The 55888-nt window shown below is 62.7% G+C and carries 57 protein-coding genes, 2 tRNA genes and 1 other RNA gene (1 of these 60 only partly in view); 30 read left to right on the forward strand and 30 right to left on the reverse strand.

Annotated features, from left to right (window positions below):
• Positions 1–157 precede the first annotated feature (157 nt).
• From YH63_RS17045 to YH63_RS17075, 7 genes are all read left to right on the forward strand, one after another.
• Positions 158–913 carry an ABC transporter ATP-binding protein gene (locus tag YH63_RS17045; RefSeq protein ID WP_046826574.1) on the forward strand — a complete coding sequence of 252 codons (756 nt, stop codon included), beginning with the start codon at positions 158–160 and terminating at the stop codon, positions 911–913.
• Complete coding sequence (locus YH63_RS17050; RefSeq protein ID WP_046826573.1) at positions 906–1622, forward strand: ABC transporter ATP-binding protein; 717 nt, start codon at positions 906–908, stop codon at positions 1620–1622. The genes YH63_RS17045 and YH63_RS17050 overlap by 8 nt, the downstream gene beginning before the upstream one ends.
• Positions 1623–1688: 66 nt before the next feature.
• The gene (locus YH63_RS17055; protein ID WP_046826572.1) at positions 1689–2909 is read left to right on the forward strand and encodes an ABC transporter substrate-binding protein; all 1221 of its coding nucleotides are present in this window, start codon (positions 1689–1691) and stop codon (positions 2907–2909) included.
• A gap of 79 nt (positions 2910–2988) precedes the next feature.
• On the forward strand, positions 2989–3852 hold the full coding sequence (locus YH63_RS17060; protein WP_046829442.1) for a branched-chain amino acid ABC transporter permease: 864 nt from the start codon (positions 2989–2991) through the stop codon (positions 3850–3852).
• 1 nt (position 3853) lies between these two features.
• Positions 3854–4819, forward strand: coding sequence for a branched-chain amino acid ABC transporter permease (locus YH63_RS17065; RefSeq protein ID WP_046826571.1), 966 nt, complete (start codon positions 3854–3856; stop codon positions 4817–4819).
• A gap of 135 nt (positions 4820–4954) precedes the next feature.
• Entirely contained in the window at positions 4955–5599 is a 645-nt protein-coding gene (locus YH63_RS17070; protein WP_046826570.1) for a DUF47 domain-containing protein, read from the forward strand.
• A gap of 15 nt (positions 5600–5614) precedes the next feature.
• Entirely contained in the window at positions 5615–6625 is a 1011-nt protein-coding gene (locus YH63_RS17075; protein ID WP_046826569.1) for an inorganic phosphate transporter, read from the forward strand.
• Positions 6626–6632: 7 nt separating this feature from the next.
• On the opposite strand, the gene sugE is transcribed toward YH63_RS17075, so the two are convergent.
• A complete protein-coding gene (gene sugE / locus YH63_RS17080) occupies positions 6633–6947 on the reverse strand; it encodes a quaternary ammonium compound efflux SMR transporter SugE (RefSeq protein WP_046826568.1) in 315 nt (104 codons plus the stop codon).
• A 157-nt stretch (positions 6948–7104) separates the two neighbouring features.
• On the opposite strand from sugE, the gene YH63_RS17085 reads away from it, so the two are divergent.
• Positions 7105–8724: a peptide chain release factor 3 gene (locus YH63_RS17085; RefSeq protein WP_046826567.1), complete on the forward strand. Its 1620-nt coding sequence runs from the start codon at positions 7105–7107 to the stop codon at positions 8722–8724.
• A 229-nt stretch (positions 8725–8953) separates the two neighbouring features.
• Here YH63_RS17085 and YH63_RS17090 read toward each other — a convergent pair whose 3' ends face one another.
• The gene (locus YH63_RS17090) at positions 8954–9418 is read right to left on the reverse strand and encodes an SRPBCC family protein (protein ID WP_046826566.1); all 465 of its coding nucleotides are present in this window, start codon (positions 9416–9418) and stop codon (positions 8954–8956) included.
• Between the two features lie 200 nt (positions 9419–9618).
• Entirely contained in the window at positions 9619–10593 is a 975-nt protein-coding gene (locus tag YH63_RS17095) for a Bug family tripartite tricarboxylate transporter substrate binding protein (RefSeq protein ID WP_046826565.1), read from the reverse strand.
• A 176-nt stretch (positions 10594–10769) separates the two neighbouring features.
• Between YH63_RS17095 and YH63_RS17100 the strand changes: the two genes are divergently transcribed.
• Positions 10770–11354, forward strand: coding sequence for an NnrU family protein (locus YH63_RS17100; protein ID WP_046826564.1), 585 nt, complete (start codon positions 10770–10772; stop codon positions 11352–11354).
• A 3-nt stretch (positions 11355–11357) separates the two neighbouring features.
• The gene (panB, locus tag YH63_RS17105; protein ID WP_046826563.1) at positions 11358–12206 is read left to right on the forward strand and encodes a 3-methyl-2-oxobutanoate hydroxymethyltransferase; all 849 of its coding nucleotides are present in this window, start codon (positions 11358–11360) and stop codon (positions 12204–12206) included.
• 128 nt (positions 12207–12334) lie between these two features.
• On the opposite strand, the gene YH63_RS17110 is transcribed toward panB, so the two are convergent.
• Positions 12335–13087, reverse strand: coding sequence for an outer membrane protein (locus YH63_RS17110; RefSeq protein ID WP_046826562.1), 753 nt, complete (start codon positions 13085–13087; stop codon positions 12335–12337).
• A gap of 436 nt (positions 13088–13523) precedes the next feature.
• Here YH63_RS17110 and YH63_RS17115 point away from each other — a divergent pair, with 436 nt between their 5' ends.
• Complete coding sequence (locus tag YH63_RS17115; RefSeq protein ID WP_083992691.1) at positions 13524–13871, forward strand: helix-turn-helix transcriptional regulator; 348 nt, start codon at positions 13524–13526, stop codon at positions 13869–13871.
• On the opposite strand, the gene YH63_RS17120 is transcribed toward YH63_RS17115, so the two are convergent.
• Entirely contained in the window at positions 13855–14061 is a 207-nt protein-coding gene (locus YH63_RS17120; RefSeq protein WP_046826560.1) for a hypothetical protein, read from the reverse strand. The genes YH63_RS17115 and YH63_RS17120 overlap by 17 nt on opposite strands.
• A gap of 222 nt (positions 14062–14283) precedes the next feature.
• Between YH63_RS17120 and YH63_RS17125 the strand changes: the two genes are divergently transcribed.
• The 3 genes from YH63_RS17125 to der all read left to right on the forward strand — a co-directional run bounded on the left by YH63_RS17125 (position 14284) and on the right by der (position 16953).
• A complete protein-coding gene (locus tag YH63_RS17125) occupies positions 14284–14937 on the forward strand; it encodes a tetratricopeptide repeat protein (RefSeq protein WP_046826559.1) in 654 nt (217 codons plus the stop codon).
• 12 nt (positions 14938–14949) lie between these two features.
• Positions 14950–15456, forward strand: coding sequence for a hypothetical protein (locus YH63_RS17130; protein WP_046826558.1), 507 nt, complete (start codon positions 14950–14952; stop codon positions 15454–15456).
• A 99-nt stretch (positions 15457–15555) separates the two neighbouring features.
• Complete coding sequence (der, locus tag YH63_RS17135; RefSeq protein WP_046826557.1) at positions 15556–16953, forward strand: ribosome biogenesis GTPase Der; 1398 nt, start codon at positions 15556–15558, stop codon at positions 16951–16953.
• Between the two features lie 43 nt (positions 16954–16996).
• Here the strand turns inward: der and YH63_RS17140 are convergent, their stop codons facing one another.
• Both YH63_RS17140 and YH63_RS17145 read right to left on the reverse strand, forming a co-directional pair.
• A complete protein-coding gene (locus YH63_RS17140; protein WP_046826556.1) occupies positions 16997–17374 on the reverse strand; it encodes a DUF2147 domain-containing protein in 378 nt (125 codons plus the stop codon).
• 98 nt (positions 17375–17472) lie between these two features.
• Positions 17473–18216: an SDR family NAD(P)-dependent oxidoreductase gene (locus tag YH63_RS17145; protein ID WP_046826555.1), complete on the reverse strand. Its 744-nt coding sequence runs from the start codon at positions 18214–18216 to the stop codon at positions 17473–17475.
• Between the two features lie 250 nt (positions 18217–18466).
• Here YH63_RS17145 and YH63_RS21960 point away from each other — a divergent pair, with 250 nt between their 5' ends.
• On the forward strand, positions 18467–19558 hold the full coding sequence (locus YH63_RS21960) for a GNAT family N-acetyltransferase (protein ID WP_046826554.1): 1092 nt from the start codon (positions 18467–18469) through the stop codon (positions 19556–19558).
• A gap of 26 nt (positions 19559–19584) precedes the next feature.
• Here the strand turns inward: YH63_RS21960 and purF are convergent, their stop codons facing one another.
• The 9 genes from purF to YH63_RS21680 all read right to left on the reverse strand — a co-directional run bounded on the left by purF (position 19585) and on the right by YH63_RS21680 (position 28329).
• Positions 19585–21105, reverse strand: a complete 1521-nt coding sequence (purF, locus tag YH63_RS17155) for an amidophosphoribosyltransferase (RefSeq protein WP_083992536.1) — start codon at positions 21103–21105, stop codon at positions 19585–19587.
• Positions 21106–21148: 43 nt separating this feature from the next.
• Positions 21149–21793, reverse strand: a complete 645-nt coding sequence (locus YH63_RS17160; RefSeq protein WP_046826553.1) for a CvpA family protein — start codon at positions 21791–21793, stop codon at positions 21149–21151.
• A 244-nt stretch (positions 21794–22037) separates the two neighbouring features.
• A complete protein-coding gene (gene radA, locus YH63_RS17165) occupies positions 22038–23477 on the reverse strand; it encodes a DNA repair protein RadA (RefSeq protein WP_046826552.1) in 1440 nt (479 codons plus the stop codon).
• Between the two features lie 131 nt (positions 23478–23608).
• The gene (locus tag YH63_RS17170) at positions 23609–24103 is read right to left on the reverse strand and encodes an ester cyclase (protein WP_052753798.1); all 495 of its coding nucleotides are present in this window, start codon (positions 24101–24103) and stop codon (positions 23609–23611) included.
• Between the two features lie 105 nt (positions 24104–24208).
• Positions 24209–24964, reverse strand: a complete 756-nt coding sequence (gene cnbZ, locus YH63_RS17175; RefSeq protein ID WP_046826551.1) for a 2-amino-5-chloromuconate deaminase CnbZ — start codon at positions 24962–24964, stop codon at positions 24209–24211.
• 68 nt (positions 24965–25032) lie between these two features.
• Positions 25033–26208 (reverse strand): alanine racemase, encoded by a 1176-nt coding sequence (alr, locus tag YH63_RS17180; RefSeq protein WP_046826550.1) that lies wholly within the window; start codon positions 26206–26208, stop codon positions 25033–25035.
• A gap of 76 nt (positions 26209–26284) precedes the next feature.
• Positions 26285–27784, reverse strand: a complete 1500-nt coding sequence (locus tag YH63_RS17185; RefSeq protein WP_046826549.1) for a replicative DNA helicase — start codon at positions 27782–27784, stop codon at positions 26285–26287.
• Between the two features lie 353 nt (positions 27785–28137).
• Positions 28138–28223 (reverse strand) — tRNA-OTHER (locus YH63_RS17190).
• A gap of 30 nt (positions 28224–28253) precedes the next feature.
• Positions 28254–28329 (reverse strand) — tRNA-Cys (locus YH63_RS21680).
• Between the two features lie 195 nt (positions 28330–28524).
• Here YH63_RS21680 and YH63_RS17195 point away from each other — a divergent pair.
• Entirely contained in the window at positions 28525–28902 is a 378-nt protein-coding gene (locus YH63_RS17195; RefSeq protein WP_046826548.1) for a rhodanese-like domain-containing protein, read from the forward strand.
• A gap of 32 nt (positions 28903–28934) precedes the next feature.
• Here the strand turns inward: YH63_RS17195 and YH63_RS17200 are convergent, their stop codons facing one another.
• Positions 28935–30194, reverse strand: coding sequence for an SAM-dependent methyltransferase (locus YH63_RS17200; RefSeq protein WP_046826547.1), 1260 nt, complete (start codon positions 30192–30194; stop codon positions 28935–28937).
• Positions 30195–30476: 282 nt separating this feature from the next.
• Between YH63_RS17200 and YH63_RS17205 the strand changes: the two genes are divergently transcribed.
• The 3 genes from YH63_RS17205 (at position 30477) to YH63_RS17215 (ending at position 32487) form a co-directional block, all read left to right on the forward strand.
• Complete coding sequence (locus YH63_RS17205) at positions 30477–31343, forward strand: hypothetical protein (RefSeq protein WP_046826546.1); 867 nt, start codon at positions 30477–30479, stop codon at positions 31341–31343.
• A gap of 98 nt (positions 31344–31441) precedes the next feature.
• Positions 31442–32026: a TetR/AcrR family transcriptional regulator gene (locus tag YH63_RS17210; RefSeq protein ID WP_046826545.1), complete on the forward strand. Its 585-nt coding sequence runs from the start codon at positions 31442–31444 to the stop codon at positions 32024–32026.
• On the forward strand, positions 32026–32487 hold the full coding sequence (locus YH63_RS17215) for a PaaI family thioesterase (RefSeq protein ID WP_046826544.1): 462 nt from the start codon (positions 32026–32028) through the stop codon (positions 32485–32487). Before YH63_RS17210 ends, YH63_RS17215 begins: the two co-directional genes overlap by 1 nt.
• A gap of 220 nt (positions 32488–32707) precedes the next feature.
• On the opposite strand, the gene rplI is transcribed toward YH63_RS17215, so the two are convergent.
• The 4 genes from rplI to rpsF form a co-directional block, all read right to left on the reverse strand.
• Positions 32708–33313, reverse strand: coding sequence for a 50S ribosomal protein L9 (rplI, locus tag YH63_RS17220; protein WP_046826543.1), 606 nt, complete (start codon positions 33311–33313; stop codon positions 32708–32710).
• Between the two features lie 55 nt (positions 33314–33368).
• Positions 33369–34334, reverse strand: a complete 966-nt coding sequence (locus tag YH63_RS17225; RefSeq protein WP_046826542.1) for a DUF2232 domain-containing protein — start codon at positions 34332–34334, stop codon at positions 33369–33371.
• A gap of 135 nt (positions 34335–34469) precedes the next feature.
• Positions 34470–34709, reverse strand: a complete 240-nt coding sequence (rpsR, locus tag YH63_RS17230) for a 30S ribosomal protein S18 (RefSeq protein ID WP_002711478.1) — start codon at positions 34707–34709, stop codon at positions 34470–34472.
• Between the two features lie 5 nt (positions 34710–34714).
• Positions 34715–35191 carry a 30S ribosomal protein S6 gene (gene rpsF / locus YH63_RS17235; protein ID WP_046826541.1) on the reverse strand — a complete coding sequence of 159 codons (477 nt, stop codon included), beginning with the start codon at positions 35189–35191 and terminating at the stop codon, positions 34715–34717.
• Positions 35192–35522: 331 nt separating this feature from the next.
• Here rpsF and YH63_RS17240 point away from each other — a divergent pair, with 331 nt between their 5' ends.
• Both YH63_RS17240 and YH63_RS17245 read left to right on the forward strand, forming a co-directional pair.
• Positions 35523–36230 carry a TetR/AcrR family transcriptional regulator C-terminal domain-containing protein gene (locus YH63_RS17240; protein WP_046826540.1) on the forward strand — a complete coding sequence of 236 codons (708 nt, stop codon included), beginning with the start codon at positions 35523–35525 and terminating at the stop codon, positions 36228–36230.
• The gene (locus tag YH63_RS17245) at positions 36230–37255 is read left to right on the forward strand and encodes a fatty acid desaturase family protein (RefSeq protein WP_046826539.1); all 1026 of its coding nucleotides are present in this window, start codon (positions 36230–36232) and stop codon (positions 37253–37255) included. Before YH63_RS17240 ends, YH63_RS17245 begins: the two co-directional genes overlap by 1 nt.
• A gap of 324 nt (positions 37256–37579) precedes the next feature.
• Here YH63_RS17245 and YH63_RS17255 read toward each other — a convergent pair whose 3' ends face one another.
• Entirely contained in the window at positions 37580–39535 is a 1956-nt protein-coding gene (locus tag YH63_RS17255) for a glycosyltransferase (RefSeq protein WP_052753797.1), read from the reverse strand.
• Positions 39536–39853: 318 nt separating this feature from the next.
• Here YH63_RS17255 and fabD point away from each other — a divergent pair, with 318 nt between their 5' ends.
• On the forward strand, positions 39854–40807 hold the full coding sequence (fabD, locus tag YH63_RS17260) for an ACP S-malonyltransferase (RefSeq protein ID WP_046826537.1): 954 nt from the start codon (positions 39854–39856) through the stop codon (positions 40805–40807).
• 50 nt (positions 40808–40857) lie between these two features.
• Positions 40858–41206, forward strand: a transfer-messenger RNA (tmRNA) gene (gene ssrA / locus YH63_RS17265).
• Between the two features lie 29 nt (positions 41207–41235).
• On the opposite strand, the gene eutC is transcribed toward ssrA, so the two are convergent.
• The 3 genes from eutC to YH63_RS17280 form a co-directional block, all read right to left on the reverse strand.
• Positions 41236–42042: an ethanolamine ammonia-lyase subunit EutC gene (eutC, locus tag YH63_RS17270; RefSeq protein ID WP_046826536.1), complete on the reverse strand. Its 807-nt coding sequence runs from the start codon at positions 42040–42042 to the stop codon at positions 41236–41238.
• Positions 42039–43433, reverse strand: a complete 1395-nt coding sequence (locus YH63_RS17275; RefSeq protein ID WP_046826535.1) for an ethanolamine ammonia-lyase subunit EutB — start codon at positions 43431–43433, stop codon at positions 42039–42041. Before YH63_RS17275 ends, eutC begins: the two co-directional genes overlap by 4 nt.
• A 61-nt stretch (positions 43434–43494) precedes the next feature.
• On the reverse strand, positions 43495–44754 hold the full coding sequence (locus YH63_RS17280) for an adenylate/guanylate cyclase domain-containing protein (RefSeq protein WP_052753796.1): 1260 nt from the start codon (positions 44752–44754) through the stop codon (positions 43495–43497).
• A gap of 296 nt (positions 44755–45050) precedes the next feature.
• On the opposite strand from YH63_RS17280, the gene fabG reads away from it, so the two are divergent.
• From fabG to gmk, 6 genes are all read left to right on the forward strand, one after another.
• Positions 45051–45788, forward strand: coding sequence for a 3-oxoacyl-[acyl-carrier-protein] reductase (fabG, locus tag YH63_RS17285; RefSeq protein WP_046826534.1), 738 nt, complete (start codon positions 45051–45053; stop codon positions 45786–45788).
• A 304-nt stretch (positions 45789–46092) separates the two neighbouring features.
• On the forward strand, positions 46093–46332 hold the full coding sequence (locus YH63_RS17290; RefSeq protein WP_006020277.1) for an acyl carrier protein: 240 nt from the start codon (positions 46093–46095) through the stop codon (positions 46330–46332).
• Positions 46333–46442: 110 nt separating this feature from the next.
• Positions 46443–47708: a beta-ketoacyl-ACP synthase II gene (gene fabF, locus YH63_RS17295; protein ID WP_046826533.1), complete on the forward strand. Its 1266-nt coding sequence runs from the start codon at positions 46443–46445 to the stop codon at positions 47706–47708.
• A 155-nt stretch (positions 47709–47863) separates the two neighbouring features.
• The gene (mltG, locus tag YH63_RS17300) at positions 47864–49204 is read left to right on the forward strand and encodes an endolytic transglycosylase MltG (RefSeq protein WP_046826532.1); all 1341 of its coding nucleotides are present in this window, start codon (positions 47864–47866) and stop codon (positions 49202–49204) included.
• A gap of 118 nt (positions 49205–49322) precedes the next feature.
• Positions 49323–50210, forward strand: a complete 888-nt coding sequence (locus YH63_RS17305; protein ID WP_046826531.1) for a YicC/YloC family endoribonuclease — start codon at positions 49323–49325, stop codon at positions 50208–50210.
• A 6-nt stretch (positions 50211–50216) separates the two neighbouring features.
• The gene (gmk, locus tag YH63_RS17310; RefSeq protein WP_046826530.1) at positions 50217–50873 is read left to right on the forward strand and encodes a guanylate kinase; all 657 of its coding nucleotides are present in this window, start codon (positions 50217–50219) and stop codon (positions 50871–50873) included.
• Positions 50874–50910: 37 nt separating this feature from the next.
• On the opposite strand, the gene YH63_RS17315 is transcribed toward gmk, so the two are convergent.
• Positions 50911–51975 (reverse strand): hypothetical protein, encoded by a 1065-nt coding sequence (locus YH63_RS17315; protein ID WP_137325233.1) that lies wholly within the window; start codon positions 51973–51975, stop codon positions 50911–50913.
• 212 nt (positions 51976–52187) lie between these two features.
• Here YH63_RS17315 and YH63_RS17320 point away from each other — a divergent pair, with 212 nt between their 5' ends.
• Entirely contained in the window at positions 52188–52862 is a 675-nt protein-coding gene (locus YH63_RS17320) for a spermidine synthase (protein WP_046826528.1), read from the forward strand.
• Between the two features lie 14 nt (positions 52863–52876).
• Here YH63_RS17320 and YH63_RS17325 read toward each other — a convergent pair whose 3' ends face one another.
• The 4 genes in view from YH63_RS17325 to YH63_RS17340 are tightly spaced (at most 41 nt apart) and all read right to left on the reverse strand, a layout consistent with a single transcriptional unit that may run on beyond the window.
• Complete coding sequence (locus YH63_RS17325; RefSeq protein ID WP_046826527.1) at positions 52877–53935, reverse strand: alcohol dehydrogenase; 1059 nt, start codon at positions 53933–53935, stop codon at positions 52877–52879.
• A 13-nt stretch (positions 53936–53948) separates the two neighbouring features.
• The gene (rsmA, locus tag YH63_RS17330) at positions 53949–54815 is read right to left on the reverse strand and encodes a 16S rRNA (adenine(1518)-N(6)/adenine(1519)-N(6))-dimethyltransferase RsmA (protein ID WP_046826526.1); all 867 of its coding nucleotides are present in this window, start codon (positions 54813–54815) and stop codon (positions 53949–53951) included.
• Positions 54812–55819: a 4-hydroxythreonine-4-phosphate dehydrogenase PdxA gene (gene pdxA, locus YH63_RS17335; protein ID WP_046829437.1), complete on the reverse strand. Its 1008-nt coding sequence runs from the start codon at positions 55817–55819 to the stop codon at positions 54812–54814. The genes rsmA and pdxA overlap by 4 nt, the downstream gene beginning before the upstream one ends.
• Positions 55820–55860: 41 nt before the next feature.
• Positions 55861–55888: the 3' end of a peptidylprolyl isomerase gene (locus YH63_RS17340; RefSeq protein WP_046829436.1), read on the reverse strand. The gene runs 902 nt beyond the window's last position; 28 of the gene's 930 nt are visible here — the last part of the coding sequence; its start codon lies off the right edge, out of view; the stop codon is at positions 55861–55863.

A 55888-nucleotide genomic window follows, 5' to 3' on the forward strand; every position in this document is an offset into this window, starting at 1 on the left:
AAACGATGGGCAGCAATGCAGCTTGCGCATCACTCAAAATTCGATACATATTCCGGCCGGTCGCCGGGGTCGAAGGCTTCGGAAGGGCGCAAGGGGCGGCGCCAAATAACGGTCACACGCGAATGGCTTGCGTGAAGGCTGACAGGGGGAAATTTGCTTGTCTGATGAGTTCATTCTTGAAACCTCCGGGTTGACCAAGGAGTTCGCGGGCTTTGTGGCCGTGAGCGACGTCAATCTGAAGGTGCGCCGCGGCAGCATTCATGCGCTGATCGGCCCGAACGGGGCCGGCAAGACGACGTGTTTCAACCTGCTGACCAAATTCCTGAAGCCGACCCGCGGACAGATCCTCTACAAAGGGCAGGACATCACCGCGATGGCGCCCGCCGACGTGGCGCGGCTCGGGCTGGTGCGGTCGTTCCAGATTTCGGCAGTGTTTCCGCATCTCACGGCGCTGGAGAACGTGCGGGTGGCGCTGCAGCGCCAGCACGGCAGTTCATTCGATTTCTGGCGGTCGAAGTCGGTTCTCGATCGTTTCAACGGACGCGCGGAGGAACTGCTCGAAGACGTCGGCCTGAGCGATTTCGCCAAAACGCCTGCGGTGGAAATGCCGTACGGCCGCAAGCGCGCTCTGGAGATCGCCACCACGCTGGCGCTCGATCCGGAGATGATGCTGCTCGACGAGCCGATGGCCGGCATGGGCCACGAGGACATCGACAAGGTCGCCGCGCTGATCAAGCGCATTTCGCAGAAGTACACGATCCTGATGGTCGAGCATAATCTCAACGTCGTCGCCCACCTGTCCGACACCATTACCGTGCTCACGCGCGGCAAGGTGCTTGCGGAAGGCAACTACGCGACGCTCACGAAGGATCCGCGGGTGAAAGAAGCCTATCTGGGAGCAGGCCATGAGTAATGTTGCTGGCTCGCCGGTCCTCTCGGTCAAGAATCTCGAAGCCTGGTACGGCGAGTCTCACATCCTGCACGGGATGAACTTCGAGGTTCGTCCGGGCGAGGTGGTGACGCTGCTCGGGCGCAACGGCGCCGGCAAGACCTCGACGCTCAAATCGGTCATGGGCATCATCGGCAAGCGCACCGGGTCGGTGTCGTTCGAAGGCAAGGATCTGATCCGGCTGCCGGCCGAGAAGATCGCACGCCTCGGCGTCGCGTTCTGCCCGGAGGAGCGCGGTATTTTCGCCAGCCTCGACGTCAAGGAAAACCTGCTGCTGCCGCCGATCATCCGCAGCGGCGGCATGACGCTCGACCAGATCTTCGAGCTGTTTCCCAATCTCAAGGAGCGCCTCGGCAGCCAGGGCACCAAACTGTCCGGCGGCGAGCAGCAGATGCTGGCGATCGCCCGCATCCTGCGCACCGGCGCGCGGTTCCTGATGCTGGACGAGCCGACCGAAGGTCTGGCGCCGGTCATCATCCAGCAGATCGGCAAGATGATCGCGCGGCTGAAGGCCGAAGGCTTCACCATCCTGCTGGTCGAGCAGAACTTCCGCTTCGCCTCGACCGTCGCCGACCGCTTCTACATCGTCGAGCACGGCAAGATCATCGACACATTCGCAAACTCAGAACTCCAGGCCAACATGGAGAAACTCCACACCTATCTCGGTGTGTAAGGACGCAATCTAGTTCGAGGGTAACGGCAAACGCCGCCGATAGAGCGGCATCCAGGAGGGAAGATAATGAAGAACATGATTTCGGCACTTATGCTGAGCACCGCGCTGATGATCGGTGCGGGGACCAGCGCTTTCGCGCAGGACAAAACCATCAAGATCGGAAACCTGACCGACATGTCCGGCCTCTACGCCGACGTGGGCGGACCGGGTTCGACCCTTGCTGCGCAGATGGCCGTCGAAGATTCCGGTCTCACCAAAAAGGGCTGGAAGATCGACGTGATCGCCGCCGACCATCAGAACAAGCCTGACGTCGGCACCACGACGACCAGGCAATGGCTCGATGTCGAGAAGGTTGACGTCGTCGTCGACGTGTTGAACTCGGGCGTCGCGCTCGCGGTCAAGAACGTCGTCACCGAAAAGAACGCCATCATGATCAACTCCGGCGCGGCGTCGTCGGATCTGACCAACTCGCAGTGCTCGCCGAACGTCGTGCACTGGGTCTACGACACCTACATGCTGGCCAACAGCACCGGCACCGCGCTGGTGAAGGCGGGCGGAGATAGCTGGTTCTTCCTCACGGCGGACTATGCCTTCGGCGCAGCGCTTGAGCGCGACACCACGACGGCCGTGACAAAGGCGGGCGGCAAGATCCTCGGCAGCGTCAAGCATCCGTTGAACTCGTCGGACTTCTCGTCGTTCCTGCTGCAGGCGCAGGCCTCGAAGGCGAAGATCGTCGGCCTGGCCAACGCAGGCGGCGACACCACGAACTCGATCAAGCAGGCGGCTGAATTCGGCATCGTCAAGGGCGGCCAGCGGTTGGCCGGCCTCCTGATGTTCATCAGCGACGTCAACTCGCTCGGTCTGAACGTTGCGCAGGGTCTGAACTTCACCGAGACGTTCTACTGGGATCTGAACGACGGCACCCGTGCGTTCTCCAAGCGCTTTTCGGAGCGTTCGAAGAACAAGGCGCCGCCGACCATGGTGCAGGCGGGCGTCTATTCCGGTCTCATGCATTACTTCAAGACGCTCGAAGCCATGGGCGGCAACTCGCACGACGGCGCCAAGATCGTCGCCAAGATGAAGGAAACGCCGACGGATGATCCGCTGTTCGGCAAGGGCTCGATCCAGCCGAACGGACGCAAGATCCATCCGGCTTATCTCTTCGAAGTGAAGAAGCCGTCCGAGTCGAAGGGACCGTGGGACTACTACAAGCTGGTCGGCACCACGCCTGCCGAGCAGGCCTTCCGGCCGCTGTCGGAAAGCGTTTGCCCATTGGTGAAGAAGTAACAAGCAATCGCCCGGCGGCTTGACGCCGCCGGGCATTCTCTCAATACCGCTCTCAATCGCGCGCGAAAGAATCGATACGATGCAAGCTCTGTACGCCCAGCTTCTTGTTGGATTGATCAACGGCTCGTTTTACGCGCTGCTGAGCCTTGGGCTGGCCGTGATCTTCGGGATGCTCAACATCATCAATTTTGCGCACGGCGCGCTCTATATGATGGGTGCTTTCGTTGCCTACTTCCTGCTGAATCTCGCAGGCCTGAATTACTGGTGGGCGCTGATTCTGGCGCCGGTGATCGTCGGCGGCTTCGGCATCCTGCTCGAGCGCACGATGCTGCAGTGGCTGACCGGTCTCGACCACCTCTATGGATTGTTGCTGACGTTCGGTCTGGCGCTGATCATTCAGGGCGTGTTCCAGAACTACTTCGGCTCGTCCGGATTGCCTTATGCCATTCCTGACATTCTCAAGGGCGGCGTCGATGTCGGCTTCATGTTCCTGCCGATCTATCGCGGCTGGGTTGTCATCTTCTCGCTCGTGATCTGTATCGCCACCTGGTACCTGATCGAGCGCACGCGGCTCGGCGCCAACCTGCGCGCCGCCACCGAGAATCCGACGCTGGTGCGCGCCTTCGGCATCAACGTGCCGCGCATGATCACGCTGACCTACGGTCTCGGCGTCGGTCTCGCCGCACTGGCCGGCGTGCTCTCGGCACCGATCAATCAGGTGCGGCCGCTGATGGGCGCGGATCTCATCATCGTGGTGTTCGCGGTGGTCGTGATCGGCGGCATGGGCTCGATCATGGGCTCGATTATCACCGGCTTCGCGCTCGGCGTGATCGAGGGCCTGACCAAGTATTTTTATCCCGAGGCGTCCAACACCGTGGTCTTCGTGCTGATGGTGCTGGTGCTCCTCGTAAAGCCGACTGGACTGACGGGGCGGGCGAACTGATATGACGACAATCACTGACAACGCCGTTCCCGTTAAGGGCCGCACCGCCGACGAGATGATCGCGTTCGTGGTCATGACCGTCCTGCTGGTCATCGTACCGCTGACCGGGATCTACCCCTATTTCGTGATGCAGGCGCTGTGCTTTGCGCTGTTCGCCTGCGCGTTCAACCTGCTGATCGGCTACAGCGGCCTGTTGTCGTTCGGGCACGCGATGTTCCTCGGCACCGCGGGCTACGTCACCGCGCATGCGCTGAAGGTCTGGGGCGTCTCGCCCGAGATCGGCATCATCCTGGGCGTCGCCGCGTCTGCCGCGCTCAGCGTCATCACCGGCCTGATCGCGATCCGCCGCCAGGGCATCTACTTTGCGATGATCACGCTGGCGCTGTCGCAGCTGCTGTTCTTCATCTACCTGCAGACGCCGTTCACCCACGGCGAAGACGGCATCCAGGGCATTCCGCAGGGCATGATGTTCGGGGTGTTCGACCTGTCGAAGCCGACCACGCTGTATTACGTCGTGCTGACGATCTTCCTGCTCGGGTTCCTGCTGATCTACCGCGCGATCAATTCGCCGTTCGGCGAGGTGCTCAAGTCGATCCGCGAGAACGAGCAGCGCGCCATCTCGCTCGGCTACAAGACCGACCAGTACAAGCTGCTGGCGTACATCCTGTCCGGCACGCTGGCGGGTCTGGCCGGCGCGGTGAAGGTGTTCGTGGCGCAGAACGCCTCATTGACCGACGTGCACTGGACCATGTCCGGCGAAGTCGTGCTGATGACGCTGGTCGGCGGCCTCGGCACCGTGTTCGGCCCGGTGGTCGGCGCCTTCGTCATCATCGCCATGCAGCAGTATCTGGCCGGCTTCGGGCAGTGGGTCACGGTGATTCAGGGCGCGATCTTCGTGATCTGCGTGCTGACCTTCCGCCGCGGCATCGTCGGCGAAATCGCCCATTTCTTCAAACGTTCGCTGTAACCGGCAGATTCTACGGCCTTTCTCGCCTCGATAAAACGGTGGATGACCGGCGCTTTTGCGCCGGCAGCCGACTGTTGGTTTGTGAAACGGTTTATGACAGAGATGTGACGCGTTCTGTCATGCCGGAGAAAGATCATGCTTGGGTTGTTTCGTAAGCTGCTGCCTCGGGAGGAGCGGTTTTTCGACCTGTTCGCCCGGCATTCCCAGTCCGTGGTGCAGGGCGCCGAGGCGCTGGAGGGGATGCTGCGCGGCGGCGAGGAGACCCCGGTTTACTGCCAGCGCGTCAACCAGTTCGAAAACGACGCCGATCAGGTCACGCGGGAAGTCCTGACCGCCGTTCGCCGGACCTTCATCACGCCGTTCGATCGCGGCGATATCAAGAACCTGATCACCGCGATGGACGATGCCATCGACCAGATGCAGCAGACCGCCAAGGCGGTGATGCTGTTCGAGGTGCGGACCTTCGAGCCGCCGATGCGCGAGATCGGCTCTATCCTCGTTCAGTGCGCCAACCTCGTCGGCCGCGCGCTTCCGCTGATGCAGTCGATGGGCCCGAACGTCACGACGCTGACGGCGCTCACCGAGGAAATCACGCGGCTGGAAGGCCGCGTCGATGACCTGAACGACATCGGCCTGAAGGAACTGTTCCTCAAGCACCGCGACGGCAGCGCGATGGACTTCGTCGTCGGCGCAGAAATCTACAAGCATCTCGAGAAAGTCGCCGATCGCTTCGACGACGTCGCGAACGAGATCAACAGTATCGTGATCGAGCAAGTTTAAGGTCAGGACCACACAGTGGATGCTTCGCTCGCTTTTCCCATCCTGGTCGGACTGATCGGTGTCGCGCTGCTGTTCGATTTTCTCAACGGACTGCACGACGCCGCCAATTCTATCGCCACCATCGTTTCGACCCGCGTGCTGCGGCCGCAATATGCCGTCGCCTGGGCAGCGTTCTTCAATTTCATCGCTTTCTTGTTTTTTGGCCTGCATGTCGCGCAGACCATCGGCACCGGCATCATCCACCCCGGCGTGATTGACGCCCAGGTGATCTTCGCGGCCTTGATCGGGGCGATCGTCTGGAACCTGGTGACGTGGGCGCTCGGAATGCCGTCGAGCAGCTCACATGCGCTGATCGGCGGATTGCTCGGCGCAGGTATCGCCAAGGCCGGATTCTCCGTCATGGTCTGGAGCGGCCTGTCGAAAACACTGCTCGCGATTGTGCTCTCGCCGTTCGTCGGATTTCTGCTCGCGCTGCTTCTGACGGCGATCGTGTCATGGGCCGCGGTGCGGTCGACGCCGTTCGCGGTCGATCGTGCTTTCCGGATTCTGCAGTTTGTCTCGGCTTCGTTGTATTCGCTCGGTCACGGCGCCAACGACGCGCAGAAGACCATGGGCATCATCGCGGTGCTGCTCTACTCGCAGGGCTATCTCGGGGGAGAGTTCAGCGTTCCGTTCTGGGTGGTGATTTCTTGCCAGGCCGCGATGGCGCTGGGAACGCTGATGGGCGGCTGGCGCATCGTGCGCACCATGGGACTGCGGATCACCAAGCTCAATCCGATGCAAGGATTCTGCGCCGAGACGGGCGGGGCGGCGACGCTGTTCGCGGCGACGTTCCTCGGCATTCCGGTCTCGACGACGCATACCATCACCGGCGCGATTGTCGGTGTCGGCGCCGCACGGCGGCTATCTGCCGTGCGCTGGAACGTGGCAAGCTCCATCGTAACGGCGTGGATCTTCACGATTCCGGCGGCGGCGCTGGTTTCAGCCGCGACCTACTATGCCGTGACGCTGGCGGGCTGGCGCTGATCTTTTCTTACGCGACTATCTTCAGTCCGATGATTCCCGCGACGATCAGCCCGATGCAGACGAGCCGGACGACGGTTGCCGGGTCGCCCAGCAGCCAGATGCCGAGGATGGCGGTTCCGACCGTGCCGATACCGGTCCAGACGGCGTAGGCGGTGCCGACCGGTAACGTCTTCAGCGACAGGCCGAGCAGGAGGACGCTGGCGATCATGCTGATGATGGTCAGTACCGAGGGCATCAGCTTTGTGAATCCGTCGGTATATTTGAGCCCGATAGCCCAGCCGATTTCCAGCAAGCCCGCAACAAACAGCATTGTCCATGCCATGGCCTAGATATCTCCACAACAGGGCCGTCCCTGCGGAAATGTGAGTGAATCGAGGTCGTCCTCGCTGCTCAATATGACCCAGCGAAAAAGAAGATGCAAGTGCATGAAGTTCAAATACCCTTGATCCTGCCGCGTTTCTTTGCGACACGCTCGCATCATGTCCGACACCGCCATTGCCGCCGAGTCTGCCTCGCTGACGCCGCTTGCCGAAGAAGTGGCGCGCCGGCGCACATTCGCGATCATTTCGCATCCTGACGCCGGCAAGACCACGCTGACGGAAAAGCTGCTGCTGTTCGGCGGCGCGATCAATCTCGCGGGTCAGGTCAAGGCCAAGGGCGAGCGGCGAAACACGCGCTCCGACTGGATGAAGATCGAGCGCGAGCGCGGCATCTCCGTCGTTACCTCGGTGATGACGTTCGAATTCCAGAACCTCGTGTTCAACCTGCTCGATACGCCGGGCCACGAGGACTTCTCGGAAGACACCTATCGCACGCTGACCGCGGTCGACTCCGCGGTGATGGTGATCGACGCGGCCAAGGGCATCGAGGCGCGCACGCTGAAGCTGATCGAGGTGTGCCGTCTGCGCGACATCCCGATCGTTACCTTCGTCAACAAGATGGACCGCGAGAGCCGCGACGTGTTCGATCTGCTCGACGAGATCGAGAAGACGCTGGCGCTCGACACCACGCCGATCAACTGGCCGGTCGGCCGCGGCCGCGATTTCATGGGCACCTATGACATCGAAACCGGTGGCATCCGCCTGCTGGAGGGCGGCGGCGCCAAGACCGGCGCAGCGGAGAAAATCGAGATTTCTGATTTGGCCGGCCGCAACGCCAATCTCGATACCAGCGAGATCGCCCACGAACTCGAACTGGTGAAGGAAGCCTCGAAGCCGTTCGACCTGCAGTCGTTCCGCGAGGGCCACATGACGCCGGTCTACTTCGGCAGCGCGCTGCGCAATTTCGGCGTCGGAGATCTCCTGGAAGGTCTCGGCCGTTTCGCGCCGTCGCCGCGCGCGCAGGACGCCGACAAGCGCAAGGTCGAGGCCGACGATCCGAAGATGAGCGCGTTTGTGTTCAAGATCCAGGCGAACATGGACCCGAACCACCGCGACCGCATCGCGTTCGCGCGGCTGTGCTCGGGCAAGCTGACGCGCGGCATGAAGGCCAAGCTGGTGCGCACCGGCAAGAACATGAGCCTGTCGTCGCCGCAGTTCTTCTTCGCGCAGGACCGCGCCATTGCCGACGAAGCCTATGCGGGCGACGTGGTCGGTATTCCCAATCACGGCACGCTGCGGATCGGCGATACGCTGACCGAGGGCGAGGACATCACGTTCGTCGGCGTTCCGTCGTTTGCGCCGGAAATCCTGCGCCGGGTGCGCCTGACAGACGCGATGAAGGCCAAGAAGCTGAAGGAAGCCTTGCAGCAGATGTCGGAAGAGGGCGTCGTGCAGGTGTTCCGTCCGCGCGACGGCGCGCCTGCGCTGGTCGGCGTGGTCGGTTCGCTGCAGCTTGATGTGCTGAAGGCGCGGCTTGATGCGGAGTATTCGCTGCCGGTGGATTTCGAGATCAGCGAATTCCAGCTCGCGCGCTGGATCTCGTCCGACGACCGCAAGAAGCTCGATGCGTTCGTGTCGGCGAACAATTCCGGCGTCGCCGACGACGTCGATGGCGATCCGGTGTTCCTGGCCAAGAACGAGTTCTATCTCGGCTACACGCGCGAGCGCGCCGAGGGCATCGTGTTCTCGTCCATCAAGGATGTGAAGAAGAAGGCGTGAGCGTTTGTGCCTCCACGGAGGGAGACGTCAGGCATCGCGCGTAATCTCTCCGCGTCGTCCCCGCGAAGGCGGGGACCCATACTCCCTGAGTTCTCGATTTAGTGGTGATGCTGGAGCGATCTTCTCGCCGTCACCACGACGTTCGACGGTTATGGGTCCCCGCCTTCGCGGGGACGACGATTGAGTGTGATGCGACAGCGTGCGTCACTTCGACTTTCCGATTCAATTTTCAAACAGCCTTGCCCGCCCGCTTCTCCACATTCGTCTTGATATTCCCTAAGCCCACCGCGGCTTCCGCATCCATCGCCGCGATCTGCTCGTCGGTCGGCGGTTTCTTGCGCGCGGGATTGCGCAGGGTGCGGGTGAACTTCGTGCCGCCTTCGACATCCTCACAGGTGTACTGAACGACGATCGGCCCGATGAAATCGGTTTCGGCCTGCACGATCCACAGCTTCGGGCTGACGCAACTGCGCACGATCCAGTTCAGCGACACTTCACCCGAGCGGATGTGCCATTTCTCGTGAAACAGCTCGCCGGTGTCGAGCGGGCGGTTTTCGCTGTCGATGTGATGCGACGCCGCCAGCCACTCCGGCCACGATTGCGGGTTGGTCACGTAGTCGAACACCGCCTTCGGCGGCGCGTTGATGATGATGTCGTGGCTGCGCTCGAAGGCGACGGTGGCAGGGGCGTTCATGCGTTCCTCATTGTTTTCGTTGTCGGTAACTAACACTCGGTGTCGTCCCCGCGCAGGCGGGGACCCATACTCCCTGGATCATCGGTTCGGCAGAGATGCTGGAGCGATCTTCTTGCCATCGTCGCGTCGTTTAGTGGTTATGGGTCCCCGCCTTCGCGGGGACGACGAGTTGAGGGAAATTTGCGCGGAGCAGATAACTCCTAATTGATCCGAATATCCCCGCGCTTGATGACATCGGACCACAGCTTGATCTCGGCGTCCATCCGCGCGCGCAAAGCACCCGGCGTCGAGGGCGTCGGCTCGATCTGCTGCGTCTCGAGCCGCTCGCGCACGCTCGGCTTGGTGAGGATGTCGTTCACCTCGTCGTTGATCTGTTTGATCATCGCGGGCGGCGTGCCGGCGGGAGCAATCAGCGCGTTCCATGCGTCGGATTCGACGTCGATGCCTGACTCCTTCAGCGTCGGCACGTCGGGAAGGAAGCGCGAGCGCTGCGCGGTCGCGACCGCGAGGATCTTCACTTTCCCGCCTGCGAGCTGCGGCGTCACCGCGATGGCGGGCAGGCACGCGGCCTGCACATCGGCGCGGATCACGGCGGTGATCGCCTGCGGCGAACCGCCATAGGGGATATGCACCATCGCGGCGCCCGCGCGTTGCGCGATGGCTTCCATGGTCAGGTGCGACAGCGAGCCCGCGCCGATCGAGCCGAAGGCGAATTTTGCCGGATCGCGCTTCACGGCAGCGACGAACTCCGCGACCGAATTGAGGTTCAGGCTCGCGGGCACCACCAGCACGCTCGGTAGCGACGTGAGCATCGTGATCGGCGCGATGTCCTTCGCGGGATCGTAGGGCAGCTTGGAGAACAGCAGCGTGTTGATGGCAAGCGGCCCGCCGAGGCTGATGCCGAGCGTTGCGCCGTCGGGCGCGGCCTTGGCGACGGCGTCGGTGCCGATGTTGCCGCCGGCCCCCGGCTTGTTCTCGACGATGAAACTCGCGCCCGGATGGCGCGCCTGCAGGTCGTCGGCGACGATCCGCCCGACCAGATCCGGCGTCGACCCCGGCGCATAGGGCACGATGATTTTCACGATTTTCGGCGGCCACGCCGGCTCCGCGGCACGGGCGTTCGAGGCGGGCGCGGCGAGAGCCAGCGCGAGTGCGGCGATTGCAAGGGATTTCATAAGGCCAGGGAAGATTTGGAGCAGGGTTGCGATGCGGAAGCGGCATTGCGCGCCGCACCCTAAAAGTGATACCGGGGCACAGCGCCGCCGGACTTTAACAGGGTCCCGCGCGCAGTGGAAACTCCCGGAAGGCGGTGCCGAAAACCGCTGCGGGCAGGTCGGGACGGAGGCGGCACATGGGCTTGTTGATCCTCATCGCCGGATTGGCGCTGTTTCTCGGCGTCCATACGCTGACCACGTTGCGCGGTCCGCGCGCGGCGGCCATCGCGCGTCTCGGCGAGGGCGGTTACAAGATTCTCTATACGGTGGTGTCGTTCGCGGGCCTCGCGCTGATCGTGTGGGGCTTTAGCCGCTATCGCGCGACGGAGTGGATCAACGTCTGGTATCCGCCGGTCGCCATGCGGCACCTCGCGCTGGCGCTGATGCTGCCTGCGGTGATCCTGGTGGTGGCGTCCTATATCCGCGGCAACATCTATCTGAAACTGAAGCATCCGATGCTGGCCGGCGTGAAACTGTGGGCGGTGCTGCATCTGATGTCCAATGGCGATCTCGGATCGATCATCCTGTTCGGATCCGTGCTCGCGTGGGCCGTGTACGACCGCATTTCGCTCAAGCGCCGCGAAGATCCCGGCGCACCGCCCATTCCGGTCGGCGGTGTCGGCAACGATCTGATCGCGGTCGCGGTCGGCGTCGTGGTCTATGCCGCGCTGGCCTTCGCATTCCATCCTCTCGTGATCGGCGTCCCTGTGATTGGAGCTTAAGACATGTCCGTGCAAACAGCGGTGAAGCGCAAGACCGCGCCCGATATCCTCAAGCGCAAGGGCGGCGATCCGATCGTGATGCTGACGTCGTACCATGCGCATACCGCGGCGCTGGTCGACCGGTATTGCGACGTCATTCTGGTCGGCGACTCGCTCGGCAACGTGATGCACGGCTTCGAGACGACGGTGCCGGTCACGCTCGACATGATGATCCTGCAAGGCCGCGCGGTGATGCGCGGCTCGAAGGAAGCACTCGTCGTGGTGGATATGCCGTTCGGATCGTACGAGGCCTCGAAGGAACAGGCGTTTCATTCCGCCGTGCGCGTGCTGAAGGAAACCCATTGCGGCGCCGTGAAGATGGAAGGCGGCGTGCGCATGGCGGAGACCATCGAGTTTCTCACCACGCGGGGCATTCCGGTGATGGGGCATATCGGCCTCACGCCGCAGTCGATCAACACGCTCGGCAGCTTCAAGTCGCAGGGCAAGGACGAAGCCATCAAGATCGCGGCGGGCGAGAACGGCAGCGGTCCGTTTCAGCAGGATGCCATCGCGGTGGCGCAGGCCGGTGCCTTCTCGATGGTGGTGGAAGCCGTGGCGGAGCCGCTGGCGCGACGCATCACCGAGATCGTGCAGGTCCCGACCATCGGCATCGGCGCAAGCAATGCGTGCGACGGTCAGGTGCTGGTGCTGGAGGACATGCTCGGCCTGTCGCCTTGGGTGCCGAAGTTCGTCAAGCGCTACGGCAATCTCGGACCCGGCATCGAGGCGGCCATTCAGGACTACGCCCGCGAGGTCCGCTCGCGCGCATTCCCGGGGCCGGAGCACGTCTACGGCATCAAGCCGAAGGGTTGAGACGCATTGAACGGGTGTTTCCACAAAAAAGCCCGGCGCAGCGCGCCGGGCTTGAGTTTGTGAAACTGGAGAAACGATAGAAACGATCAAGACACACGGCGCGACCGTGAGGCCGCGCCGTTGAGGGTTTAGAACTTGTAGTTCACGCCGGCGCGAACGACGTGAAACTGGTTGTCCCAACGTGCGTTGTTCGCCCCGCCAGCGACGATCGGCGAAAGGTTGATGATCGTCTCGTCGCCGAAATCGTAATAGAGATATTCGGCGCGTACCGTCCAATTGTTCGAGACCGCGTATTCCACACCGCCGCCGGCGACCCAGCCGGATTGTGTACGGCTGACATCGAGCGGGTTGAACGCACCGCCAACGACCAAATGGTTACGATAGTTGATGTCTGCCCACGCGCCGCCGCCGGTGCCATAGATCATCCAACGATCCCAAGTGAAACCGAGCCTGCCGCGGATACTCGCCATCCAGTCTACGCTGCGGTCCTGCAAATGAAACAGACCAGGAAACGGGGCGCCGCCGACGGTGACGGCAGCACTGTTCGTCGTGCGAATTCCCGTTCCGGAGATATCGCCCTCGATGCCGAGCACCCAACTTGGTGCGAATTGCCAATTGTAACCGATCTGCCCGCCACCGACGACACCGTTGCTGTCGCTCCCCAATGTTGCCACGTCGAGGCCGGGGAAGCCTGTCTGCGTGATGACGACGGATGAGTCGCTCCAACCATAGCCGACATGGATGCCTGCGTAGAAGCCGGTCCAGGTCCAGATCGGAGCAACAACTGGTGGTGGGGCCTTGTACCGCGGAGCCATGTCCGCGGCTGATGCGCTGCTGATTGCGAAGGCCAGGAAGGCCGCTGTCGTAAGTAATTTCCGCATGATGCACTCCCCATTAAAAAAATGTCTGAGTTTGGCAGTCGAGCCGGAAATGCCCTTAAGAAAATACCATCACAAAAATCCGGCGCTGGCTGTCACCGGGAAGTCACGCTCGGATGGGTATTTAGCGGGAGGTACGTCAGTATTATTGGCCTAAAGCAGGCGAGGCAGGCCTTGATACAAGGCGGTTTTTCACTCGCTGCCGGGGACATGAGGGCATGAAAAATCGACGCTCGCGAACGCGAGTTTTTAAGCCGGAGACTTTCATCGCACGCTGCGTCTCGCGGACATTGTGTTGAACCGTGCGCAGCTCTGCCACACAACCTGCGCTGCGATTTGAACCCGTTGAAGCACTTGCGCGACCCATTGCTGGAGCGGCTTCGCTCTCAATGGGGATATTCGCATGGAAGGTTGTTTTGTCGTCACGGGCGGATCGCGCATGAGCGCGATCAAGGCGTTTATTCTGGCCGAGATCGACAATCCCGCGCTGTGTCTCGCAGACGTCGCGGTTCAGCAGGGTATTTCGTCGAGCTACGTCAGAAAACTGTTCGCTGCCGAGGGCGCGAAGTTCGCGACGTACGTTCTCGATACTCGCATCGAAAAAGTATTACAGATGCTGACCGATCCGGAGTCGCGCAGTCACTCGATCAGCGCCATCGCGCTGAAGTGCGGGTTCAACGATATCTCTTATTTCAACCGGGTCTTCCGCAAGCGCTACGGCTGCACGCCGTCCGACCTGCGCTATGGGCGGCGCGGACTCGACGTCGGGCTTACTGCGACCGGCTGAGCTGCTCTTCGGTCACGATCCGCTCGACGTTCTCGGTCTTGCTTCGGATGCGATAGCGCAGGCGTCCGTCCGCCTCGATCGGCATGCAGCCCACGACCGTGTAGACGTCCGACTGGATTTTCTCGGCGCGGCCCTGGGGACCCTGACCCTGATGATGAACGTCGTCGTTTATCGAAAAGCTGTGTGCCATGGAATCTCCTGATGCCGCGGGTTGTAGCAGCCAGCCGGGGTAAAGCAACGATGGGGACGCGCACACGTTCCAAAACAGTGTTAACGCTTTGATCCGGCTGACTTTGCCTTGTCGCCGCCATACCGGTACTGTATCCGCCACCGTCACTTAGGGGAGCCGCGCCAACCGCGCGGCAGACGACGGGTTCACACGTTTTCCAAACATACCGAGCGGGACAGTTAAGTGTCTGAAATATTTAATGAAATAGATGAAGACTTGCGCCGGGAGCAGTTCAAGAAGCTCTGGGAGCGATATTCGATCTTCATCATCGCGGCTGCGATTCTCATTGTCGCCGGCGTCGGCGGCTGGCGTGGCTACCAATACCTCGAAGCCAAGAAGGCCGCGGAGGCCGGATCGGCCTTTGAGGCTGCCATCGGGCTGTCCGAGCAGGGCAAGAAGACCGAGGCCGAGGCGGCTTTCGCGAAGATCGCCGCTGACGGTTCCAGGGGCTATCGCGGGCTGGCGCGGCTGCGCGCCGCTGCGGATGCGGCTGCTGCCGATCCGAAGGCTGCGGCCAAGCTTTACGACGGCATTGCCGCCGATCCGAGCATCGCGGTGACTGAACAGGATCTCGCGCGCATTCGCGCCGCAAGCCTGATGATGGAAGCCGAGCCCTACGCGGAGATGCGTCAGCGGCTTGAGCCGGCGAGCGGCGAGGGGCGGACCTTCCGGCATACCGCGCGCGAACTGCTCGCGTTGTCGGCGTACCGTGCGAATGACGCCACCGCCGCGCGCCAGTGGCTCGACATGATCGGCAACGATGCCCGCACACCGGCGAGCATGCGCAGCCGTGCCGAAGCATTGCAGGCCCTGCTGCCGCCCGCAGCGAAAAGCTGAAGCGAGACATCGATGCGCCGCCCGCAACGCTTGATTGCCGCCACTGTTCTTGCCGCGATGTCGGTCGCGCTTGCCGGCTGTTCCAGCGGCAGCTTCGATCCGACCGACATGATGGACTGGTTCGACACCAAGAAGAAAATTCCCGGCGAGCGCCGGCCGGTCTTCCCTGAAGGCGTCCCCGGTGTCGAGCAGGGCGTGCCGAAAGACCTGTACAAGGGCTCGCGTCAGGATCTGGCGCCGGCGGCCGAGGCTCCGCCGCCTGCGCCGGAGCCCCGAAAGCCGGCCGCACGGTCTGCGGCCCGCGAGGCCGAACCGTTCCCTCAACTGGTGGACGAGCCCAGCGCGGCCGCGCCGAAGATGAAGAAGCCCAAGCGAACCCGCATCACGGCACCGGAGCCTGACGCAGAGCCTGCACCCGCGCCGCAGCGGCAGCAGGCCGCGCCGCCGCCGCAGGCCGCACCACAACAGCAGCCATCTTCGTTCCCGGCGCCGTTGCCGAGCGGAGGCTTCGCGCGCTGACGATTTAAGCCCTCAACGCGGTCCCCGGATAATCCTAGGGACTGCGCCTTTTGATCCCCTTTATTGACATGAGGTCCGTAAAGGGCGAACGGATCACTCATGTCCTTCACCATTGCCATCATCGGCCGGCCCAATGTCGGCAAGTCGACCCTGTTCAACCGGCTGGTTGGGCAGAAGCTCGCGCTTGTCGATGACCAGCCGGGCGTGACGCGCGACCGCCGCGAGGGCGAAGGGCGTCTCGGCGATCTCGAATTCACGCTGATCGATACGGCCGGTCTCGACGAAGGCCCGAAGGGCTCGCTGACCGCACGGATGCAGGAGCAGACCGAGGCGGCCATCGCCCTGGCCGACGCGTTGATGTTCGTGATCGATGCGCGCGCAGGATTGACGCCGAACGACCGCGCCTTCGCCGATTTCGCGCGCCGCGCCAACAAGCCGGTGGTGCTCGTCGCCAACAAGAGCGAGGGCAAGGCCGGCGAGGCAGGTGCGATGGAAGCCTACGCACTTGGGCTCGGCGATCCGATTCCGATTTCCGCCGAGCACGGCGAAGGGCTGAGCGATCTCTACGACGCGCTGCGCGTGCTGATGCCGGAGCCGGTCGAAGAGGATGACGAAGAGGACGATCCGGAGTCGTTCGAGAACGTGGACGGCGAGGATGAAAGTCTTTCGACGCGCCCGATCCGTGTCGCGGTGCTTGGCCGCCCCAATGCCGGCAAGTCGACGCTGATCAATCGCCTGCTTGGCGAAGAGCGGCTGCTGACCAGTCCCGAAGCCGGAACGACGCGCGATTCCATCGCGGTCGATGTGACGTGGAAGGGCCGCGAGTTTCGCGTGTTCGACACCGCGGGTTTGCGGCGGCGCTCGCGCATTGAAGACAAGCTGGAAAAGCTGTCCGTGTCCGATGCGCTGCGCGCGGTGCGGTTCGCTGAAGTCGTCGTACTGATGATGGACTCGCAGAGCAAGTTCGAAGAACAGGATCTGCGGCTCGCCGATCTGATCGAGCGCGAGGGCCGCGCCCTCGTGATCGCGGTCAACAAGTGGGATCTGATGGACCGCGCACCGAGCCAGATCGCGAGGCTCCGCGAGGACGCTGACCATTTGCTGCCGCAGGTGAAGGGCATGCCGGTGGTCGCGGTGTCCGGCATGATGGGCGAGGGCATCGACCGGCTCATGAGCGCGATCGAGGATGCTTACAAGGTCTGGAACCGGCGCACCTCGACCGCGCAGCTCAATCGCTGGTTCGAGCAGGCGGTTCAGAACAATCCGCCGCCGGCGGTGTCAGGCCGTCGCCTCAAACTCAACTACATCACGCAGAGCAAGGCGCGTCCGCCGAGCTTTGTGGTGTTCTGCTCGCGCGCTGACGCCGTGCCGGAATCCTATCTGCGCTATCTGGTCAACAGCCTGCGCAGCACGTTCGACCTGCCCGGGACGCCGATGCGCATTACGCTGCGCGAGAAGGAAAATCCGTTCGCTCATAGAGCGAAGCGGAAGTCCTGAGCCGCCGGACCGATCGTCCGGCGCGCTCAGATTCAACGCGCGGTCAGTTCACCCGCGTCCACGTGGTGGATTTGCAGATCATGCCGCCCATGGCGCAGCCTGCGGTGGTGAGCGTGCTTCCTGACAGCGACATCTTGCCGGCATAGGTCTTGCCATCTTCGGGATTGAACGCGGAGCCCTTCCACGCATCCGTGCCGTCCGGCTTCATGTCGTAGAAAATACGCTGGCCGACCTTGGCCGGTGTTTCGATGCCCGGCTTGAGCCAGACAAGCGAACCGCAATACGCCCCGCCGCCGCATGGTCCGATTTTGACGCGGGATGCGCCGGTGTCGCGCAGCCACGTTCCGCTCGGGTCGCCCGCGAATGCAGGCGTGGCAATGAGTGCGAAAGCTGCAACTGCAGCTGCAATTCTGAATGTCATTCGGTTTCCCCTCTGATATGCGCCAGCCTCTTTGTGCCGGTTCGCGCAAATTGAACAGGGGGACCCGACGAGAGTCAATCGCGGCCGGCTGGGCGCGATCACGCCACCGGCGTGCGGAAGCTCTTAAGCGACTTGGTCGGATAGTCGAAGAACTTTCCGGTCTCGGTCCATGACGGCGCGCACATCGGCACGATGAACTCCGCCGCCTGTTCGGGCGTGTCGAGGATCATCGGGTCTTCGCCGGGCATCACGGTCGCGCGCATGCGGGTGCGGATCGGTCCGGGGCTGAACAGGTTGACGCGGATCGGCGTGGTCGCGGTTTCGTTCGCCCACACCCGCACGAGGGCATCGAGCGCCGCCTTCGATGCCGCGTAGGGGCCCATATAGGCGGTTGCCTTGCTGGCGATGCCCGACGTGATGAACACCGCGCGTCCGGCGTCGGATTTCTGCAGCAACGGCTCCATGCAGCGGATCAACTGGAAATTCGCCGTGGTGTTGACCGCGAACATGTTGTTCCAGAATTTCGGCTCGGTATGGCCGAGCGGCGACGACGTCCCCGCGACGCCGGCATTGCCGATCAGAATGTCGAGCTTGCCGTGGCGTTCGTTCAGTGCAGCGCCCAGACGCGCGATGCCGTCGAGATCGGTCATGTCCAGTGGCACCAGCGTGGCGCTGCCGCCGTCGGCGCGGATGGCGTCGTCGAGTTCCTCGAGCCCGCCCTGCGTGCGCGCAACGGCAATGACATGCGCGCCGGCGCGCGCCAGCGCACGCGCCGTGGCGTAGCCGATGCCGCGCGATGCGCCGGTGACGAGAGCGATGCGGGAGGCGAGAGGTTTGGTCATTCTTAAACTCATCCAGCGAGCGTCATGCTTGGCCTCGTGCCAGCATCCACGCCTTTGCGACAGGGTTTTATAGACGTGGATGGCCGGGCGAAAGGGCGTTCACGCCCGTCTTCGACGGGCTATGCCCGGCCATGACCGAAAGACGATTGCGCTGGTCTTGCTTGGTGTGTCTCGAAGCCGGGGCCCGATCCGTGCTACACGGCCGGGCATGACCCTGAACTCTCCACCCGCCGGACGCCCCTGGCGGGCCATGTCGGTTGCAGACCTTCCGGCCGTCAATGCGCTGGCCACCCGCATTCATCCGGACTATCCGGAGGATGCTGCGGTGTTTGCCGAGCGCCTGCGGCTGTATGCTGCGGGCTGCCGGGTGCTGGAGGACGAACAAGGCCTCGTCGCCTATGTCGTCAGCCATCCGTGGCGGCATCTGGAACCGCCGCCGCTGAACGCGTTGCTCGGCGCGCTGCCGCCGCAGCCGTCGACGTTCTACATCCACGATCTCGCGCTGGCGCCGGAGGCGCAGGGCACCGGGGCGGGAGCGGATATCGTAGCGTTGCTCGCGGATCATGCGTCCGCCAGCGGGCTTTCCAGCATGTCTCTGATCGCGGTCAACGGCTCAGCGGGATTCTGGCAACGCCAGGGGTTTGAGTCGGTGGATGACCCGCTGCTGGACGCCAAGTTGCGCAGCTATGGGGACGACGCACGTTTCATGGCGCGAACGCTTGGGGCCGCCGGATGGCATCCGTCGTCGAAAGAGATCGGCGCGCTGTACGAGCGTCACGCCACGGCGTTTGACCGGGATCGCGGCAAGCGGCTGGTCGAGCGCGCGTGGTTCGAACGGTTCAGACAGGTTATGCCGGAAGGTGCGGACGTGCTCGATCTTGGATGCGGATCGGGGGAGCCGGTCGCGCGCTACCTGATCGAGGCGGGACATCGCGTCACCGGTGTGGATTCATCGCCGACGCTGATCGGCCTCTGCCGCTCGCGCTTCCCGGACGAGACATGGATCGCGGGCGACATGCGCGACGTCTCACTGCCCCGCCACTTCGGCGGCATTGTCGCTTGGAACAGCTTCTTCCACCTGACCCCGGACGATCAGCGCCGGATGTTCAGGATCTTTCGCGATCACGCGGAGCCCGGCGCCGCGCTGATGTTCACCAGCGGGCCGGGCGCCGGTGAGGCAATCGGCGCATATCAGGGCGAGGCGCTCTATCACGCGAGCCTCGCTACGGCGGAATATGAGGTGCTTCTCGCGGCGCACGGCTTTTCAGTCGTGCAGCATGTGGTGGAGGATCCGGATTGCGGAGGCCTGACGGTGTGGCTTACGCGGATGCTACCCGGCTGACCGGCGCATCCGCGAGAACTCCGGACTTAGCTCGCTTCGGCCAGCAGCGAGAGCTGGCGCGGCTGCGGCTCGACCTGGTTCTGGTCGGTGAGATTGGTCGGATAGGCGCCGGTGAAGCAGTGATCCGAGAATTTTGGATTGGCGGGATCGCGGCCCGGCTCGCCCATGGCGCGGTACATGCCGTCCACTGACAGGAACGCCAGCGAATCCGCGCCGATGATGTCGCGCATTTCCTCGACGCTGTGGGTGGCGGCGAGCAGTCCGCCGCGGTCCGGCAGGTCGATGCCGTAATAATCGGGATGCAAGATCGGCGGCGAGGCGAGACGGAAGTGCACTTCCTTCGCGCCGGCGTCGCGCATCATGCGCACAATCTTTTTGGAGGTGGTGCCGCGCACCAGCGAGTCGTCGATCAGGATGATGCGCTTGCCTTCGATGGCGGCGCGATTCGCCGAATGCTTCATGCGCACACCGAGTTCGCGCACGCTCTGCGTCGGCTGAATGAAAGTGCGGCCGACATAATGGTTGCGGATGATGCCGAGTTCGAACGGCACGCCGGAATGCTGGCTGTAGCCGACGGCGGCGGGCACGCCGGAATCCGGCACCGGCACCACGACATCGACATCGACATGGCTTTCGCGCGCGAGCTGCGCGCCGAACGCCTTGCGGACTTCATAAACCGAGCGACCGCCGACGATGGAGTCCGGCCGCGAGAAATAAATGTATTCGAAGATGCAGGGGCGGGGCGGCTGCGGCGGGAACGGCTTGTGGCTTTCCTTGCCGTGCTCGTCGAACACGATGACTTCGCCGGGCTCGATATCGCGCAGGTAGCGCGCGCCGATGATGTCAAGCGCGCAGGTTTCCGACGCGAGAATAGGACAGCCATCGAGTTCGCCGAGCACCAGCGGGCGGATGCCGAGCGGGTCGCGCGCGCCGATCAACTTCTTGTTGGTCAGCGACACCAGCGCATAGCCGCCTTCGATGGCGCGCAACGCCTCGATGTAGCGCTCGATGAACCGGCCGCGTTTGGACTGCGCGACCAGATGCAGGATCACTTCGGTATCGGAGGTGGACTGCATGATGGCGCCGTGGCGGACCAGTTCGTGGCGCAGCGTCAGGCCGTTGGTGAGATTGCCGTTGTGGGCGACGGCGAAGCCGCCAGCATTGAGTTCGGCGAACAGCGGCTGCACGTTGCGCAGGATGGTGCCGCCGGTGGTTGAATAGCGGGTATGGCCGACGGCCATGTTGCCGGGCAGGCGCGCGATCACTTCGGCGCGGGAGAAGGTGTCGCCGACGAGGCCGAGGCGGCGTTCGGAATGAAAGCGGTCGTTGTCGTAGGTGACAATGCCGGCGGCTTCCTGGCCGCGATGCTGAAGCGCGTGAAGGCCGAGCGCTGTGATGGCGGCGGCTTCCGGGTGTCCGAAGATGCCGAACACGCCGCACTCCTCGCGAAGCGTGTCGCCGTTCAGGTCCTTGTCCAGATCATGGTCGAGATCGTAGTCGGATTTGGAGGGGGGAGTGGGAGATTGATCGCCAGAAGGGGTTTTCATATGGTTCACCGCACCCTTGTCTGAAGCAGGACTAGTACCAAGCCTAGCGTCCTGCGGCTTTGCCTTCGATCAATTGCTTCATCCCGTCACGGGATGATTTTCCGTACCCGCCGTCGTTCCCCACCGTTGCTGTTGTGCGCGGTTCGGGAGCAGCATCGGTCTGCTCCTCGTCGCCCTTTTTCTTGAACCTCTTCAAGATGGTGTTCTCGGGGTCATCCGGCAAGAGCGTCATCAGCCAATCGCCGGTTCCCTGCAACATCACCCGCGACTTGGCGCTACGGACCCAATCGGGCTGTTGTTTGTCCGGCACCAGCCAGGCGAAGAACAAAAACGCCACCACCATGATCAATAGTCCGCGAGCGAGCCCGAACAGGAAACCGAGGGTGCGGTCGAGCGCGCCGATCCGCGAATCCAGGATCATGTCCGAGATACGCACGGTGATGATCGAGACCACGATCAGCGTCAGGATGAATACGCCGGCGACAACGGCCACTGCGGCCACGGTCTCGTTGTTGAAGTAGGTTTTCGCGGTCGGCAGCAGCTTCTGGTAGGCGTAGAGCGTCGTCAGGGCGGCTGCGCCCCACGCGGCGATGGACAGAATCTCGCGCATGAAGCCGCGGATCATCGCCAGAAGGCCCGACAACAACATCACGGCAAGAACGATAATGTCGAGAAGCGTTATCGGCATCGGATGGTCAGGTCCGCTTTCAGTTTCAGAACTGCGAATCGGGTTGCTCAATCCCCGGATAGCTGACGGCCATATCGCACGTCCCGCAAGAGCCGGGAACCCGCAAAAAGCCTGACATCAACGGCAAATCTGCATCGCTGCCATGGATCGCCCGTTGCGGTTAACGGTCCGTAGCGGGCGCGGCGTGAAGCTCTTGCGACGTCGCCGGTTGTATAGCGTCCAGCCTCGCGAGCGTCACCGGAATCTAGCCGTCCTGACTGGCAAATCGCTTGTCTGCTGCAGATTTTCCCGAAGCTGTGGCTTTACGGCCCCTTGCCGCGATGTCCGCGACCAGCGAGGTGAGCGATCCCACCGTATTGAGGGTCAGTCCGGCGTCGCCCACGGCATCGCCGCGGGCTGTTTCGGGGAGAATTGCGCGGCCGAAACCGAGCTTGGCGGCTTCCTTGAGCCGCGCGGACGTTTGGGCCACCGGGCGAACCGCGCCGGACAGCGAGATTTCACCGAAATAGACCGCATCGACGGGGAGCGGCGCATTGGCGAGCGACGATACCAGCGCAGCCGCCGCCGCCATGTCGGCTGCGGGCTCGTTGATGCGCAGGCCGCCGGCGACGTTGAAATAGACGTCGTAGCCGGAGAGCTTGACGCCGCAATGGGCCTCCAGCACCGCCAGCACCATCGACAGGCGGCTGGACTCCCAGCCCACCACGGCGCGGCGCGGTGTGCCGAGCGTGGTCGGCACCACCAGCGCCTGCAATTCGACCAGCACCGGGCGCGTGCCCTCAAGGCCGGCGAACACGGCGGTGCCGGGACTGCCGAGATCGCGCTCCGAGAGAAATAGTTCGGACGGATTAGAGACTTCGCGCAGGCCGAGCCCCGTCATTTCGAACACGCCGATCTCGTCGGTGGGGCCGAAGCGGTTCTTCACCGCACGCAGGATTCTGAATTGCTGCGAGCCTTCGCCCTCGAAGCTCATCACCGCGTCGACCATGTGCTCGACCACGCGCGGGCCGGCGATCTGGCCGTCTTTCGTGACGTGACCGACGAGGATCAGGGCCGCGCCGGATTTCTTGGCAAAACGAATGAGCGCCTGCGCGGATGCGCGCACCTGCGTCACGGTGCCGGGGGCGGATTCCACCGTGTCGGTCCACATGGTCTGGATGGAATCGATCACGACCAGACGCGGTGGAGTTCCTTCCGACAGCGTGGCGATGATGTCTTCAACGGAAGTCTGCGCGGCCAGTTGCACGGCGGCGTCCGCAAGGCCGAGACGCGCGGCGCGGAGCCGGACCTGCGCGACGGCTTCTTCGCCGGAGATGTAGACCACGCGATGTCCCGCGCGGGCCATCAGGCTGGTCGCTTGCGTGAGCAGTGTCGATTTGCCGATGCCGGGATCGCCGCCGACCAGCAGCACCGAGCCGCGCACGAAGCCGCCGCCGGTGACGCGATCCAATTCTGTCATTCCCGACGACAGGCGAGGCGCCTCGGGACTCGAACCGGTGAGGCTTTCCAGCGCGAACGGCCGACCCTTGCGCTTGGGGCGCAAATTCGCGGGCATGGATGTCGCGCCGGTGGTGTCCTCTTCCGTCAGCGTGTTCCACTCGCTGCAGGACTCGCACTTGCCCTGCCACTTGTTATAGGCGGCACCGCAATTCTGGCAGACGAAGGAGAGGGCGTTTTTCGCCATGAACGGTGCAACCGGGGGCCAGAAGAGCGGGAATCGAATGTTCTTCTTTTGTTCACGAAGGGCGAACGAAAGTCAACCCCGATATGGAGAATCCCAACGCGGTGCTGAAGGAGCGGAGCGTCGATGCCTTACTAAGCGAGGCCAATCTGCTTCATGAACGAGAGGTTGTCCCAGAACAAGTATTCCTCGTCCATCACGCCATTCGTCCAGTGTCCAACGGTACACATCGCGAGCTTGAACGCCTTGCCAGTCGGGGGGACGGTTTTGCCATCCGGTGTTGGCATCGGCTTGGTGAACGTTCCTTCCATTTCGCCGATGACGCTAGTCCAGTCGCCGGCGGCGATCCTGACCGGGTGAACCTTGATGCGTGTGTCGGGTGCATAGACGAACATCGCGCTCAGTTCTTCAATGTGGGGCTTGATGCCCCGGACCTGACGTCCATCGGGCCAATGCACAAGAATATCTTCAGCATGTGTCTCGTGCAGCCGAACCCACTCTTGATTGCTAAAGACGTTGAAGTCCAGATCATCGAATTTCGCGAGGTGGACGTTGGCGAGTTGCTCGGCCTCCTCGTATTTTCGTAGCTTGGCTTCCGTGGATTGGGTGTCCGGTGCGTTATCGACCATGACTTGCCTCCTGCGTCTTTCAATCGGGGGGCGACCCCGGCAGCAGCGGCTTTCGTCGGAAACCAATTTTAGCATAAGCACGCGCATAGCGCATGTCTTTAAAGCCTAACGCGCGTCGATCACCAGTTCGGTCCGCACACACCGCACGTCGACTTCGAATTCCATGCCGATCACCGGCGGCCACGCCGGATACCAGGCGAGGCCGATCTGACTGATGTTGTCCTCGGCGAATACCGTGTCGAGCAGCGGGCGGATGTCGTGGACGGTGTAGATCTGCGCCGCGGTAACGGCGGTCCAGTCGCATCCCAGCGCCTCGACGCGGTCGCGCATCGCGTTCATGACGAAGCGTGCCTTGATCTCAAGCCCCTTCAGCGAGACGTCACGGCCGCCGACAATGCGGTCGGTGGTGACGCCGTCGCGGATTTCAGGCTTGCCCGAAATCAGGAAGTCGCCCGATGCGCCGGTTTCGGGGACCGTATAGGTGAAAGCGAAGAACATCGCCTCAGTGGGGACTTCGGTGATCGGCGCAAGGTTGCTGCGCGCCAGCGGATTGATGTCGCCGGCCTTGCATCCCCACTGATGCAGCGTCTTCAGATACTCGCCGTTGAACGCCTGAAACTGTTCGACTGTCATGGCGGCGGGCGAGCGCAGTTCGCAGGCGGCGAGCGCCGTGACCGGGCGGCCCTCGCGTTCGAGGTGCGCCTTGATGAAGGCGAATCCATCGGCCATCGGGATCGGACGCGCGAAACGCACCCGGCGCAGCGCGTAGCCGGGCATCGGGGCGACGCCGCTTGAGAACGGCCCGCCGGGCGAGACGATGAACCTGTAGTTTCCGGGTTTGAATTCCGTGACGTCGGGCATCGGTCGTCCTTCTTTTTATTTGGGCATGATCTTTCCGAAAACCGGTGCCCACTTTTCGGGATCAAGCCCTATTGGCCGCCCTTGTAGACACGAGTGTAGCGCTTGCCGAGGCTGGTCAGCACCTCGTAGCCGATGGTGTCGAAGTGATGCGCGAGTTCATCGACCGTGATCTCCTTGTTGAGCAGTGTCACCAGCGCGCCGCGGCGGGTTGCGCCGGGCGGAAGGGCCGTGATGTCGATCGCCATCAGGTCCATCGAGATGCGTCCGGCGACCGGGCAGCGTTTGCCAGCGACCATCGCTTCGGCGCTGCGCATGTTGTCGATGCTGCCCGCCGCGCGGAAATATCCGTCGGCGTAACCCGCGGTGACGATGGCCAGCTTTGTCGGCTGCCGTGCGGTCCAGGTGCCGCCGTATCCGACGTGCTCACCCTTCTCGATGTTGCGGACCTGCGCCACGCGCACCTTGAGATCGACCACCGGCAGCACCGGCGTGTCGGCTTCCGGCGTCGGGTTGACGCCGTAGAGAGCCGCACCGGGGCGCACCAGATCGAAATGGAATTGGGGCCCGAGAAAAATGCCGGAGGAATTCGCCAGCGAGGCGGGGACGCCGGAAAACAGCGATGCGATTTCGCGGAACGCCGCCACCTGCCGTCCGTTCGCCGGATCGTGCAGCATCTCGGCGCTGGTGAGATGGCTCATCACCAGCGAGATGCCGTGATTGCCGCTCTTGATCCGCGGAAGCAGCGCCTGCGCTTCCATGACGCGAAAGCCGAGGCGATTCATGCCGGTGTCGATATGGATCGCCGCTTTGCCGTCCCAGCCGCTGGTGGTGCGGAACGCGTCCCATTCGGCGAGTTCGGTGGCGTCGCCGATCACCGGACGGCAATCGATCTTCGCATACTGGTCGCCCGCGCCCGGAAAAAATCCGTCGAGCACGTAGATCGCGGAGGTCGCCGTGACCTCGCGTGCCGCGCGCGCCTCATCGAGGGTTGCGACGAAGAACGTCCGGCAACCGGCCTTCGCCAGCGCGCGGGTCACCTGCGTGATGCCGCAGCCATAGGCGTCGGCCTTCACGACAGCGGCGCAATCCGCAGGCACGGCCTGACTGCCGAGCTTGCGCCAGTTGGCGACGATGGCGTCGAGGTCGATGGTCAGGATGCCGGTCGCGCCGGCAGGCAAGGGCGCGTCTGCGGCGACGGCAGCAGTAGCGTTGTCGGGAGACTTGAGGTCGGAAGCAGGAGTCATTGGCTCAGCAAAGGGTTCGCAGCGAGTTTGATTCAGAAAACTCTAGCACACTCTTTGCGCGCGGAAGTACCGCCGATCAGCCAAATCGCTCAGGCAACTGGGCATCCGGCGCGAGATCACCGAAACGCGTGACGCTGGCATCGAACTGCAGGTTGATGGTGCCGGTGGGGCCGTGACGCTGCTTGCCGATGATGACTTCGGCCTTGCCGTGCACCAGCGACATGTCGAGTTGCCACTTTTCGTGTTCGGGGGTGCCGGGGCGCGGCTCCTTGCTCTGCAGATAGTATTCCTCGCGGTACACGAACAGCACCACGTCGGCGTCCTGTTCGATCGATCCCGATTCACGCAAGTCGGAGAGTTGCGGGCGCTTGTCGTCGCGGCTTTCGACCTGACGCGACAACTGCGACAGTGCGATGATCGGAACGCTCAGCTCCTTGGCCAGCGCCTTGAGGCCGGTGGTGATTTCGGTGATTTCCTGCACGCGGTTGTCGGAGCGGCGGCCCGATCCTGACAGAAGCTGGATGTAATCGATGATCAGAAGATCGAGACCCTTCTGCCGCTTCAGCCGCCGCGCGCGCGCGGTGAGCTGCGAGATCGACAGGCCGCCGCTGTCATCGACGTAGAACGGCAGGTTCTGCATTTCGATAGAGTGGTCGCGGATCTTGTCGAAGTCGGATTCGCTGATGCCGCCGCGGCGGATCGAGCTCGACGAGATGCCCGTGCGCTCGGCGAGAATACGTGTGGCGAGCTGCTCCGCCGACATTTCGAGCGAGAAGAAGCCGACGATGCCGCCATCGACGGACTTCATCTGGCCGTCGGCCTGTACTTCGCCGCGCCATGCTCGCGCAATATTAAAGGCGATGTTGGTTGCCAGCGCGGTCTTGCCCATCGCCGGGCGGCCGGCGAGGACGATCAGATCGGATGGCTGCAGGCCGCCCATCTTCGTGTCCATTTCGCGCAGGCCGGAGGCCAATCCCGACAGATTGCCGTCGCGGCTGTAGGCGGCCGCGGCCATGTCGACCGCAACCGTCAATGCCTGCGAGAATTTCTGGAAGCCGCCGTCGTAGCGGCCGGACTCGGCGAGATCGTAAAGCTTTTTCTCGGCGTCCTCGATCTGCGCGCGGGGCGCGAAGTCCACCGGCGCGTCGAACGCGACATTGACCATGTCTTCGCCGACGCGGATGAGATCGCGCCGGATCGAGAGATCATAGACGGTGCGCCCGTAGTCCTGCGCGTTGATGATGGTCGTTGCTTCGGCGGCGAGGCGGGCAAGGTATTGTCCGACCGTCATGCCGCCGATGTCAGTATCGGCGGGAACAAACGTCTTGAGCGTCACCGGAGTGGCGATCTTGCCGGCGCGGATCAGGCTGGCGGAGGTCTCGAAGATCAGCGAATGGATCGGCTCGAAGAAGTGCTTCGGCTCAAGGAAATCCGAGACGCGGTAGAACGCATCGTTGTTGACGAGGATGGCGCCGAGAAGTCCCTGTTCGGCCTCGATATTATGGGGCGCAACCCTGTAAGCGGGCGTGCCGGCCTCCGGCGCGAGCTTGATAATGTTCGAATCGGTAATCGCCATGAGTATTGAATGTTCTTCTAATCGGACCAAAGCAGGGCAAGGCAGGAGACTGACCCAACTCATAGGCCTGTCCGTTCGTCGCTCAAAATGATTCAAGCAAGCTATCCCCCACCAACACGCCGCAGTGGAGAAGATGGCGGAAACGCTTGATTTGCGCCGCGCGATCGTTTCGCGCACGTCATTCAGCGAAACTTCCGGGCGGCTGTTTCAGGCTTGCTTCAAACGATTGCCTGAAGCTGCTGACATACAAGACAGATGATCAGCCACATGGCTCTGATGTCAGGGAGTTCCACCGAAAGAACTTCGCAAAAAGAACGCTGCCTCCAATTGGGAAGCGGCGGTATCATAAGAAATGGAGGAAAGGGACAGGATTCGAACCTTCGACACGGTTTCCCGTGTGCCGCGTTAGCGGTGCCTTAAGCCACTCAGCCACCTTTCCAAGACTTCAAACTTCAAAGACTTCAAAACTTGGAGGCCCAGCCTGGATTTGAACCAGGATATGAAGCGTTTGCCGCGCTCCCGCGTAGACTTTCCGCCACCGGGCCATGCATCAAGCGTGCACCAACAGTTGGACCCGCGCAATTACAGATCGAGTCGTTGGTTAATGTGCGTCAGCGAAAGGGCGATATATCAGATTGAGCTGCCTGTGGATTCACCATAGGTTTCGGCGGCGCGTGGCGATCCTGACTAGCGGGCTGGGATCTAAGGAGCTTCCTTTCCCCTGAAACGAGAGGTTCAAGATGGTTACGAGCGTGAAGCAGTTGATGGCTGAAGCCAACGCAGCAGTTCCGAAGATCACTCCGGCCGAGGCGCGCGAGATGATTGCAAAAGGCAATACGCTGGTGGTCGACGTGCGCGATGCGCACGAGGTGGAGAAGAGCGGCAAGATTGCCGGGGCGGTCAATGTCTCGCGCGGCATGCTGGAATTCCGCGCCGATCCTGAATCGCCTTATCACGACAAGAATTTCGCCAAGGACAAAACTGTCATCGTTTATTGCGCGTCCGGTGGCCGATCCGCGCTGAGCGGCAAGGCGCTCAAGGATTTGGGTTACGGCGAAGTCTTCAACGCCGGCGCCTTCAAGGACTGGGCGGAAAGCGGTGGGGCGGTCGAAGCCTGATCCTGGCACTGCGTCCGGATCGCTAGATCGGCTTATTCGCCCGCGAGCCGCAGCACCGGACGCTTGGTCGCCTCGGCCTCGCGCAGCCGCTGCTCCTCGCGGGCGATGTAGTCGCGCGTGATCGGAACCACACCTTGCCGTTTGCTGAGCTGAATCTGGAACACCATCATGCTCTGCTTGCGAAACGACATCTCGGACGACGCAAGGTAGAATTCCCACATCCGCACAAAGCGTTCGTCGTACAGCTTCGCAGCTTCCTCGCGGCGGGCGAGGAAGCGCTCGCGCCACGCCTTCAACGTTTCGGCGTAGTGCAGCCGCAGGACTTCAACGTCATTGACCAGAAGTCCGGCCCGCTCGATCGCAGGCAGCACCTCGGATAATGCCGGAATATAGCCGCCGGGGAAAATGTACTTTGCGATCCACGGATTGGTGATGCCGGGGCCTTCCGAACGCCCGATCGAATGCAGCACCATCACCCCGTCGTCGGCGAGCAGTTCCGCGCAGCGCTTGAAGTAGGTGTCGTAGTAATCGACGCCCACATGTTCGAACATGCCGACGGAGACGATGCGGTCGAACGGACCGGGTGTCTCACGATAATCCTGCAGACGGAATTCGGCGCGGCCGGTCAGGTTCAATTCACCGGCGCGTGCGTTCGATACGCCGAGTTGTTCCTCGGACAGGGTGACGCCGGTCACCTTCGCGCCGGTCATTCCCGCAAGGTAAAGGCCGAGGCCGCCCCAGCCGGACCCGATGTCGAGCAGGCGGTGATCCGGCTTGACCAGCAGCTTGGCGGCGAGGTGGCGCTTCTTGGCGAGCTGCGCGTCGTCGAGCGTCGACTCCGGCGTCTCGAAGTATGCGCAACTGTATTGCATATCGGCGTCGAGGAAGAGGCGATACAGCCGCCCGTCGAGATCGTAGTGGCTGGCGACGTTGCGCTTCGAACGCTCGGGTGGATTGAACTGCTGCCAGTGCCGGATCAGGTAACGGAGCCACCACCGCACCCTCGACCAGCGCGGCACCATGTCGGGCTGGTTAAGCGCGATGGCCAGGAGGTCCGCGATCGAGCCGTTTTCGACGATAAAGTCGCCGTCCGTATAGATCTCTCCGATGGCCAGTTCCGGATCGAGCAGCAGATGCCGCTGGGCCTCCGCTGTCAGGAATCTGACCGAGACGGGCCGGCCCGTTCCGTCGCCGCAGGTAAAGGTGGCGCCGCTTGACGTCGTGAACGTCACCGAGCCCCGGCGGATGAACTGGCTCAGGAAAAACCGCAGCAGGCGATCCATCGAACGCATGTCCAACGATCCAATGTGGTCTCACATGTAGATAAATGTTGGTATTTTTTGTTCCGGTTTCAATCGTATTTTGACGTAGGCCGGGGTCGTGGAAGGCTGATCTGCATTTTTGTCTGGTGAGTCGATGGCGGCATGCCGAAAGGGCGGCTGCCAACAGGTTCACGCAGTTGCGAAATCTCGGTACTTCCATTCGCGGCATAATCCGCTAAAGGTGACCGCGAGGCTGAGGGCAGGGCTGGGGCCGCCATCTGACCTTTGCTGGCTTAGATCTGGAGACCTTGGATGTTGAGCCGAGCGCTCATTTTGGCGGCGGTGGCTTTTGTGTTGGGCTGTTTCGGGGCGACCTCGGCGGACGCGCAGAATCTTGAAGCCGGCAAGCCTCCCTCCCAGATTTTCTCCAGCACCTGCTCGCTCTGCCACAAGAGTTCGCGCGGATTGCTGAAAAGCGTCTCACCCGGATCGCTGCCGGGCTTCTTGCGCCAGCACTACACCACGAGCACCGACATGGCCGCGGCCATGAGCGCCTATGTCCTCTCCAATGGCGCCGCCAATGCAGCGCCGGGCGGGGGCAATCTGACGAGACAAGGGCAGGAGGCGAAAGGCGGCCGACCCGCGCAGGAGCCGGGTCCCGAGCAGGCAGCGAAGGGCCGCAAGCCGCCGACACAGGAAGCCGCACGACCGGACGCCGACGGATTGCAGAGCGGTGCGCCCGACCCTCAAACGATGACGGCCCGCCAGAAGGCTGCGGCCGAGCGAAGGGCGGCGAGGCAGGCCGCGCGCGAGGCTGCCAGGGCCGCGAAAGCCCCCGCGCCGCCGAAGATCGAAGACCGGCACGGAGTGCAGAAGGATGAGCCGGCCGCGGATTCAGCCAAGCAGGACGCAGGCAAGACCGAACCTGCAAAGGACTCCGACAAGAGAGAAACCGCGAAGGTCGAGGGAACGCGTCCGGACCCGGTGCCCGCTGTGACGCCTGCGCCAAAGGAAGGTGCGAAACCGGCCGAGGTAGCTGCTGCACCCCCGAAGGAAGATGTCCCGTCGGGTCCGTTGACCATCGACATCGGTCCTGCACCGCCACCGCCGGCGCCGGTGGTTCCGGTCGGACCGCCGCCGGTTCCTGCCGGTAACCCTGAACCGCCGATCTCCCGCTAAACCCATCCGGGCAGCGCATGCGGATCTGCCGCGCGATGGCTCTTGTTTCCATCAGAGCAAAACTCTAGAGTGATACTCTAGTGATCACGAGGGCCGTCATGGCGGGTGTGCGCGACGATCTGCTGACAGCGGCTTTGGCTGTATTCGATCAGGACGGTTTCGATGGCGCGACGGTCGCCGCGATCCGAGAGCGTGCCGGTGCGTCCAACGGCAGCTTCTTCCACTTCTTCGGCTCCAAGCGCGAGCTGGCCGGCACGCTGTTTCTCGAAGTGCTGCGGCGCTACCACATCGCCATGCTCGACGTGATCGATCCGCCGCCGGATGCTGCGGAGGGTATCGCCCGTTTGATCCGCACCCATCTGGCATGGGTCGTCGACAACCGCCGCGAAGCCAATTTCCTGTTCGAGATATCGCGCAGCGAGTGGGCGCAGGATGTGCGCGACGCACGCAAGGCGCGGAATGCAACAGTCGCGGAGGGTGTCGAGGCGTGGCGCGCGCCGTTGGTCGCGGGCGGTGAACTGCGGCCTATGCAGGCCTCGCTGTTCTTCAGTCAGATCATCGGTCCCGCGCAGTTCGTCTGCCGCGCATGGCTGTCGGGCCGCGATCCATCCGATCCGCGCGACCACGCCGATGGGTTGATTGCGTGCGCTGTCCGCGCATTGACGGCAGGGGGAGAGCGATAATGCTTCAGGCTGATACAGAGTTCACACCGATCGCGGCGCACATCCGCAACAACGTCATGCGTCAGGGATTCATGACTCATGTCGGCGCGGAGGTCACCGATCTCACGCGCGGCGGCTGTGTGCTGTCGGTGGATCGCCGGCCGGAACTGTTGCAGCAGAACGGCTTCTTCCACGGCGGTGTAACGGCGTTCCTGATCGACAACGCGACCACGATCGCAGCCGCGACCGTGAAGGGTCAGGCGGCGCTGACCGCAGAATACAAGTTGAACCTGCTCGCACCGGCGTCGGGCGAACGGTTGATCTGCCGCGCGCGCGTGGTGAAGCCGGGGCGGCAGGTGTCGGTCGTCGCAGCGGATGTCTTTTGCATCATCGACGGTGCGGAGAAGCACACTGCGACCGCGCTGGCATCGATTGCGATGCTCGATCAAGCCATCGTGCCGAAGGTGGTGAGCCCGGCCTGAACTACAGCTGGGAGTCTGCGATCCTGCGATGGGAGTGATCCATCTCGATCGAAGCGCACTCTCTCCGCTCATTCCCGCGAAAGCGGGAATCCAGCACTTAGAAAATCTGGGTCCCCGCTTTCGCGGGGACGACCGGGGATTTGAGGTCGGACAGAAACGAAAAGCCCGATCTCGATGAGACCGGGCTTTTGGGTTTTGTGGTTCGGCTTGCGCCGGAGTCTTACTTCTCTTCGGCAGGTGCTTCGGCCGGCTCGGCAACTTCGTCGTGCTGCGCTTCCGGATCGAAGAACTCGCCGGCGGCGGCGATGGCTTCGGCAGCCGCGTCGCGATCTTCCTGACGGCTGTTGACGTCTTCGCCGCGGTTGATGCGCTCGGCTTCGGCCTCGGAGCGAGCAACCGTCGTCGACACGTGGACTTCGACTTCAGGATGCACAGCGATGGTGATCTTGTGCTGGCCGATGGTCTTGATCGGCGCGTCGAGCAGCACCTGCTGACGGTTCAGCGAAACGCCGTCGGCTTCGAGGGCGGCCATGATGTCGCGCACCGACACCGAGCCGTAAAGCTGGCCGGTTTCCGACGCCTGACGGATGATGACGACGTTGCGGCCGTCGATCTTCTCGGCGACCTTGGTGGCTTCACCCTTGGCCTGGATGTTCTTGGCCTCGAGATCGGCCTTCATGCCGTCGTACTTCTCGCGGTTTTCCTTGGTCGCGCGCAGCGCCTTGTTGCGCTTGAGCAGGAAGTTGCGGGCGAACCCGTCCTTCACTTTGACCACATCGCCCATCTGGCCGAGCTTGGCCACGCGTTCCAGCAGAATGACTTCCATTTGAGTTCTCCGTTGAGTCTGAGTTGAGTTGAAGATGTTGCGTTCAGGTTGAAGATCAGGAACTCGGCAGGGGCGGTGGCCCGCGCCGGTTCCAGTAGGCTTGTCGAATTCCAAGAACAGCATCGGCGAGGCCGAGGCCGATCATTCCAATCAGCGGCCAGCCGATGAACAGCGTCCCGGCATAGGCGGCGCCGAGCACGAAAGCGCGGCCCGAAAATGCCTGCGTCACGGTATGCAGCACCGCAAACCCCGTGATCGCATAAGCCATCAGCAGCGCCGCGCTGACGATCTGCGCCAGCATCGCCAGCAGCCCGCCGGTAAAGCAGAGCACGACTGCGACCAGCAGCGCGCCCAGCACCATCCTCGGCAGTGTGGTGGTGCGCAGGTCGGGCCATGGCCGCATCAGGCGGCCGGATGTGGTCGTGATCTTGGCGGAGAGCCACAGATTGAGTGTCAGCGTTACCATCGCGATGATGGTCGCGGCACCTGGCGCAACCGCCACCAGTGCGTCGACCACCCGTTCGCTTTCACCCGCAGGCGTGACAGCCCCGCGCCCGATGATGCGCAGCAGTCCGCGGCGCAGCGCGCCGTTGATGCTCTCTGCGTCGCTGCCCAGTGTGAGCAGCGCGCTGATCGTGGTGAGGATGGCGAATGCTGCGATCCACATCAGGATGCGACCGGTTGGATACCAGTCGAGCGCCGGCGCGAGATTTGCCAGTTGTGGATCGTTCGAGACCGGACGCGCCAGCAGCGTCAGGTATCCAAGCCACCATGCGGGCAGGGCGATGCTGAGCGCGAACGCTGCCATATAGGGGAAACCGAAAATGCCGCCGAGGCCGAGCGCAGCGACAATCCCGCCGATCAGTGCGGTGGCCGATCCCCAGCCCAGCGCAGCGACCATCAACGGCAGCGGCGCGAGGTAAAACAGCACGATCGAGATCAGCGCGCCGGACACGATCGACGCGAACATCAATGCCGACGCCAGGCCGGCCGCGACTGCTATGAGGATGCTCGTCATCATCAGCTGTCCCGCTCCTTTCGAGCGGTTAGAGGCCCCGAAGACCCCAACCATCCACCGTGGGACGACCCCGCAGTGTTATGAGATTAAAATCAAGAGAGTCGCGAGCGCGCGGAGGCCGCGCGCTCGCTGTATCGTTTAGCGGATCACGTAAGGCAGAAGGCCGAGGAACCGCGAGCGCTTGATGGCGCGGGCGAGTTCACGCTGCTTCTTTGCCGACACGGCCGTAATGCGGCTCGGCACGATCTTGCCGCGCTCGGACACGTAACGCATCAGCAGCTTCGAATCCTTGTAGTCGATCTTCGGCGCGTTCGGGCCCGTGAACGGGCACGTTTTACGGCGGCGGAAGAACGGACGGCGTGCACCTGCTTCAGCCATGTGTCTTACTCCTCAACCGCTGCAGTTGCGTCTTCGTCGCGCGGACGGCGCGGACCACGATCACCACGGAAACCACCGCCTTCGCGGTCGCCGCCACGGAAGCCACCGCCTTCGCGGTCGCCACGGAAGCCGCCGCCACCGCGCTCGTCGCGGTCACGCTCGGCCTTGCGCATCATGGCGGAGGGGCCTTCCTCCAGCTCATCGACGCGGACGGTGATGTAACGGATGACGTCTTCGTTGATGCGTTCCTGACGCTCGATCTCGGCGACCACCGCTGCGGGGCCATCGATGTTGAGCAGCATGAAATGCGCCTTGCGGTTCTTGTGCATGCGATAGGTGAGGGAGCGCACGCCCCAGTTCTCGGTCTTGGTGACCTTGCCGCCGAGACCTTCGATCACACCGGTAATCTGCGTGGTGAATTCTTCGACCTGCTGGGCGCTCGCATCCTGACGCGCGAGAAAAACATGCTCGTAAAGAGGCATGGGAGTCCTTTCCAATGTTAGCGCGGTTCCTGGCGGCAAGCCCTTCGAGACCTTCGGAAAGGACCTCGATATTGCTCAGAAGGCGGAAGCACGGGACGACGGACCGACTGGCCCTGCCGCATCAATCAAACTGGAATGTCAGACTGGTGAGACCGTCCGTTCAGCTCCCGGCCGGGATCCACGGATGGCGCGGTTATAAGGATTCCGGGGCTGTTTGCAAGGCGCTGGATACGCTTGATGACCGCCAGATCTGCCTTGATCCATTTGTTTGTATGACATACAATTAGATGGCTGCGAATGGCCTCGGACGAGTCGGCTGCGAGAGCGCGAGATGAAAACCATATCTCCCAGAGGTGGTGGTCGCGATCCGAAACACGCATCCCGTGCGACCCGCACGGCAGGGCGGCAGATGCGGTCGCGGCTGCTCGATGCGGCCAGCGGCCTGTTCAAGGAACGCGGGGTGGCTGGCACCTCAATCGCCGAAATCGCAGCAGCGGCAGACGCTTTCCCAAGCCAAGTCACCTACTACTTCCGTACCAAGGAAGCGCTGTTCGTCGAGGCGGCCTGCCGCGACGTGCTGTATGTCGCCCGCGCCGCTGAGCAGAACGCCGGCAAACAGCTTTCACCGAATGATTACACCCGTTCGCTGGTCGAAAGCGTGATGCGGACGGATGCCGTCGGCTTCTTTGTCGAAGCGATGACGCTGACCCGCCGCCGCCAGGATCTTGCTCCGCTGGTGGAGCGCACCGTCGAGCGGCTGCACTCCGAAGGGTTGCGCGCCTATGCCGCCGAGATGATCGCGCGCGGATGGCATTCGCGCCTTGATCCGGAAACGAGCGCGCGGCGTTTCTGGGCAATTACGATCGGCGTGACCATCGAGGGACACGCGATGGGGCGATCCTCCGAGGATCTCGTCGCCGAGATGCTGCGCCTGCTTGGACCTCAGGCCGATGTCGCCGCCGATGGCGCGCGGCTCCGGCTCGTCGGCGCGGCGGATTCCCCCGATGAAACGCCACAAAACAAAAAGGAGAAGCGCTAATGAATGCTCCACGCATCCGTGCACGTGACCTCATGACCGAGCAGGAATTGATGGAGGTGCGCACGCGCTCGACGTGGAAGGGTGTCGCGCTGATCGCGCACGCCTGGGCTCTCATCCTTGGATCGATTGCGATGGTTGCAGTCTGGCCGAATCCATTCACATTTCTGTTGGCGGTCGGCATCATCGGCTCGCGTCAGCTTGGCCTTGCGATCCTGATGCACGACGGGGCCCATGGCAGTCTCGCGAACGGCGACAAACTGAACATGTTTCTCAGCCAGTGGTTTTGCGCTTATCCGGTTTTCGCGGAGACGCGGGCCTATCGCCGCTATCATCTTCAGCATCACGCCCATACGCAGCAGGACAACGACCCGGACCTGATTCTGTCTGCGCCGTTTCCGATCACGCAGCCTAGCTACCGGCGGAAATTCTGGCGCGATATTACCGGCCAGACCGGCTACCAGCAGCGCAAGGCGCAGTTTCTGAATGCGATTGGCGAGCCCGCATGGCCGTTGCGGCAGCGCGCTGCGAATTTCTGGGAGAAGCTCGGCCCGCAGATCGTGGTCAATGCGATTTTGTTCGCAGGACTGGCGGCGGCAGGCGTGTGGTGGGCTTATCCGTTGCTCTGGCTTACGCCTCTGATGACGTGGATGATGGTGATCAGCCGCGTCCGCAACATCGCGGAACACGCCGTCGTGCCGGACAGCAACGATCCGCTACGCAACACGCGCACCACGCGTGCAGGCTTCCTCGAACGGCTGTTCGTCGCGCCGTATTATGTCAACTACCATCTCGAACACCATCTGCTGTTCTACGTGCCTTGCTACAATCTGCGGCGCGTGCACGAAATCCTGACGCGCGGTCCGCATGCTGCACGGATGGAAGTGCAGCCGAGCTACGCCGCAGTACTGCGGCTCGCGACGTCGCGTCCGAAGGATCAGGATCGGCCGGGCGAGCTTGTCAGCAACGTGCGGCGCGCGCGTACCGGCGCGGTGGTTGACGGCAACCAGGCGGCGTCAGGCTTCTAGCCTCGGACAGCGGCTTAACGCTGTTCCGATGTCGAATGCGGCCTCGCCAGACCCGTTGTTCCAGGCGGTGCCTTGTCCGTAGTGGCGACGACGGTTGGGCTGATGTCGAACGCGGTCACCAGCGCTGCTCCGAATACCGCAAGGAGAACGGCCGCGAAGATCAGGACAGGTGCCAAGGCTAATGTTTGTGGCTTGCGAGGGTCTTCTTCCATGTGCGCACTCCACTGAGCGCCCCAAAGGGAAAACGCGCACGCGGGGTCAGAGTTCCATCTGATCGACAGGTCCGCGGCTGATCGGGCTTGCGCAACACAGCCGCGACGGGTGTCACACACCGAAGACACTCCGCACCCCGTTCGCCGCTCCATCCGGCAGCCTCCGGGCCAGTTGGCCAGCCATCGGAAAACGCGCGAGGATAGCCAGCATTCTGAGGGGGATTTTTTGCCGCATCGAGAGGTGGCCGCTCAACTCCCACAGATGAGAGCAGGCGATCACCACGCGCTCGTGATTATCCAGAGTAATTCCGCTGCGAAGATCTGCCAGGACGCTCCGCACGAACCGGGGGGCAAAAAACTGCCGGGCATAAAAGCGGTGTAGTTCGGGTTCGTCCGGGAACGTGGCAACGAGTTTGCTGAAATACTTCATGCGCGATTGCGCCATCAGTTTTCCATAAGACGTCGATGCGGTGTGAATGCGCCAGATCGTCAATGGCTGGTCGATATAGACGCTGCGATAGCCGCGGCAGAACATCCGCAGGAAAAGATCGTCGTCTTCATAGCCCATGAACTGTTCGTCGAAGCCTCCCACCGCGTCGAACGCGTCCCTTGATATCAGCGATGCCCCCGGCAGGATGAACATATCCTGTTGGAGGCAGCACTGCAGGGTCCGCTTGGGATGTTCGTTTTTCTGGGTGTCGAGAACCGAGTGGCACACCATCCGGCCGTTGCCGTTGATCTCATCGAGATTTGAATAGGTCCAGCCAAGCGGCAACCGCGATTTCCGCAAAAACGGTTTCTCAAGCTCTGTCAGATGATCCGCATACCAAATGTCGTCTTGGTCGAGGAAAGCGATCAGGTCCGCCGCCGAATGCCGCACGCCGAAATTCCGCGCCGATCCCTGGCCGCCGTTCTTTTTTGAGAGGAACCTTATCTTCGGATTGGCTGCGGCCATGCTTGCGACAATGGAGGGGCCGCTATCGGTCGAGCCATCGTCAACAACGATAATCTCGTCAGCCTTGCGTTCCTGCGCCAGGACGCTTTCGAGCGCGGTGCGGATATAGCTGGCGCCGTTGTAAAGCGGAATGACGGCTGCGATTTTGTATCCATCCACGGCGGCATCCATGCCGTGTCCCGTCGCGACGTCGAGGCCAAGGCCCGTATCCGCAGTCGAAACGGTTTTCCGCGAACGCTTCTCCGTGTTGTGATACGCCAGCAGAACCTGGCTATTGAGCCGCTCAAGCATCGCATCGAGATGCCGAAGCATTGCTGGATCAAGCCAGCCCCCGGCGGCCGCGCTCCGGAGCTGGTCGGTGGCGAAGGCGCGTGCCACGCGGCCGGTGAACGTTTCGAAATACGGTTCGAACGCACGTTCCAGGCGGCGCACGAGTTCTTCATTCCTGCACGAGTAGGCAATCAGCAGGCCGGGATCAAAGCCTGTGGGTGAAAGCCCATGCCATTCCCAGTCCAAAATCGACAGCCTGGGAGCGGTCAGATTGCTCCAGTTCAGATCATTGTGAGACAGCCGCCATTCGCTCTGCTGAAACTCATGCTCAATCTGATTTGTATCGGAAAGCCATTCTTGCAAAGCTTCGGGCGAAACATGAATTTGCGCCGATGTGTTGCTGGCCAAACCATCGAGCGCTTGTTTGAGGTCGCCGATCCAGTCGTCCGTAACACTGGCGGCAGATGGGCCTGCCCACGGGTTCACTTCAATAGCGGTGTCTGCAAGCGTGACAAGCCGCGCGGTCCAGTGAACGTTTCCGTTCACCCAATTGCTTTGTTCGACAAGCACAGGTTTCGGAACGCCGGTAATTGTATCAGCTGCGATGTCGGCCTTAAGCAGCCGGTTGTCGGTTGACGCGGCCCCTGCAACCCTGAGCCACAACTGGCGGCCGTCTGCCGTTTCAACACGCGCTCCGGCGGTGCGGTCGGAGTAGCCTCCATTGATGTCCGGCGTGACCGGCCGAACATTCAGGCGAGCGCATGCCTCATGGAATCTTTCGACGATCCCCGCTTTCTCAAAACCGAGTTCGTGCGGGGCAATGTTCACCGGTCGCCAGTTCATATTTATGCTTTCGGAAAAATAACTTACAAAATAAGTGCATAATATCACGGAGGTTGGCCGCTAATGCCGAGCATTGTGAGGCAAATAGAGGCACGCAATACACTCTTTCGGGTGAACCGCCGTGGTTTCTTGACGGCACAGTAAATTCGGCAATGAGCCGATCTGGGACCGGCATTCGGGTGGTTCATTGGCCGACCGGCCTATTGACCGGGCGGTTCAGGGCCCGCAACGCGCCGGCCCATATCGGCTCCGCCGCGCCGCAGCTTGACACCCGCCGCCCCGGCGGTGTCTTACGGCCTATCTTTTCAGGGGACCTCCATGACAGCAGCATTCACCTTTCCGGGACAGGGATCGCAGACGGTCGGTATGGGCAAGGCGCTCGCCGACGCATTTCCAGCGGCCAGGGCCGTGTTCGACGAGGTCGATGCGGCGCTCGGTCAAAAGCTCACCGCTATCATCTGGGACGGACCGGCGGAGACGCTGCAACTGACCGAGAACGCCCAGCCGGCGCTGATGGCGGTGTCGCTGGCGACATTGCGCGTGCTGGAAACCGAGGCCGGGATCGACATCGCGCGCGACGCGGCGTTCGTCGCCGGTCATTCGCTCGGCGAATACTCCGCGCTGGCGGCGGCGGGCAGCTTCTCGATCAGCGATACCGCGAAGCTGCTGCGCACGCGCGGTCTCGCCATGCAGAAGGCCGTGCCGGTCGGCGTCGGCGCGATGGCCGCGCTGCTGGGACTGGATTACGAGGCCGCGGTTGCGGTGGCGGAAGAAGCTGCGCAGAACGAGGTCTGTCAGGCCGCCAACGACAATGGCGGCGGGCAGGTGGTGGTCTCCGGCGACAAGGCTGCCGTCGAGCGCGCGCTTGAGATCGCCAAGACCAAGGGCGCCAAGCGCGCGATGCTTCTTCCCGTGTCGGCGCCGTTCCATTGCCGCCTGATGCAGCCCGCGGCGGACGCGATGGCGCAGGCGCTGGCCGGCGTGACCATCAACAAGCCGAAGGCGCCGCTGGTGTCCAACGTGCTGGCCTCCGCGATCACCGATCCGGACGAAATCCGCAAGCGGCTGGTCGAGCAGGTCACCGGCACCGTGCGCTGGCGCGAGAGCGTTGCGTATATGGCCAGCAACGGAGTGACGCATTTCCTCGAGATTGGTGCCGGCAAGGTGCTGTCCGGTCTGGTCAAGCGCATTGCCGACGGCGCGGTGGGCGTATCGGTCGGTGGACCGGGCGACATCGAGGCTGCGAAGGCGGCCGTCGCGGCGTCGAAATAGGTTCGGGGTACGTCCGGCCGCCTATTGTCGCACCGGAACCGTGGCGTTTTGCACGTTACAAAACCGGAAATCGTGCCTATATTGGTCTTGTCGCAAGACGATGGCGCTGAATCTCAACGCGGACAATAAGTAGACCCGGGGGGCAGTACCCCGGCGCCTCCACCAGAAGCGGTTAGAGCTTTAATTCTCATTTCGGTGAGATCGGTTTGATCGTGAACCGTTTCTGATGGGGGCGAAATAGGTTCGATGCTTGTTATGAAGCCTTGAAGTGTGCCCGGCATGATACCGCCGTTATCGGGTCAAAACCTAAATGCAAACGATAACGTTCGCATGAATGAAGTGCGCCTCGCGGCGTAACCATTCGGGGTAGGTACACCTAGCAACAGAACGGCCATGGCCGCGTCACCTTCGGGTGGCGCGGCTTTTATTTATCTCGATGGCGGCAGGCGAACCGCGTTCGCGTTTCCCGCGAGCAGGGCCAGATCGCTTTCATCCTTGAGGTCCACGCCGGTCAGCCTGCGCGTGAGCGCTTCGCGCACCAGCCACGCCAGCTTGAATGCCGCGGCGGCGTAGCTCAATCCTTCGGGCCGCACATTGGAGATGCAATTGCGTCCGGCATCGTTGCGCCCGCGGAACGGTGCGTGCGTGATGTAAATGCCAAGACTGTCCGGCGAACTCAGCCCCGGCCGTTCGCCGATCAGCATGATCGACAGCTTCGCCTGCAACAGTTCTGCGATCTCGTCGGCCAGCGCGACGCGCGCCTGCGTGGCGATGACGACCGGTGCCCGCTTCAGTTCATCCGCAAGCAGTGGCTTCAACGCGGCAAGCAGCGGCGCAGCGTGACGGTCCACCGCCAGCGACGACAGCCCATCGCCAATCACGATGCAGATGTCGCTGCGCTGGATGGGTGCTGCACGCAGCTTGGCGATCTCGTCGGGATCGATCACGCGCCCCAGATCCGGCCGCCGCAGGTAGGTGGTGCGGTCCGTCGCGCGGCTATGGACATGCGCGACGGTCCATCCCTGCGCGCGTAGCGCCGCCTCTAGCTTCGGCACATCGAGTGCTGCCTGAATCGCGTCACGCGCCATCGCATGGGCCCAGCCGAAGCGTAACACCTCGTCGGTCGGCATGCCTGCACCGGCGCGCCCAAGTGCAAGCCGCGCCGGCGTGACGCTGCGCCATTCGCTCCAGGGACTTTCCGTGACGTTGTTTTCGGTGTCTTTCTTGTCCGTCATGCGACCAGCGACTTGAGATTGCCCATGCCGCCGAGCAGCGCGTTGGGCGAGGGCGGGCGCAGCCGGCCCTCGGCGTCGGTGATCTGCATGCGTTGCAGCCACGCCTCGAACTCCGGCGCGCGTTTCAGGCCCATGGTTTCGCGCAGGAATAGCGCATCGTGAAACGACGTGCTCTGGTAGTTGAGCATGACGTCGTCCGCGCCCGGAACGCCCATGATGAAATTGATGCCGGCTGCGCCGAGCAGCACCAGCAGCGTGTCCATGTCGTCCTGATCGGCTTCGGCGTGGTTGGTGTAGCAAATATCGCAACCCAGCGGCAGGCCGAGCAGCTTGCCGCAGAAATGATCCTCCAGCCCGGCGCGGATGATCTGCTTGCCGTCGTAGAGATATTCGGGGCCGATGAAACCAACCACGGTGTTGATTAGCAGCGGCTTGTAGCGCCGCGCCAGTGCGTAGGCGCGCGCCTCGCAGGTCTGCTGATCGACCCCAAAATTCGCGTCCGCCGACAGCGCGCTGCCCTGACCGGTCTCGAAGTACATCACGTTGTCGCCGACGGTGCCGCGCTTCAGCGACAGGGCAGCGTCCCGCGCCTCGTCCAGAAGTTCTGGCGTCACGCCGAAAGAGAGGTTGGTCTTCTCGGTGCCGCCGATCGACTGGAACACGAGATCCACCGGTGCGCCGCTTTCCGCAAGCTGGATCGTGTTGGTGACATGGGTGAGTACGCAGCTCTGCGTCGGGATTTCGAAACGCTGAATCACCTCGTCCAGCATGCGCAGCAGGTTGCCAAGCACCGGCATGCTGTCGGAGACGGGGTTGATGCCGATCACCGCATCGCCCGATCCCATCAGCAAACCGTCGAGGGTGGATGCCGCGATGCCGCGCAAGTCGTCTGTGGGGTGGTTCGGCTGGAGCCGCACCGAGAGATGCCCTTCGAGTCCGATGGTGTCGCGGAAGCGGGTGATGACGCGGCGCTTGCGCGCCACCGCGATCAGATCCTGATTGCGCATGATCTTGGACACCGCCGCGACCATTTCCGGCGTGAGGCCCGGCGCAAGTGCCGCGAGTGTCTCGGTCGTCGCCTGTTCCGACAGCAGCCAGTTGCGGAAATCGCCGACGGTCATATGCGACACCGGCGCGAACGCGGTCGCGTCGTGGCTGTCGATGATCAACCGCGTGATGTTGTCGTCCTCATAGGGGATCAGGGCCTCCGTGAGGAACTGCCTGAGCGGTACGTCCGCCAGCACATGACGCGCCGCCATCCGTTCCTGCGCGGAGGCCGCGCCAATGCCGGCGAGGGTATCGCCCGAGCGCGCAGGGCTGGCATAGGCCATGACCTGCTTCAGGTCGTCGAACGCGAAGAGCTGTGACGCGATGGCGGTGCGATAGCGCATCGGTAGCTGTCCTCGTTCAATTGCGGCTAAGCCCTAACTGACAACATCTCGTGGGACGCTGCTATCCCTGTTTCCAAAATCGCTCATTGGGCGTCATCCCGTCTGAATCAGAGGAATATTCGGGTCTGATGCGATTGAGGTAATGCATGTTCACTAAACCCTTGTGCTTTACTTCGACGGCGCCGCGCGCTTCCGTCTCGAAACGCGCTTGAATGTGCGGCCATGTCGACTCGGCAATACTGATGCGGCCCGGAACGCCAGCAGCTTCGACGCGCTCGGCAATGTTCACAGTGTTCCCCCAAATGTCATAGGTGAATTTGTGCTTTCCAACGACGCCAGCGATAACCGGTCCGGTGTTAATTCCGATCCTCACCTGCCAAGCCGGCAAGTGCAGCTTCTCGCGCTGCCGATTGAGTTTGGCGGTGTGTTCGAGAATTTCCAGCGCACATAACGCGGTATCAATTGCATGGGAGCGATTGGGTTCCGGTACGCCGCCAACGGCCAGATAGGCATCTCCGATCGTCTTGAGTTTTTCCAGGCGATGTCTGGCCATGATATCGTCGAACTTTGTGAAGTGCTGGTCGAGCTGATCGATGACGCTCGCCGGCTCCATTGTTTCCACGAGGCGGGTGAAGCCGCTGAAATCGATAAAGATCACGGTCGCAGAGTCGAAGAAACGCGGCTGAACGCGCTCCGTCGCCTTAAGCTCGTCCGCGATCGATCGTGGCAGAATATTCAGGAGCAGACGATCCGACACCGCTTGCTCGGCAACTGCGCGGTCGCGCGCGAGCCCCAATTCGAGCAGCATCTCGTTGCGCTGAAGCAACTGCCGGCGCAGTTCGAGATGAACCATCGTCTGCCGCGATAGTCGCCTTAATGCCTCCCGCTGCTCAAAGGTCAGTTCACGCGGCTTGAAGTCGATGATGCACAATGTACCCAAGGCGTGACCTTCTTGGGTGATGAGTGGAACGCCGCAATAGAAGCGCAGTTGGAATTCACCGGTCACAAGCGGGTTGGCGCTGAATCTTTGATCCTTTTCCAGGTCGGGAACATAGAGGATGTCGTTGTTGCAGATCGCGGCGCTGCAAATCGAAATTTCCCGCGGACATTCGGTAAGGTCCGCAGGGAGAAGGCCATACTTTGCCTTGATCCATTGCCGCGATGCGTCCACGAAACTGACCAAGGCGGCAGGGCAGTCGCAAATCTGCCCCGCCAATTCGGCGATTTCGTCGAACCCGATTTCCGGAAGTGTGTCGAGAATTGCGTAGTTTTTTAGCGCTTCTAGGCGTCCGGGCTCGTTGGCTGGCGTCGTGAGGTTCATGAGAAACCCTTCGCGCTAACTCGGATCAAGAACAGAGATCAATTGCGATAGTAGGACTGTCTCATGCCTGACGCCACCATGCGTCGCCTGTCGCTGAAGAACTCGCGGTCGGCATTAGTCTCTGTTGCGACGCAAGAGATTAGGCAAGGAAAGTGCCACGGACCGCGGCGGCCGGGCCGGCCGGGGCGGTTTTTGTGGCAAGAGACCGGGCAGGGGTCATTGACGAACGGCGTTTTCTTGCGGCAAACGAAGCGCAATCTTTGACCCATACCCGGGACTTCTCCCAAGGGGGCAACATGTTCGATTTGACAGGCAGGACGGCGCTCGTGACCGGAGCGACGGGCGGCATCGGCGGCGCGATCGCGCGGGCGTTGCACGCACAGGGCGCCACGGTTGCGATCTCGGGCACCCGGCGCGAGGCGCTCGATACCCTCGCAGGCGAACTGAAAGAGCGCGTGTATGTGCTGCCGTGCAATCTTTCCGACATGGCCGAGGTCGAAGCACTGGTTCCTGCCGCCGAGAAGGCGATGGGTCAGCTCGATATTCTCGTGGCCAATGCGGGCATCACGCGGGACAACCTCTTTGTCCAGTTGCGCGACGAAGACTTCGACGACGTCATCCGGGTGAATCTCACCGCGACGTTCCGGCTGGCGCGCGCCGCGACCAAGCTGATGATGCGCAAGCGGTTCGGCCGAATCATCGCGATCACCTCGGTGGTCGGCGTGACCGGCAATGCCGGGCAGGGCAATTACGCGGCATCGAAGGCCGGCCTGATCGGCATGATGAAATCGGTGGGGGCGGAATATGCGCGCCGCAATGTGACAGCCAACTGCATTGCACCCGGCTTCATTGCAACGCCGATGACCGACGTTTTGAATGAAAAGCAACGCGAAGGGGTGCTGGCCAAGGTGCCTGCCGGGCGGCTCGGAACGCCGGAAGATATCGCTGCGGCGGCAGTCTATCTCGCGTCCAACGAGGCGGCCTATGTGACCGGCCAGACCATCCATGTTAACGGCGGTATGGCAATGATTTAAGGCCCGTTCCGCAGGGATTTTGTCAAGCGGGACAGGCCGGTGGACGGGGGCCGGGGCCTTGTGGTCAACTCCGGGGAAGTATGGTAACCGAACGGCACTCGGTTGGGGAAAACGCCATTGCAGGATCGCCAAACCCCGTATATTGCCGTTCCGGCGCCAGCCGCCGTTTTCGGTCACTTCGCCGCTATGGCGAAGGTACGGGGACGCGTGGTACGGACGGCACGAATTCGCATTTTTTTTCGCACCGCGAGGGGCTCGTATCGTTTTGCGGTCGAGTTTAATGGAACAAGCACGAGGTTAAACGATGAGTGAGATTGGCGAGCGAGTTAAGAAGATTGTGGTCGAGCACCTTGGTGTCGAGCCAGAGAAGGTTGTGGATGCTGCCAGCTTCATCGACGATCTCGGCGCAGACAGCCTCGACACCGTCGAACTCGTGATGGCGTTCGAAGAGGAATTCGGCTGCGAAATTCCAGACGATGCCGCGGAAACCATTCTCACCGTGGGCGACGCCACCAAGTTTCTCGAGAAAAACGCAAAGAGCTGACGCCACCGCGCAGCCATGACGACGAGCGGCGGGTTGTAATCGAACGACCCGCCGTCTTGCTGTCATAGCGGCGTTTGTTGGCGTTCGCCGATCGTACCGGAGAAGAACGTATGCGGAGGGTTGTCGTCACGGGTCTGGGCATGGTTTCGCCGCTCGCGAATGGTGTCGAGCAAACCTGGAAACGCATCCTCAATGGCGACAGTGGCGCCAGCCGTATCGAGAAATTCGAAGTTTCCGATCTGACCTGCCAGATCGCATGCATGGTTCCGCGCGGCGACGGCACCAACGGCACCTTCAATCCTGACGACTGGATGGAGCCGAAGGAGCAGCGCAAGGTCGACGATTTCATCATTTTCGCGATGGCGGCCGCGAGCCAGGCGCTCGACGACGCCAACTGGCATCCGGCCACCGAGGAAGACCGCTGTGCTACCGGCACCATGATCGGTTCCGGCATCGGCGGCATCGAGGGCATCGGCGAAGCCGCCGTGATCCTGAAGGAGCGCGGGCCGCGCAAGCTGTCGCCGTTCTTCATTCCCGGCCGTCTGATCAATCTCGCGTCGGGTTACGTTTCGATCAAGCACGGCCTCAAAGGTCCGAACCATGCGGTTGTCACCGCTTGCTCGACCGGCGCACACGCCATCGGCGACGCCAGCCGTCTGATCGCCTTCGGCGATGCCGACGTGATGGTTGCGGGCGGCGCCGAGTCCGCCGTCAACCGTCTCGCCATGGGCGGTTTCTGTGCGCTGCGCGCGATGGCCACCAAGTACAACGACAATCCGACCATCGCATCGCGGCCCTACGACAAGGATCGCGACGGCTTCGTGATGGGTGAGGGCGCAGGCGTCGTGGTGCTCGAGGAATACGAGCACGCCAAAAAGCGCGGCGCAAAGATTTACGCCGAGGTCGTGGGCTATGGCCTGTCCGGCGATGCCTATCACATTACCGCTCCGGCCGAAGACGGCGACGGCGCGTACCGCTGCATGAGCGCTGCGATGAAGCGTGCGGGCGTGACGGCCTCCGACATCGACTACATCAACGCACACGGAACCTCGACGCCGCTCGGCGACGAGATCGAGCTTGGCGCAGCGCAACGTCTGCTTGGCAATGCGGCGTCGAAGGTTTCGATGTCATCGACCAAGTCGTCCACCGGCCATCTGCTCGGTGCGGCAGGCGCCATCGAAGCGATTTTCTGCGTTCTCGCGATTCGGGATAATGTCGCGCCGCCGACGATCAATCTCGACAATCCCTCCGTCGAGACGGCGATCGATCTCGTCCCGAACAAGGCAAGGCCACGCGAGATCAACGTGGCCCTGTCGAACTCATTCGGATTCGGCGGCACCAACGCTTCGCTGGTCGTCCGGCGTCTGGCAAACTAAGCGTCTCGAGCTAAAGAGAAGACTTAAAGGCTGTAGAAATGAGGCAAAACTGTCTTCACGGTTTTGCCTCATTCGGACATAATTTCTCTCACGACTGCGCGTATAATTACTGAATCAATAATATTTAAACCGCCGGCAGAATTCAGGTTGCTTCGATGAGCCAGAGACCTCCCATTGCGCCCCGCAGTCCGCGCGCGGCGCTCGAGCCCGAACAGGTGCCGCAGCCGCCAAAGCATTCGCAGCGCGCACGAAGCACGCTCGTTGTGGTCGGGAACGCGATCTTTACGTTCCTGATTGTCGCGATGTTGCTGGCTGGCGGCGTCTTCTTCTACGGCAAGAAGACGATCGAGGCCAAAGGTCCGCTTGCCGAAGACAAGGTCGTCAACATTCCCCCGCGCGCGGGTATGACCGATATCGGCGACATCCTTCAGCGCAACGGCGTGATCACGGCTGACCGCTGGACATTCATCGGCAGCGTCCTGGCGCTCAATGCGCGGTCGGGTCTGAAGTCCGGCGAATATCTGTTCCAGAAGAACGCCAGCCTGCGCGACGTCATCGGCACCATCGTCGAAGGCAAGGTGGTGCAGCATTCCATCACCATTCCGGAAGGCCTGACGTCTGAGCAGATCGTCGCCCGGCTTCAGGAGAATGATATTTTCGCGGGCTCGCTGAAAGAGCAGCCGCGTGAAGGCACGCTGCTGCCCGACACCTACAACTTCCCGCGTGGCACGCCGCGCGATCAGGTGATCCACCGTATGCAGCAGGCGCAGAAGAAGGTGCTTGCCGAAGTCTGGGCTCGCCGCAATCCCGACATTCCTGTCCGCTCGCCCGAGCAACTCGTCACGCTGGCGTCCATCGTCGAAAAGGAAACCGGCCGGGCCGACGAGCGCAGCCGCGTCGCCGCCGTTTTCACGAATCGTTTGCGCCAGCGCATCAAGCTGCAGTCCGATCCGACCATCATTTACGGCCTGGTCGGTGGCAAGGGCACGCTCGGCCGGCCGATCAAGCGCAGCGAGATCACGCAACCGTCGCCGTACAACACCTATGTGATCGACGCACTTCCGCCGGGACCGATCGCCAATCCCGGCCGGGCCTCGCTCGAAGCCACCGCCAATCCGGCGCGGACCCGCGATCTGTTCTTCGTCGCCGACGGCACCGGCGGCCATTCGTTCACTGAAACCTACGACCAGCACCAGAAGGGCGTTGCGAAGCTGCGTGCGATGGAACGCCAGCAGCAGAACGACACCGTGGATGCCGACGATCAGCCTCCGGTCGCGGCTGTCCCAGCGCCTGCAACAGGCGCGCCTGCGGCTCCCGCCAAGCCGAGCGCGCCCCCAAAGGCCGCTCCGAAGGCCGCAGCCCCGAAGGCCTCGGCACCTGCCAGCATCATCGCCAACGAGCCGGTGGCGGACGCAGCCTCGCGCAAACGCACCGCAAAGCGCGCCCCGGCTGCGGCACCCGCCGAGCCGGAGCCCGAAGAAGAGAAGACGCAGTAACGCTGCCCTCTCTTGCGTGCCTTGCCGATTTCAGGGACAAGCTCAGTCCTGACGTGAGCCGGTTGACCGGCTCGCAATCTGCATTGTTCTGAACACCAGAGACGGAGACACTTTCGCGATGGCGCTGTCGAGCATGACCGGCTTTGCGCGAAGCCACGGCACCAGCGGACCCTATGCGTTCGAATGGGAATTGAAATCGGTCAACGCCAAGGGCTTTGATTTCCGGCTGCGGGTGCCCGCAGGGTGGGATGATGTCGAGACCGCAGCCCGCAAGCGCGCCACCGAATTGCTGTCGCGCGGCACCGTCTACGCCAACCTCACAGTGAAACGCACCGGTGCGGCTTCGGTCGTGCGCATCAACGAGGACGTTCTGTCCTCGATTCTGAAAGTCGCGGGCGAGATTTCCGCGCGCACCGATGCCGTTGCGCCGAGCGTCGACGGATTGCTCGGGATCAAGGGCGTCATCGAAGTCGTCGAGCCGGAGAGCGACGAGGCCGAAATGCAGGCCGCACGCGCCGCCGTCTCAGCGTCGTTCGAGCAGGCGCTGCAAAGCCTGATCGACATGCGCAAGCGCGAAGGCATATCCCTCGGCCAGATTCTGACCCAGCGCATGGATGAGATCGAACGTCTTGCGCAAAAGGCGGAAGCTGCCCCCGGTCGGAAGCCCGAGGCGATTCGGGCGCGGCTCGCCGAGCAAATCACGGTACTGCTGGAAACGTCGGATCGCTTCGACGCCGACCGGCTCAGCCAGGAAGCGCTGATGATCGCGGCGAAGGCCGACATCCGCGAAGAACTCGACCGCATCGCCTCGCATATCGCGCAGACCCGCGAACTGCTCGGCAAGGGCGGGGCGGTGGGGCGGCGGCTGGATTTCCTGGCGCAGGAATTCAACCGCGAGGTCAACACCACCTGCTCGAAGTCGAACGACATCGAACTGACCAACACCGGGCTTGAGATGAAGAGCGTTGTCGAGCAGTTTCGCGAGCAGGTCCAGAATCTGGAGTAAGCGGACATGGCGGCGGGGGGCACCTTGAGAGACGGTGAGCGGCGCGGGCTGATGTTCGTGCTGTCGTCGCCATCGGGCGCAGGCAAATCCACCCTGGCGCGTATGTTGATCGACAAGATCCACGATCTGCGGATGTCGGTGTCGGTGACAACGCGCGCGAAGCGTCCCGGCGAAGTTGACGGCGAGCATTATTACTTCATCGACAAGCCGAAGTTCGACGCCATGGTGAAGGGCAACGAACTGCTCGAACATGCGCCGGTGTTTGACAATTTCTACGGCACCCCGCGCAAGCCGGTGGAGGATGCGCTGACCTCAGGTCAGGATGTGCTGTTCGATATCGACTGGCAGGGCACGCAGCAATTGCGCGAGAAGGCCCGCGCCGATGTCGTCAGCGTTTTCATCCTGCCGCCGTCGGCAGCGGATCTTGAGAAGCGGCTGCATACCCGCGCGCAGGATACGGATGAAGTTATCCGCGGCCGTATGAGCCGCGCCAGCCACGAACTCAGCCACTGGGCGGAATACGACTACGTCGTCACCAACAGCGATCTCGACGAGGCGTATTCGCAGGTCGTGACCATCCTCAAGGCCGAGCGGCTCAAGCGCGAACGCCAGACCGGCCTGTCGGCCTTCGTCCGCGAATTGCAAAAGCAATTGGAGAAGTAAGCGGCGGGTTGCGCCCGCCGCTTATGAAGCAGGCAGCTTAAGCTGCCGAACGCTTCGAGGCGCGCGACAGCAATTGCTCGATCTCATCGGCAGTATCGTCCAGCATGCGCGGCTCTTCCAGCACGCGTGGCTGGGGCAGGGCGTGCGCGTGGTTGAGCGGTATCACGAGCGGTGGATTGTCCTGCAGAATTGCCTCGTTGGACACGTTCAAGTCCCAGATCGGACGGCGCTGACCGTAGGTGCGGTCGTCTTCACGCGGCTTCGGCCGGAAGTATTTGAACAGCAACGGGCCGAGGATCGCGGCGAGCGCCAGCACGCCGACGAGAATGCTCAACAGGATTCTGACAGACATGCCCTCGGTTTCCGCAGCGGCCGTGGACTGCTGTGGTTGCGGTGACGCTGCGCCTGTCGTCATCGCAGGCGCGGGCGACGGGGCCGGCGTTGCAGCGGCGGTGGCGAGACGCTCCGCCGTGAGAGCCGGAGTTGCTTGCGCAGGTTGCGGCATAGCGGCGGGCCGGTCGCTGGCAGTAGCGGCTGCGGCTGGTTCGGGCCAGCGCGTCGCGACGTTCCAGCCTTGCTTGTTTGCGCCCGGAGCAGGAGCAGGCTGCATCGCAGCCGCTTGGTTATCGTTGCGGACATCGGCGTTGGCGGAAGGGCCCGGCATCGGCGGCCAGGTTGTTTCCGCAAGCGACGGATCTTCATCCGGCGTTCCAGCGGTCAGTTCCGCCCGCGCGTTCGCGATGGATTTCTGCATGGGTTTTTTCGCGGCTTCCTGTTTCGGTGAAGGCGCGATCTTTGTCGGAGGAGGTGTATCCTGTTCGGCGGTGCCTGATGACGCCGGCGCAGTCGCCGCTGTCTTTTTTGTTTTCGCGCCTGCGTCTCCGAGATACCAGCACTTGCGCTTGGTGCCCTTCTCGACTCGGTAATACCAGTGCCCGCCGGCTGGCGTCGTGGCCTTTGGACCGGGAAGGCACTCGTCGGCGGCATTGGCGGTGCTTCCCGCTGCCGCGCTGGCGGGATTTCCCGATGCCGATGTGATGCCGAAAGTTGAAACGCAGCCGGTGATGGCGGCAAAAGCAATTGCGGCGGTGCGGTTTGACATTCTGTCCCCCTTACGCAACACGAACTCATTCTCGCGTTAGCTTCTCGGTGACAAGTTGGGTCGGAATAGGCCGCAAATCCGGACAGGCTAAGGCTTAATTCGGGCGGGCGCGCAGGCGGCCATTTGCTCAATTCTGGCTGGCATTCGGGAACCTGCATGGCGTAACGAGAGCATGCGCTGCGCGTCGCGCTGAACATTTGAGGACTCGATCGTTGATCCCCTGGACCCTGCTGGATACCGCGCAAATTCCCGGCGGCGGCGAACTTCGCCTGATGCGCCGCGGAACTGAATTCTCCATCAAGCTCGGCCAGAACGAACTGATGAACAGCCGCCTCAGCGGTTCGGAGCAGGCGCTGGCCACGCTCGCGTGCAGACGCATCCAGACACGCGAACGGCCACGCATGCTGATCGGTGGCCTCGGCATGGGATTTACGCTGCGTGCGGCGCTCGCTGTGCTCGGCCCCAAAGCCGAGATCGTTGTCGCCGAACTGGTGCCGTCCGTCGTGGCGTGGGCGCGCGGCGAGATGGCGGAGATGTTCGGCGAAAGTCTGACGGATCCGCGCGTCACGATCCGCGAAGAGGATGTCAGCCAGATCATCCGGTCTGCACGTGCGGCTTACGACACCATCCTGCTCGACGTCGATAACGGCCCCGAGGGCCTGACTCGCGAGTCCAACGATGCGCTGTATGATCTGAAAGGGCTGACTGCGGCGCGTGTGGCGCTGCGACCCGGCGGCGTTCTGGCCGTGTGGTCGTCAGGACCAGATCCGCGTTTCACCCAGCGGCTCCGCAAGGCCGGCTTCGATGTGAATGAAGTCCCGGTTCGAGCCAACGGACCACGTGGCGGCGCGCGCCACGTGATCTGGACTGCGGTTCGGCCCGATTAGTCCGATGCTGGACGTCAGTTTTTCAGCATGATGCGGCCGACGACCTTGCCGGCACGCAACTGGTCGATCCACTTCTGTGCATCGGCCATCGGCTCTTCCTGCATTGGGGTCGGCTTGAGTTTGCCAGCGCGGGCCAGCGCCATCAACTCATGACCTTCCGCGAGCGTGCCGACCATGAAACCTTCGATGGTCATGCGCTTGTAGATCCATTGCACCATCGGCACGCTGAAGTTGCCGCCCATCAGGCCCGACACGACGATCTTGCCGCCGCGCGCTAGCACCGCCATCGCGAATGCCATGGACTTCTCGTTGCCCGCGAAATCGACCACTTCGTCGAAGCCACCATCGGTTTCCTTCAGGATGCGCTTGACGATGTCGGCTTCGGACGGATCGTAGGCCACCGATGCGCCGTTCTTGAGCGCGGTCTCGCGTGCAGCGGGGCTAAGGTCGGCCACCGAGATTGGCTGCTTGAACATCGCACCGGCAAACGAAAGACCCATCATGCCGACGCCGCCGAGACCGATTAGCAGGATGTTGCGCTGGCGCGGACGATCGACAAGGCGCTTGAGCGCGCCATAGGCCGTGACGCCCGAGCACATCAGGGTCGCCGCGACGTTGACCGGCAGCGGATCGTACTCGAGCAGATATTTCGCATCCGGCACCAGAACGTGGGTGGCAAAGCCGCCGTCGATCGAGACGCCGAGGAAGCGCTGCTTGGCGCACAGGTTCTCGTCGCCGTTCTGGCAGTCGCGGCACTGGCCGCAGCCGATCCACGGGAAAACGGCGCGCTTCGCGCCGATCAGCGCCTTGTCCACGTCGGGACCGACTTCATCGACAACGCCGGCGATTTCATGCCCGAGCGTGAACGGGAGAACCATGCCGCGCGTGGTGTCGAGTTTCTTGCCGCCGCCCAGATCCGCATAGCCGTCCTGGATGTGCAGGTCCGAATGGCACAGGCCGCAGCGCTCGATGCGCACCAGAACTTCCCGGCCTTGAGGCTTCGGGCTCTCCACGATGGTTTCGCAGAGCGGAGCATCGAACTTCACGAGGGACTGGCGGCGCATCTGAGCCATTGGGCTTTCTCCGTTACGGTGTCTTTGATTTTGCGGCTGTTATATCGGTCAATTCCCGCGCCATGGCAACAAAGCCGGACACCGGAATAGTCTCGGCCCGGCGGGTCGGTTCGACGCCTGCCGCGGCGGCAAGGGCGGCCGGATCGACGCCGAGCGATTTGAGGCTCTGCCGCAGCATCTTTCTGCGCTGGCCGAATGCCGCCGCGGCGACCCGCTCCAGCGCACGCCGGTCGCAGGGCTCGGGCGCGGCGCGCGGGATCAGCCGCACCACGGACGACGTGACCTTGGGCGGCGGCACGAAGGCGCCGGGTGCGATGTCGAACAGGATCTTGGTTTCGGCGCGCCAGTTCGCCAGCACGCCGAGCCGGCCATAGGCATCGTCATTCTCGCGGGCGACGATGCGCTCGGCGACTTCGCGCTGAAACATCAGCACCATCATGTCGTACCACGGCGGCCACGGCTCGGCGCACAGCCAGTCGATCAGAAGCACGGTCGCGATATTGTAGGGTAGGTTGGCGACGATCTTGGCGCGCTCCCCGTTGAGGTGCGGTCGCGGATCGAATGTCATCGCATCGGCGTTCACGATGGTGAGGCGGCCGGGGTAGCGCTGCGCGATTTCTTCAAGGGCCGGGATCGCGCGCTCGTCGCGTTCCACAGCGATCACGCGCTTGACGCCCTGTGCCAGCAACGCGCGGGTCAGTCCTCCGGGGCCGGGGCCGATTTCGACAATGGTGGCGTCTTCCAGCGGTGCAGCTGCACGCGCGATGCGTGATGTCAGGTTGAGATCGAGCAGGAAATTCTGGCCAAGCGATTTGCGCGCGGAGAGTTCAAAGCGGCGGATCACGTCGCTGAGCGGCGGCAGGTCGTCGATGGCGGTCATGTGTTTGATGCCGCCGCCATTTGTGCGGCAAGGCGAAGCGCCGCGATCAGGCTGGATGGATTGGCGCGGCCGGTGCCTGCGATATCAAATGCGGTGCCGTGATCCGGCGAGGTGCGGATGAACGGCAAGCCCAGCGTAACGTTGACGCCATCGTCGAATGCGATGGTCTTGATCGGGATCAATGCCTGATCGTGGTACATGCAGATCGCGCAATCGTAGGTTTTTCGCGCGGCTTCGTGAAACATCGTGTCGGCGGGAAGCGGGCCGCGCACGTCGATGCCGTCCTGCTGGAGTATGGCAACGGCCGGTGCGATGATCGATTGATCCTCGGTGCCGAGGGTGCCGTCCTCGCCGGCATGCGGGTTGAGCCCGGATATCGCAAGGCGCGGGCGGGCAATGCCAAGCCGCGCTTTCAGGTCCGCCGCGACGATGCGTCCGGTCCGGGCAATCAGATCGCTGGTGAGCTGCGCGATGGCGTCGCGCAGCGGCAGATGGATCGTCACCGGAACGACGGCAAGCTCAGGCGACCACAGCATCATCACCGGATGCGGCACCGTGCCGTTCACGGCTGCGGAAAGCTGCGCGAGAAATTCGGTATGGCCCGGATGGGAAAAGCCCGCGCGATAGAGCACGCTCTTGGCGATCGGATTGGTGACCACCGCGCTGGCGCGTCCGGAAATCACATCCGCGACGGCGTGGCGGATCGATGCGATGGCCGCCGGTGCGCTGCTGTCGTCGGGATTGCCGGGTTTCGCTGTGGCCGCGATTCCTGTTTTGACGATCGGAAGCGCGTCGGCGAAGAGTTCCGCGGCATCCTCGGCGCTCGCATCGGCGAGTGCGATAGTTGCGCCCAGCACGCGGGCGCGCTCCGTGATGAACGCGCTGTCGCCAATCAGGTAGAATGCGGGAAGGTCGAGTTCGCGGCGGTTCAGCCATGCCGCGATCGCGATGTCAGGGCCAATGCCTGCGGGCTCGCCGAGCGTCAGCGCCAGCGCTTTGCTCATGGCGGCTCTGATCATGGCAGCGCTGTCGCGGTTGAGCTCATTTATTTTCGTATCTCGATCATCGCGCCC

Origin of the sequence: Afipia massiliensis (assembly GCF_001006325.2) — a bacterium.
In the GTDB taxonomy this organism is placed as follows: domain Bacteria; phylum Pseudomonadota; class Alphaproteobacteria; order Rhizobiales; family Xanthobacteraceae; genus Afipia; species Afipia massiliensis_A.

Coding starts and splice junctions, on each gene's coding strand:
- YH63_RS17210 (WP_046826545.1), top strand. CDS start 31,442: ATGGCGGGTGTGCGCGACGATCTGCTGACAGCGGCTTTGGCTGTATTC.
- YH63_RS17290 (WP_006020277.1), top strand. CDS start 46,093: ATGAGTGAGATTGGCGAGCGAGTTAAGAAGATTGTGGTCGAGCACCTT.
- YH63_RS17215 (WP_046826544.1), top strand. CDS start 32,026: ATGCTTCAGGCTGATACAGAGTTCACACCGATCGCGGCGCACATCCGC.
- YH63_RS17070 (WP_046826570.1), top strand. CDS start 4,955: ATGCTTGGGTTGTTTCGTAAGCTGCTGCCTCGGGAGGAGCGGTTTTTC.
- YH63_RS17065 (WP_046826571.1), top strand. CDS start 3,854: ATGACGACAATCACTGACAACGCCGTTCCCGTTAAGGGCCGCACCGCC.
- YH63_RS17060 (WP_046829442.1), top strand. CDS start 2,989: ATGCAAGCTCTGTACGCCCAGCTTCTTGTTGGATTGATCAACGGCTCG.
- YH63_RS17275 (WP_046826535.1), bottom strand. CDS start 43,433: ATGCGCTATCGCACCGCCATCGCGTCACAGCTCTTCGCGTTCGACGAC.
- rsmA (WP_046826526.1), bottom strand. CDS start 54,815: ATGACCGCCATCGACGACCTGCCGCCGCTCAGCGACGTGATCCGCCGC.
- YH63_RS17110 (WP_046826562.1), bottom strand. CDS start 13,087: ATGCGGAAATTACTTACGACAGCGGCCTTCCTGGCCTTCGCAATCAGC.
- YH63_RS17100 (WP_046826564.1), top strand. CDS start 10,770: ATGGGCTTGTTGATCCTCATCGCCGGATTGGCGCTGTTTCTCGGCGTC.
- mltG (WP_046826532.1), top strand. CDS start 47,864: ATGAGCCAGAGACCTCCCATTGCGCCCCGCAGTCCGCGCGCGGCGCTC.
- cnbZ (WP_046826551.1), bottom strand. CDS start 24,964: ATGCCCGACGTCACGGAATTCAAACCCGGAAACTACAGGTTCATCGTC.
- YH63_RS17240 (WP_046826540.1), top strand. CDS start 35,523: ATGAAAACCATATCTCCCAGAGGTGGTGGTCGCGATCCGAAACACGCA.
- YH63_RS17090 (WP_046826566.1), bottom strand. CDS start 9,418: ATGAACGCCCCTGCCACCGTCGCCTTCGAGCGCAGCCACGACATCATC.
- YH63_RS17120 (WP_046826560.1), bottom strand. CDS start 14,061: ATGGCACACAGCTTTTCGATAAACGACGACGTTCATCATCAGGGTCAG.
- YH63_RS17145 (WP_046826555.1), bottom strand. CDS start 18,216: ATGACCAAACCTCTCGCCTCCCGCATCGCTCTCGTCACCGGCGCATCG.
- YH63_RS17185 (WP_046826549.1), bottom strand. CDS start 27,784: ATGGCGATTACCGATTCGAACATTATCAAGCTCGCGCCGGAGGCCGGC.
- YH63_RS17140 (WP_046826556.1), bottom strand. CDS start 17,374: ATGACATTCAGAATTGCAGCTGCAGTTGCAGCTTTCGCACTCATTGCC.
- YH63_RS17280 (WP_052753796.1), bottom strand. CDS start 44,754: ATGAACCTCACGACGCCAGCCAACGAGCCCGGACGCCTAGAAGCGCTA.
- YH63_RS17225 (WP_046826542.1), bottom strand. CDS start 34,334: ATGATGACGAGCATCCTCATAGCAGTCGCGGCCGGCCTGGCGTCGGCA.
- YH63_RS17095 (WP_046826565.1), bottom strand. CDS start 10,593: ATGAAATCCCTTGCAATCGCCGCACTCGCGCTGGCTCTCGCCGCGCCC.
- YH63_RS17160 (WP_046826553.1), bottom strand. CDS start 21,793: ATGCCGATAACGCTTCTCGACATTATCGTTCTTGCCGTGATGTTGTTG.
- YH63_RS17085 (WP_046826567.1), top strand. CDS start 7,105: ATGTCCGACACCGCCATTGCCGCCGAGTCTGCCTCGCTGACGCCGCTT.
- radA (WP_046826552.1), bottom strand. CDS start 23,477: ATGGCGAAAAACGCCCTCTCCTTCGTCTGCCAGAATTGCGGTGCCGCC.
- fabD (WP_046826537.1), top strand. CDS start 39,854: ATGACAGCAGCATTCACCTTTCCGGGACAGGGATCGCAGACGGTCGGT.
- panB (WP_046826563.1), top strand. CDS start 11,358: ATGTCCGTGCAAACAGCGGTGAAGCGCAAGACCGCGCCCGATATCCTC.
- fabF (WP_046826533.1), top strand. CDS start 46,443: ATGCGGAGGGTTGTCGTCACGGGTCTGGGCATGGTTTCGCCGCTCGCG.
- alr (WP_046826550.1), bottom strand. CDS start 26,208: ATGACTCCTGCTTCCGACCTCAAGTCTCCCGACAACGCTACTGCTGCC.
- eutC (WP_046826536.1), bottom strand. CDS start 42,042: ATGACGGACAAGAAAGACACCGAAAACAACGTCACGGAAAGTCCCTGG.
- gmk (WP_046826530.1), top strand. CDS start 50,217: ATGGCGGCGGGGGGCACCTTGAGAGACGGTGAGCGGCGCGGGCTGATG.
- YH63_RS21960 (WP_046826554.1), top strand. CDS start 18,467: ATGTCGGTTGCAGACCTTCCGGCCGTCAATGCGCTGGCCACCCGCATT.
- YH63_RS17245 (WP_046826539.1), top strand. CDS start 36,230: ATGAATGCTCCACGCATCCGTGCACGTGACCTCATGACCGAGCAGGAA.
- rplI (WP_046826543.1), bottom strand. CDS start 33,313: ATGGAAGTCATTCTGCTGGAACGCGTGGCCAAGCTCGGCCAGATGGGC.
- rpsR (WP_002711478.1), bottom strand. CDS start 34,709: ATGGCTGAAGCAGGTGCACGCCGTCCGTTCTTCCGCCGCCGTAAAACG.
- YH63_RS17050 (WP_046826573.1), top strand. CDS start 906: ATGAGTAATGTTGCTGGCTCGCCGGTCCTCTCGGTCAAGAATCTCGAA.
- YH63_RS17325 (WP_046826527.1), bottom strand. CDS start 53,935: ATGGCTCAGATGCGCCGCCAGTCCCTCGTGAAGTTCGATGCTCCGCTC.
- sugE (WP_046826568.1), bottom strand. CDS start 6,947: ATGGCATGGACAATGCTGTTTGTTGCGGGCTTGCTGGAAATCGGCTGG.
- pdxA (WP_046829437.1), bottom strand. CDS start 55,819: ATGAGCAAAGCGCTGGCGCTGACGCTCGGCGAGCCCGCAGGCATTGGC.
- YH63_RS17055 (WP_046826572.1), top strand. CDS start 1,689: ATGAAGAACATGATTTCGGCACTTATGCTGAGCACCGCGCTGATGATC.
- YH63_RS17255 (WP_052753797.1), bottom strand. CDS start 39,535: ATGAACTGGCGACCGGTGAACATTGCCCCGCACGAACTCGGTTTTGAG.
- der (WP_046826557.1), top strand. CDS start 15,556: ATGTCCTTCACCATTGCCATCATCGGCCGGCCCAATGTCGGCAAGTCG.
- YH63_RS17130 (WP_046826558.1), top strand. CDS start 14,950: ATGCGCCGCCCGCAACGCTTGATTGCCGCCACTGTTCTTGCCGCGATG.
- purF (WP_083992536.1), bottom strand. CDS start 21,105: ATGAAAACCCCTTCTGGCGATCAATCTCCCACTCCCCCCTCCAAATCC.
- YH63_RS17170 (WP_052753798.1), bottom strand. CDS start 24,103: ATGGTCGATAACGCACCGGACACCCAATCCACGGAAGCCAAGCTACGA.
- YH63_RS17205 (WP_046826546.1), top strand. CDS start 30,477: ATGTTGAGCCGAGCGCTCATTTTGGCGGCGGTGGCTTTTGTGTTGGGC.
- YH63_RS17305 (WP_046826531.1), top strand. CDS start 49,323: ATGGCGCTGTCGAGCATGACCGGCTTTGCGCGAAGCCACGGCACCAGC.
- YH63_RS17200 (WP_046826547.1), bottom strand. CDS start 30,194: ATGCGTTCGATGGATCGCCTGCTGCGGTTTTTCCTGAGCCAGTTCATC.
- YH63_RS17195 (WP_046826548.1), top strand. CDS start 28,525: ATGGTTACGAGCGTGAAGCAGTTGATGGCTGAAGCCAACGCAGCAGTT.
- fabG (WP_046826534.1), top strand. CDS start 45,051: ATGTTCGATTTGACAGGCAGGACGGCGCTCGTGACCGGAGCGACGGGC.
- rpsF (WP_046826541.1), bottom strand. CDS start 35,191: ATGCCTCTTTACGAGCATGTTTTTCTCGCGCGTCAGGATGCGAGCGCC.
- YH63_RS17115 (WP_083992691.1), top strand. CDS start 13,524: ATGAGCGCGATCAAGGCGTTTATTCTGGCCGAGATCGACAATCCCGCG.
- YH63_RS17315 (WP_137325233.1), bottom strand. CDS start 51,975: ATGTCAAACCGCACCGCCGCAATTGCTTTTGCCGCCATCACCGGCTGC.